Genomic DNA, 57,671 nt, shown 5'->3' with positions numbered 1-57,671 from the left:
GTATTCCCGGGCATTGCGTCCTATCAGCAATTGGTTGCTCTTGTTGCTGAAACGCACATCATCGGAAAATACCCTGCCTTTGTAGCGCATATTCTCAATAAATACCATTTCATGGTTCTGAAGCATCTTTTTCTGTTCGGGGGTGATTCTGGCGCCCATTATGGTGTCGCTCACTTTCAATTGTTCCCCGGACTGTTTGAATGCGATGTCCATTATTCTTGGATCGACGAAGGCAACGCCGGAAAGCAGCGTATCGTTTTTACGCTGTATGTCGTTGAGGGGAAGCTGTCCGCCTGAGGCGAGGATTTGCTTCTGTTTGTCGTCCAGTCTTTTCCCGTAAATATAATCCGGTATCTTGATGGCATCCACCGGCATGGTAATGATGCGGTTGCTCGGTTCATGGAAAGCCACATAACATTTGCATACTGCTCCGGTATGAATATCTTTCATTTCCTTGACGGCTCCCAGGGTTCCGGTGTCTTTAAGCGACTGCTTTTCCTCATCCGTGAATACTCCCTTATAAGTAGGCAAATCGTACTGCGGTTTGTCAAGCCTGCTCAGGGTTTTGAGTTGTACCTTACTGTCCTCGCCCTTGACACAAAGAAAGCAGGCTTCTCCCATATCCTTCTTTTCACCGTTCACTTCCTTGCTGATTGGAAAAGCCTTTGAGGTGATTCTTCCTTTAAGCATTTCGCCCATGCAATGGTTGTCGAACAAAAGTTGCTTGTCAATTCCAAGTGCGCCGAGTTCTTTCCACGGAAGCTGGTGTTCGTCGAACTTATACCTTCGGGCAAGTTTGGCGATACGTCCCTCATCGTTAAGCTCGCTGTTCTCTACCAATTTTTTACCTTCCACTCCGGGGTCTTCGCCTTTTCGGATCTGGACTACGGCATTCAGTGTCTTTTCCAAAAGGACGAGAGGAACAAGGAAAAAACTGAAACTCGTGGGATTGTCGTACTGGTTCTTGAAATTCCTGAAGAAGAGTTCCAGCGGTGAGGTACGGTCCAATTTCAGGAAGCTGTTACTGTTCTTCTTGTCGGGTGGTACGATTTCGAGACTACCGTCCTGTTCGTTCATTTTGGAAACCACGGCGGTCTTGTTCGTTCGTTTGTCGAGGATGGCCATTACATGTTCGTCCTGACGTTGTTCTTGTTGTTCTTGCTTTTTCTTAGCCATAAAATCAAAAATTTAGTGATACAATAATGATTACTACCGGGTAGACTTTAGCCCGTCGGTGCGAATGTAGAACATTATATGATAGGATGATATGTTTGAGGAACTAGTGTGAATGGATGGCGGAGATTGGCGGGAAATGGCGAGATAGGGATATAAAAAGAGAGTGATCAGATTATCACTCTCTTTGTCTGTTATATAGGATTATAAGATTCTATATATCTATATGCTTATTATTAAGTTATACACGAATATGTGTTTGAATTTCAATTCTATCCTTAATTTGATTATACAATGGAAGATTTTCTTCCGGTGCAACCTCAAGAGTCGCTATAAGTACATAGGGAATATTCTCTGACATGCTTTCTTCTTTTCCACATGAAACAACGATCTCTATATTTTTACCCTCTAAATAAGGGATGGCTTTTTTACCTTCAAAAATCTCATGTTGTATGGTTCCGTGTTTCACTGCATTATTATCAGCTTCTTGACGTTGATCTGTAATTTCATTACCTTTCGGTGAGAAGGATAAACGTGCTTTCCTATATATTTTATTACTAGGATTAATTGGAGTGAACCAAGACAAAGTAATTGTGAGACGTTTTTTACAGGTTTTGGATTGTAAACACTGTGGCAATGGATAGTCAAACACAACTTCTTGATTCTGTCTTATAGTTCCATGTCCTATTAGAGTTACTCTTTGCTGTGTACACTCTTTTACCCGTTCTATGTCAGGCATTCCATATCCAATCCAATTAGATATAGACCGTTTCTTCATCCTGCCATTTGTTCCAAGGCATTCATTCAATTTTTCACCGATCTCTCCCCAACTACATCCATGCACCAACATACCTTTAACGGCAATGGCCATAAGATTATCTGGAAGTTCTAGAAGAGGTATTTCGCGGATTATATTGACAAGATATGCCCCTAAATGACTGACAAGGGCTGTGGCATTACTTGTACCTTTTAAATATGCTATACTTGTAGGATTAGGAGGATAAGCTACCATTTGTCCAGGAGCTCTAGAAGAAATTTTGGAAATACGAAGTGTAGCATCCATTGAGTCCGCATATATTTCATTATATAAAAGTTTTCCTCCTCTATACACTAAGTCAGGTTTGATACTTCTGTCATATCCACCTCCAATAGCAGTATACGTAGCAGGCATTAATGAAGGAATAGGATTAATACGCCCATCCATTACACAAGGATTAGACATATCAGCATGTAATGCTCCCACTGTTAAACAATTTACACTTTCAGCAGGCGCAAGCAATGTTCTATTCCTCTTATCAGCTTGAAGATGTTTATAGATTATAGACATTTGTTCTTTTTGTGCTTTTTCTTTAAAACTTCCATAAGTACCATTGAGGTATAAGAATGAAGGGTGATTTCCTGCACTTACAATAAAAAGTACTTTATAATGAAAACTTAGCCAATCGAGCATACGAGCCTCAGGACTCATTGAATGTAAAAATAGACGAGATGAATCACCTACTGAAAGATTAATAATTTTGACTGTCTTGGAAACATCCTCTTCCATGATGCGTTTTACTGCCCTGTGCAGTAAATCTACAAATATAACATCATCGGGCACACATTCTTCATGCTCTATATTAGTGCGAAATATTGGTCGGACATAAAGACGGCTGGTAAGAGGAGACCATGGAGCATTAGCGTCACCATGAATTAGTAATGAGGCCATAGCTGTTCCATGTTTGCGATCAGCTGCAAGATAATTTTCTTCCCAACCATCTGGATCATCAACTATTAATCGATCGCGTAACATTGTATGATTCTCCAGTGGCATACCATCCAATAATGCCACTAAAGGACTTGTCTCTATTAAATTTGTATCATAATCAAATATTCTCTCTATTTCTGCGTTTTCATCTGAAATAACCTTGTCAATGACTTGTCCAGTAGGTCTTATCCACTGCACTTCATTTGCCTTTATAAGCGGAGCTGAGCCTTCAAGCATTTGTTTAACTGTAGCTGCACTGCATTCTATTATTATAGCATGAAATTGAATATCTACATTTTGATACGTACTAATTATACGGCCACCTGCTTGTTCTGTCAAAATACGGATCTGTAATTCTCTTGCTGAACGTTTTTCACTAGATGAAGAAAACCAAAGTTCTATCTGTACTTTGACCGCTGAAGTTTCTTTTATGGCTAACTCCTCAAGTTTATCTCTTACTCCGTATTCATCTAAACGGTCTATTTCATTCCATAATCTGACATCTTTTAATTGTTCAAAAAGCGTGCGAAAGGGGGCAAGCCCAAAATCAAATTGACCTTTGTCACAATAGATTTGCCAAAGTGACAATAATTGTTGTAAAGCACGCTGGTTAGACATCACAAAATAAAATTTTTCATTATATTTTTTGTCTTGGCCTTTGGAATCTAAATTTGCAAAATCTTCATCAGGTTCTTTATCTTCACCATCTAACTCCCCAATCCATTCAAAGCCTTCATTTTTTTTGCAGCCTTAATAAATGAATCTACACTTCCTGCCACTTCAAACACAAGCACTGATTCTGGATCAATACCATCTACATTCATCTGAACTCCTATGTTTTGTGTTTGAAATGCGTTTTGCAAAGCTTCAAATCTAGGAGCTAAACGAGATTTCTGATGTTCTATCGTTGGTTTGCGCATATTTTGCGGAAATGACCTCGTAGGTTTAGGTCGAGGTTGGCGGGGAGTAAATGTCAGTATATCCATAAGTCCCTTTTTATTTATGAGTTGGAAAATCTTTTAGTACTTCAAGTGAAATATTGCGAATATTTGATTGAGGAATTGAAAGAATATAGCGTCGCATTACCGAAAGTCCAAATTCTTCTATTTCAGCATAGCTATAACCCAATAATCGTTTTGCTATAGTTTCAGCGGCTAGTCCAAAAGATATTGCATATTGTTTTTCAAAAAGCTTTACCCAACGACAAATATTATCTCGTGTGGGTATAGGCATTTCTAGCTTAATCTGAAAACGACGCCACATAGCCCTATCAAGTAGTTCTGGATGGTTAGTAGCACATATAATAATATTATAACTTGGAAGAGCATCTATTTGTAATAAAAGTGAACTGACTACACGCTTTATTTCACCAGTTTCATGCATATCACTACGCTCTTTCCCAATAGTATCAAACTCATCAAAAAAAACAATGCATTTGCGTGAACGTATAAAGTCAAATAATCGGCGCATACGTAATGCTGTTTCTCCTAGATAAGAACCTACTAACGAATCATATCTAATAACATAGATAGGAAGCATCAATTCTGTAGCAATCACTTCTGCCAATGATGTTTTACCAGTACCAGGAGCACCTGTTAATAATATACGGTTACGAGGTTCCAAGCCATAAGAACGCAGTAAGTCGGAACGATAATGTTCTTCTACAAGTTCCTTGCATAATTTCACAATATGAATTGGTAATATAAGCTCCTCAATTCGTTTGGAAGGTTTAAGTTCAACAAGATAGTTTTCAATTTCATTTAATGATGTTGTTACATTTTCTTTATTCGGTGGTATATTAAGTGCATTTTGTTCTACTAAAGCATTCAGTTCTTGTTCTAGCCTATTGGCCAATACGATATGTTGTTTATTACGCTCTTCTGCAATAATAGACTCCGTCACCCGGCGAAACATTTTTTTATCGCCAGAGACAACACTCTTTACGAGTTCTATTATAAGGTCAGCACGTGCCATAAATTGATATTATATGCATTACAATAGTTTATTTTACAAAGGTATGAAAACTAATTTATTCTCTGCATATATATGATTATATTTCTTTTCTGGAATGGTCTTTCGATAGCTTTACTTCAGATTCAATGTATCAGTCTTACTTGTAATATTCCTCATTCTGTACTTTCAGATATTTTTTTTGAAATATATCGAATAGGCAAGAGCATGGCAGGCCGGTCGGACTTGTCCGGGCGCCTGCCATGCTTTTGTCCTTTCCTGAAAAACGGCTCTTTACGGCAATCTGCGGAAGTAAAGCCTGCGTAGCTTCCGGGATTGCCGTAATGTGCTGTGGGAAACATCTTGTTAGAACGCCGTTTCAGGATTAAGCCTGTTCTCCTTCATTACCTCCCAATAAATGTTTGAGTGCCGGGTCATTCTCAATACGGATCAGTTCGTTCTCTACCAGTTCGACAATATCCTGTTTGATTTGTCGGTAGTTCGCTTGTATCTGCTGTTCCATTGTATCATTGCCGTCCTCGTCCAGAAAGCTGCTGATTTCGGGAATAGGTTGATAGGCTGCCGTTTCCTTTTGCACAGCTTCATTATCCACAACAATCTGTGCATGGAAGATTTTCTGGTCTATCGTTTCACCAAAATTGTCAGCTACGGCTCCAACAAACATACCTTGCGATAACGTACTTATTTTGCTGGCAGGTATAAGACTGTCCAGTTGGGTATTGATAGAAGTGGATGTATCATTGCGATTGATGCTCATGGATTCTCGTTTTTGCAGGATTTTCCCGAACCGTTCCGATAATGTTTTAGCCGTTTCGCCTACTACTTGACCGCTGAATACATTGCCGACAGTTGACATGATTACAGCGGCCTCTTTGTCTCCGTAGTCACGCTTTAACTGGCTGAAATCCTGAAAACCTAACACGACTGCGACCTTGTTGCTTCGTGCCGTGGCAATAAGATTATCCAGACCTTTAAAGAAGATAGTTGGTAGCTCGTCAATAATCACACAACTTTTCAATTGTTTCTTCTTGTTTATCAACTTGACGATTCTTGAATTATAGAGTCCCAATGCCGCACCATAAATGGAAATTCTGTCAGGATTGTTACCCACACATAATACTTTCGGCTCTTTTGGATTATTAATATCCAGCGTAAAATCACTGCCGGACATCACCCAATAAAGTTGCGGACTTATTAGTCTGGACAGTGGGATTTTAGCACTTGCAATCTGGCCCTGGAGCTGCTCGCTTGCCCCTCCTTTCCATGCGTCTATAAACGGACTAAGATAGTTTTCCAAATCGGGATAACTTGTTAGGATAGTAAAAACGTCTTCATACCTTTTATTAAGCAGTTCGATGGCATGAGGGAACGTGCAAAACTTGCCGCCTTCATAGATTTTCAAGAACCAGATTATGGCCGTAAACAATACAATCGGAGATTCTACAAAAAAGTCCCCCTGCTTTTGCACCCAACTTTTATTCAAATTAAGCATGATAGTATAACTTGATTCGTAAGCGTCCGAAATATCCGTCATCAGTTCCGGAGCCAGCGGATTACAACGATGGCTCTTGCGTGGGTTATCGAAGTTTATCACATAGAACTTGGGCGGTATCTTGTAGCGGTGCCGATACTTGATCAGATGATTGTAAGCGATAACCGATAGGTCGTCAAACTTAAAATCATATATATAAAGTGCATAGGACTTCTCGATTGCCTGCTTTATATAATTGTTTACTACGGCATAGGACTTGCCGCTACCCGGTGTACCTAAAATCATACTGGCCCTAAAAGGATTCACTACGTTTATCCAGCCTTTCCATTCCTTGCCCCTATACCAGAACTTGGTCGGCAGATTAACGGAATACTCGTTTTCCATTAACTTGGTTTCCTGCATGAACGATTCGTTCTCACGGTTGAAAACATCCTCCAACAGATTACCTTTAAGCAAGCGGCTTATCCATAAGCCGGATGCCAACAAAGAAAAGAAACCTCCGGTTAAAGTCGTGGTATATAGTACCGCACAAACACCCGATGAAGCATTGATGGAAAGCAACCACCAATTAAAGAAAAAGAGTATTGCGCCCGCTATGGCCGCAATAATAATCTGCCTTCATGTGATTTCATGTTTCTTTACTCCTTTATTGCCCATACAGGACAGACCGAGAAAGAGAACACAAAACAGCTTTGTATACAATAGGGACGAGAACAGCCCCGTCGTGCGTTGGAAATTGGAAAGTATCCGGTCCACTATACCGAGCGTTCAGCCCATTTCATGGAGCCAGCCGTAACAAAACCAATAGATGTGTATTGCCATAAATAAAAAACTGATGGCCCGCATAAAGTCCGTAACCTTTGCCAGACCTCTTAAATCATCTTCATTCTGCATAATCGTAAATTTAAAATTAGACTTCTGTTCTATACATTATTACATTATAACCTGCGCCTGCGCTTTTTCTTCTTTTTCTTGCGTCCATAGCGGAAAGACGGGTCGATATACTCGTGAGTATGGTCGTCTTCCATAAGCATGGAGAATATATCGACGGCTCCCAGTGCGGATGTGTCAATCAGACTTTCGGAAGTTTCCGGTTGCCGGCGGTGTTGTTGTTCCTGCCGTTCTTCCCTCTCTTGTCTTTCTTCCCGTTCCGTATCTCTATCCTGCCGGGGCGTTTCCGGCTGGGTTGGCGGTATCAACCGTTCATGGTCTGCATTGGGGTTGTTGAATAATTCATTGAACACATTGGCAGAAAAGGCTTTACCCAGGCGTGAACCGTTGAATACAGTCCGGCAGGTATGGTCTATAAAAGTGATACCGTACAGACGTCCTTCGGGATTGATACGGTAAACTACTTCTATATCCGCCTCTTTCAGCCTGCGGGCAAAATCCTCTTTCGTGCCTATGTCCTGCATGGCTTTGATGATTTCCTGCCTTGTCCTTTCTGCGAGGTTGTCCTGCTTCACCTTTTCAGTGGAAGCGGCAAATTTCTTTTGCAGTGCTTCATAACCGAACGCCTTGCCGAACTTACTGGATTTGAAAGGTGTGCCTACCTGCTGTCCGTTATCATCCAAAGCTCCGTACATGATGCCGTGGTATTCCTTCCCATTAACACTTCCCCTGACTTCATAAACGGTTACGTTATACAGGTTCAGAAGGGTGTTATATTCCGCAAGCGAATGGCAGTTGTAGCATTCCAGTAATGTACGGGCGGTATGCTTCACCTGCGCTTTCACGTTGCCTTTCGGATAATCCACTTTTTGCAGGTTTACCAATTCCCGCTCGCTATGTTCTCCGAGTGTGGGATGAAGCCCATACTTCACTTCCATTTCCCGACAGATGTTCTGTGCCCGGATGGCTTCCCGGTTGTGGTCTATCTTTTCTCCTTTCTCGTTGATGCGTACCGAAACGATGTGCATGTGCTTGCGATCGATGTCTTCGTGCAGCCAGACAATATAAGGCTGGTTCCCGTAACCGAACTTTTCCATAAACTCCTGAGCCAAAAGGGTCATCTGTTCTTCCGAAAGTATGTCTTTCGGGGAAGGATTCAATGAGATATGGATAACCGGTTTCCTAACGTGTGAATTAAGTGCGATATAAGGTTCAAAAGCCTGCATACAGTTTTCAATCGGAACATTCCCCGAAGTGTCCGCCGCAATTTTGGGATGTCACAATACCTTTGCCGTACCGTCATCCACCTTTATCTTATTATAGGCAATCACTCCATAGAATGAACTACCTGATGTAATATTCGGCACCATGATGTTATTCCTTTTTAGTGAGATACTCCTTCTCGAACCGCTTTGTCAGTTCGATAATCTGTTTGCAGAGTTCCTCCAGCTTGCGGGTTTCTTCGGCCAGTTTATAAAGGAAAGCAAACGATTTCTTTTCCCCGTAAATGGTATGGATGGTCTTTACACATTGGTTGTAGTTGTTTCCAATACGGCGGAACTGTTGATAGAAAGCGGTTAGCTGGGCGTAATACTCCTGCGCTTCCTTATCAATCTTCACTACCTTGAACTCTCAGCCGAAGATGCGGGCAAAGATAAATTCGGCCTTGTTCTTCATGCCGGATTGTTCAAACATCGTGAGAAACTTCTCGTTCTCACTGTCATTGAGACAGAGGTAATAGCGGTGTGTGCGCGGGTCTGCCAGCACCTTGCGCCCTGCGGCACTACGGATTCTTGTTTCATCTTTCATAACATGAATAATTTAGGAAGTTCGACTTAGGAGAACTGACATCCCTGAAAAGCCTTTCGGGGCGAGACTTTCAGCGGGTAGAAATATTTTCAACCGCTGAAAGTACACCTCGCTATATGCTGACGCATATTAAAATCCGGCTGTGCCGGATTAAAGGTCTAAAGGATTTGTTTAACGTTCTCTTTTCGAGAACGGGCTGCGCTCTCCCGGCGACAAAGGTAGATAGTTTTTTCGGTATGGGTATTATCAGGCGTTACGCCAACAGCTGCCAATAAATGACTTTGAAACCACGGTTATGTCACGGATGCTCTTTTTGAGGTTTATTTGCAGCCGGATAGCTATTCAGTTACTTATTTGGATAGATAAAAAGGTAGTTATCAGGATAACTATCCGAATAGCTTTCTGACTAAACAGGCATTTAATTAAGCAAGTTTTCAGATAAGCATTCATAAGGCTATCTATTTACTTGCACAACTATATACAAAGATGTATAGACAGGCAAGTGTATATTCGGATAAATGGAGAGGTAAATATACTATTAGCTAAATACTTAGATAGACAGCCAGATAGCTATGTAGCTACATAGCTGAATAGATAAATAGCTATATAATTGCATAGCTATGTAAGTATAAAGCTAAACGGATAGTGAAATGACTGAACGGATAAGTGGATAGATGTCTATCTGCTGAATTATAAATAAAATTATTCACTTAAATTAGGCAACGATGGAAAAAAGAAAGGAAACGGTATTCATTTCGTTCGCTTCCCAGAAAGGGGGCGTAGGTAAATCGACGTTTACGATTTATGCGGCATCATGACTGCATTATGTAAAAGGTCTCAGCGTAGCGGTAGTGGATTGCGACTATCCGCAACATTCTATTATGAAACAGAAAAAGCGGGATATGGAAGTGGTGAAGACCACACCCGTTTATCAGAACCTCTTGGTGGAGCAGACCGGGCGGTTGAAGAAAAAGGCTTATCCGGTCATTGGAAGTACCCCGCCGGATTGTATGACTGACTGAAGGAGATTTGAAGGGAAATCGGACATACATTATGACATGGTACTGTTCGACCTGCCCGGAACTATGGGTAGCGACGGGGTTATCGCTGCAATTAGTGCGCTCGATTATCTGTTCGTGCCGATAAAGGCAGACCGTCTTGTGCTGGAAAGCACGCTGAACTTTGCCACCACCATTAATGACCGGCTGATAAAGACCGGCGTGTCCGCACTGAAAGGTCTTCATCTATTCTGGAACATGGTTGACCGCAGGGAACGCACGACATTGTATGATGTGTATCAGCAAGGTTTTTCCCTGTTAGGGCTGGATTGTCTCAAAACACGTATTCCCGTGCGCAGTAACTTTACCAAGGACTTGTCCGCTATGGGCGGCCCCGTTTACCGGAGTACGCTGTTCTCTCCCGATGCGGCATTCACCAAAGAGTGCGGCTTCGATACGTTTATGGATGAAATCATATCTGTACTTAAAACCGAATAGTCATGGCAAAGAAAACAAGCGGACAAAATCCGGTGGATGAAGCGTACCTGCGCAGCCTGATGGCAGGGGTTCCTTCGGAGCCTCCTTTATCATCTGTACCTTCAACCGGCGGAGGTAATGGCGAAAATAGAGAAACCGCTTTATCCGATGAGAAAGGAAAAGCGGATGGCACTGCAAATGAAACAGTCAGGGATGTTTCCGATGCAGGTGGTGCCGACCGTTCGGAAGTGGTTACGGAAAAAACGTCACCGAAAACGATTCGCACGGCTCTGGCTGACTTTATACGCAGATTCCTCACCCCTTATAAATGTGAAGGCAGACAGGGGGTATATATAGACAAGGAACTGCACCAGAAAATATCAGTCATCGTGGGCATTGCCGGAAAACGGCAGTTGACGGTAGGAAACTACATAGACAATGTATTGAAGGAGCATTTCGAGAAACATGCGGATGAGGTGAAGACCTATTTACAAAAGAGTTATAACAAAATATTTTAGGGTATGAATATACAATCAGGTTACTATGAAGCCGGAATCGCTCTGTTCTGGCTATTGTTCGCCTATCTGTTCATGGATAAGTTCCTGTTCAAGGGACAGCTTGGCGAAATATGTTTCGGAAAGGCACGCCGCCGCATGGCAAAAGCTCTGCGGGGCGTTGCCGGATGGTTCGATCCGGTGAAAGAGGAACAGAAAAAAAGGGCGCAGGCGCTCGAAAGGGAAAGCGGAAAAGAAAGACGTTCTGGTAGCGCCGGAGTCTGAAAAGAGGAATGTCACGACCGCAAAAACGGAAGTGAAGGACAAAGAAAAGGCTGAAGTCAAGGAAAAGGCAGAGGGCAGGAACATGGAAAAACCTCCCCAAAAAACGCTCTGAAACGGACAGTCTTGTCGTTACAAAAAGCTACGGGATACGTCAACGGCCGCCAATAAACGTCACCGGTTCCGGAACTATTGCAGGTAAAGAAAATGCCTCTACTTTTGCTGGCAGAAACGAAGATACAGCGCCACAAAAGGTAGCACAAGTGCCGCCGGAGCGCATTCCGGAACTGTTCCGGGACAAGCGCGTGGAAGAGTGGAGGGCTTCTTCGGATGAGAGTTCCGGCAAGCCGGATGGCGATAGCGGACAGGGAGGAAACGGTGACGAAGTGGATACGGATGAGTTGAACGAGGAACTGGATGATTTGAACTGTATCCGCGAAGAGTATTCGGGCGAGGCAACCGGCATAGGGCCGGAAGAGATTGACCTGATTATCGACCTCTGCAACGGCAAGGATATTCCGACAGACAAACGATTGTCCCTTTTAAGGGCGATCCACCATATCAAAGATACGCAGATTGAACGCTCGATACTGGAAAGTATCAATGGCAGCGACAGCCGTATCAGCAAATTTCTGGATGAAGCCGAGCAAATGGGCGGGGCTGCTCCGGACAGAGATTAACCAATTAAAAAAGGAGGTAACAATGACAAGAGGTTATTTTGATACGGGTTGACAGCCCGTATCACCTTAAAGAGAGAAATTCGCTATGGTATTAATGACTGAATAAACCAACAAAACCATGTATATGACTTATTTCGATTCGGGTTGATAAATGGATGTTCCCGCCTGGTAAGGGAACACTCCAATCAAGAAGAGACAATACCTTTGGTAACTTACTTATAAAACAGAATGGCTATGACAAAAGGCTATTACGATTCGGGATGACAGACCGCCTGCGGCATTCACCCGGTAAGGCAACAAGAACTATTCACCATTAAATTTTATCCGTATGAATATAGGACTGGTAGATGTGGACGGACATAACTTCCCCAATTTTGCGCTGATGCGCCTTTCAGCTTATTACAAGGCAAAAGGGCATCGGGTGGAATGGGCAGAACCGACGGGACGGTATGATAAGGTGCTGGCAAGCAAAGTGTTCACTTTTAGTTCTGACTATGATTACAATCTGCTGGATGCGAAGGAAATCATAAAGGGCGGAACGGGATATGATATTGCCGGCAGGCTTCCCGAAGCTGTGGAAAACAGCCGGATGATGGATTATTCCATTTACCCCCAATATCCTTTTTCCCTTCAGTTCTTTTCAAGGGGCTGCATCCGTAAATGCCCCTTCTGTCTCGTCCGTGAGAAGGAAGGATACATTCAGGCCGTGGAGCCGGTGGAGCTGAACCCGAAAGGGAAATGGATTGAGGTGCTGGACAATAATTTCTTTGCCAATCCGCAGTGAAGATCGGCGGTAGATTATTTGATGAAGGCCCGGCAACCCGTTAAACTGCACGGTGTGGATGTGAGGATTATGAATGAGGAACAGGCCTGGCATCTAAACCGGATGAAGATGAAGCAGAACATCCATATTGCGTGGGATTTGCCCCGGCTGGATCTGACCGACCGCCTGAAAGAGATGGTCAGGCATGTGAAACCTTACAAGATAACCTGCTACGTGCTGATAGGATTCAATTCGACCGTTGAGCAGGATTTGTTCAGGTTGAACGTACTGAGGGAACTGGGGATTACTCCCTTTGTTATCCCTTTCCGGGATTATGCAAACAAGCGGACGCCTACGCAATACGAGCGTGACCTTGCCCGATGGGCGAACCGGATGTGGCTATTCAAGTCTACCTCCTTTGAAGACTATACACCCCGCAAGGGTTTCAAGTGCGGAGAATATCTGAAATAACCTGATAAAGACAAGACACAATAGAGACAATGAGAACAAACGGCTATTACGATTCGGGATGATTCACATCCTGCTTTCAAGAGAGAATTAACAAGAATGTTTCACCACCAAATCAAGTGACAATGCAAATAGCATATTATGACTCCGGCTGATTTCCGGCCGGAACTTACCCCCTGAATCAGTAAACCATAAACGGCCACGGCTGCCTTATGGGGATAGTGAAAGGGGGCAGTCCGTGGCTTTTTTAATCACCTAAAAAATCACGGAAATAAATGAAAAAGAAAAGATTGATTATGATGCTTGCCGCTGTTGCGGCGGCAAGTGCGGCAATGGCCCAGGGAAACGGGCAGGCAGGTATTACGGAGGCCACCCAGATGGTGACAAGTTATTTCGATCCGGGAACAAAATTGATTTATGCAATCGGTGCCGTAATCGGTCTCGTTGGCGGCGTCAAAGTCTACCAGAAGTTCAGTTCGGGCGACCCCGACACGAGTAAAACTGCCAGTTCGTGGTTCGGAGCCTGTATCTTTCTGATAGTCGCCGCCACCATTCTGAGGTCGTTCTTCCTCTAAGATTCATACTGAAGACAGTAACTTATGGCTGATTTTGAGATAAATAAAGGTGTGGGCCGTGAGGTTGAATTTAAGGGGCTTCGGGCACAATACCTGTTTATTTTCGCTGCCGGCCTGCTTGCCGTGTTCGTGATGTTCGTCATCATGTATATGGCAGGCATCGGACAGTGGATCTGCATCGATTTCGGGGTATCGTCGGCTACGATGTTGGTATGGCTGACCTTCACGCTGAACCGTAAATACGGAAGTCACGGGCTGATGAAGCTGTTCGCGGCCCGGAGGCATCCCCGGAGAATCCTCTCACGAAAACGTATCACACGTCTGATTAACAAACAACAATCGTAAATTATGAGAAGTATATTAAAAGCATCCACATTGGAAAGCAAGTTCCCCATCATGGCGGTGGAACACGACTGCATTGTCAGCAAGGACGCCGACATCACGGTCGCTTTCCGGGTCACACTGCCGGAAGTGTTTTCGGTATCCTCCGCAGAGTATGAGGCGATGCACGCCACATGAGCGAAGGCAATCAAGGTGTTGCCGAACTATTCAATCCTGCACAAACAGGATATTTTCATCACCGAGAAATACGAGCCAGACAGCCGGAAGGATGACCTCAGCTTCCTCTCCCGCAGTTTTGAACGCCATTTCAACGAGCGTCCCTACCTGCACCACACCTGTTACCTGTTCCTCACCAAGACCACCAGGGAACGCTCCCGGCAGCAAAGCAACTGGAACACGCTCTGCCGTGGTTTTCTGGTGCCGAAGGAAATCAGGGACAAGGAAACGGTGGAACGCTTCATGGAAGCGGTGGGACAGTTTGAAAGTATCGTTAATGACAGCGGCCTTGTCAGGCTGGAACGGCTCACCACGGAAGAGATTACGGGAACGGAAAACGAACCGGGCATTATCGAGAGATACCTCACGCTCTCGGCTGACGGAACTACCATGTTGCAGGATATGCAACTGAACCCTGACGAGATGCGTATCGGTGACAAGCGGCTTTGCCTGCATACGCTCTCCGACCTCGACGACCTGCCGGGAAAGGTAAGGACGGACGGTCGGTACGAACGCCTCTCGACAGATCGCTCGGACTGCCGTCTTAGCTATGCCGCCCCTGTGGGCGTGATGCTGTCCTGCGACCATATCTACAACCAGTGGATATTTATAGACGACAGTAACGAAAACCTTTCCCGTTTCGAGAAGATGGCGAAGAACATGCAGTCGCTTTCCCGGTACAGCCGCAGCAACCAGATCAACAAGGAGTGGCTGGACGAATATCTGAATGAGGCGCACAGCAACGGACTGCAATCCGTGCGCTGCCATTGCAACATCGTCGCATGGGCGGAAAACGGGGACGAACTCCGCAGGGTGAAGAATGACGTGGGAAGCGCACTGGCATTGATGGAATGTACTCCGCACCATAACACGACCGACCTTCCGGCTCTCTATTGGGCAGGCATACCGGGAAATGAAGCGGACTTTCCGGCCGAAGAGACGTTCTACACGTTTACCGGGCAGGCGCTCTGTTTCTTCACGGCTGAAACCTGTTACCGGAACTCGCTCTCTCCCTTCGGCATCCGCATGGTGGACAGGCTGACGGGAAAGCCCGTCTTCCTCGACATATCGGATTTACCCATGAAAAAAGGGGTGGTGACCAACAGAAACAAGTTCATACTCGGCCCCAGCGGCAGCGGGAAGAGTTTCTTTACCAACCATCTTGTGAGACAGTACTGGGAACAAGGGACGCATATCCTGCTGGTGGACACCGGAAATTCATATAAGGGACTCTGTGACCTGATACATCAGAAGACCGGAGGGGATGACGGGATTTATTTTACATACAAAGAAAATGATCCGATTTCTTTCAATCCGTTTTTCACGGAGGATTACCAGTATGACATCGAAAAGCGGGACAGCATCAAGACACTGATACTCACCCTTTGGAAAAGGGAGGACGAACCGCCCCGACGTTCGGAAGAGGTGGCGCTCTCGAATGCAGTCAGCCTGTATATCGAAAAGATAAAGAAGAACCGGAAGATAAAGCCGAACTTCAACTCGTTCTATGACTTTGTAAGGAAGGACTACCGCAAAGTGCTGGCGGACAAGAACGTGCGGGAGAAGGACTTTGATGTGGACGGTTTTCTGAACGTGCTGGAACCTTATTATAAGAACGGTGAATACGGGTATCTGCTGAACTCGGACAAGGAACTGGATTTACTGAACAAACGGTTTATTGTATTTGAGTTGGATGTTGTGAAGGATAATCCAATCCTCTTTCCGGTTGTCACCATCATTATCATGGAGACGTTTATAAATAAAATGAGACGTTTGCAAGGTATCCGCAAGATGATACTGATTGAGGAAGCTTGGAAGGCAATCGCCAAGGAAGGTATGGCAAACTACATCCGTTATCTTTTTAAAACAGTCAGAAAGTTTTACGGAGAGGCGGTTGTAGTGACGCAGGAAGTGGATGATATTATCTCTTCCCCCGTTGTGAAAGAGACGATTATCAACAACAGTGACTGCAAAATACTGCTCGACCAGCGGAAGTATCAAAACAAGTTCGACCAAATACAGAACCTGCTCGGCCTGACGGACAAGGAACGCAGCCAGATACTTTCCATCAATCTTGCCAATGCAGCGAACCGCCTTTATAAAGAGGTCTGGATAGGGCTTGGCGGTACGCAAAGTGCGGTATATGCAACAGAAGTTTCGGCTGAAGAGTACCTTTGCTACACCACCGAAGAGACTGAGAAACTGGAACTTACCCGCCTTACGGAAAAGCTGGGCGGAAACATCGAACTGGCTATCAAACAACTTGCCGAAAGCAAACGGCAGGAAAACAAGTAACCATATTAATCTATAGAAGACAATGAGTAAGAAAGATTTATTAAGCCAATGCAGGGAAGCACTCGGAGATGCGACCCTGACCAATCTGGATTTGCTGAACCTGATCGGGGAAATGAAGAAGGAACTGGAAAATGACCGCATCTGCGGTCACTGAATGAACAAGGAAGGCGGCTCCACGCTGACAATCCGTAAATCCAACCATGTGACGGACGGATTCAAGGGATACAAGGCCACGCTGTTCGCCGGAGAAATGAGTTATACCGAAATCAATATCCCGCTCCGGAAAGGTGACGACCTTTTCCTGCACGGGAACAAGGATGCCGGATGTATCGGGTATTTCAGCGGAAGCGAGGTGTTGCTGTTCGGCTGTTACGGGCTGTTTGCCCGTGATGACGACAGTCGGTATTTACTTACTAAAGAAAGGAGATAGACGCATGAAAAAGAGAATGATAATTTTATTCATGGTACTGCTGTCCCTTTCGGTGACAGTCAAGGCACAATGGGCAGTGATAGACCCTACGAACCTTGCTCAAGGCATTGTAAACTCGGCCAATGAAATTGTACAGACTTCCACAACGGCACAGAACATGTGAAGTAACTTTCAGGAGACTGTAAAGATTTACCAGCAGGGAAAGGCCTACTACGACGCTTTGAAATCCGTACACGACCTCGTAAAAGGGGCACGCAAGGTACAACAGACTATCCTGCTCGTAGGTGACATCAGCGATATTTACGTGACCAATTTCAATACGATGATGGGCGACCCGAACTTCACCGTGGAAGAACTCTCGGCCATTGCTTTCGGGTATAACCGGTTGCTTGAAGAAAGCAGCAACCTGCTGCTGGACTTGAAGGAAGTGACTACGGCTACCGGACTCTCGATGACCGACAAGGAACGACTGGACATCATCAACCGGATATACGGCGAAGTGCTGGAATACAAGAACCTGACATGGTACTATACCCGAAAGAACATCGGCATATCGTACCTGCGCAGCAAGAAGAAGGGGGATTCCCAGCGGGTGCTTGCCCTGTACGGGACACACGACCAGCGTTACTGGTAATCATTCATCCTAAAAAAACAGATAAACTATGATATTACTATCAATAGATTGGACGAACCTGCATGAGTTGCTGCGTTCGCTTTACGATGAAATGATGCCGCTGTGCGAGGATATGGCCAGTGTGGCAAAGGGAGTGGCCGGTATCGGTGCCCTGTTCTATGTGGCCTACCGAGTGTGGCAGTCCCTTTCAAGGGCGGAAGAGATTGACGTGTTCCCGCTTTTCAGGCCGTTCGTGCTGGGACTTTGCATCATGTTCTTCCCCACTATGGTATTGGGGACAATCAACGGGATTCTTTCCCCCGTATGCAGTGCCACTTCCTCACTGGTGGAACAGCAGACTTTCGACATGAAGAAGTATCAGGAAGAGAAGGACGAACTGGAACGGGAAGCGATGCTGCGTGACCCGGCAAAGGCTTTCCTTGTGAGTGATGAGGAATTTGACAAGAAAATAGACGAGCTTGGCTGGTCGCTGGGGGACATGGACACGATGATAAACATGTACGGGCAGAAGGCGGTGTATGACATGGGGGAAAAGGTGAGGCAATGGTTCCGGGAACTGCTGGAACTCTTCTTTCAGGCAGCCTCGCTGCTGATAGACACGCTGAGGACTTTCTTCCTGATTGTCCTGTCCATACTGGGGCCTATCTCTTTTGCGCTGGCCGTCTATGACGGATTCCAGAGTACGCTCACCACATGGTTGTCACGCTATATCTGTATTTACTTATGGCTGCCCGTGGGCGACCTGTTCGGCGCTATCCTTTCACGCATACAGGTTCTGATGTTGCAGCAGGATATCAAACAGATGCAGGACCCGACGTTCATACCGGACGCATCCAACAGTGTGTATTGTATATTCATGATTATAGGTATCATCGGTTATTTCTGCGTTCCCACGGTGTCCTCATGGATTATTCAGGCAGGCGGTGCGGGAGCTTACGGGCAGAAGGTGGGCGGTGCCGGGAAAATGGCCGGAAACGGTGCGGCGGCAGTCGGTGGGGCAGTCGGTGGATCGGTAGCCGGACGCATCAAGAAAATGTTCTAAACGTATCACTTAAAAAAACAGAAAGAAGACATGGAGTTCAAATCATTAAAAAACATCGAGACATCGTTCCGGCAGCTACGGCTGTTCGGAATGGTATTCCTGGGAGTATGCGTACTGGTAACGGTCTTTGCCACCTGAAAGGCATACGAGTTTGCCGAGGCGCAACGGCAGAAAATCTATGTACTGGACAGCGGAAAATCGCTGATGCTGGCACTTTCGCAGGATGTGCAGCAGAACCGCCCCGTGGAAGCGAGGGAACATATCAGACGTTTCCACGAACTGTTTTTCACCCTGTCACCGGACAAGAGCGCCATTGAAAGCAACATCCAGCGTGCCCTTTACCTTTCGGATGAAAGTGCCATCGGTTACTACCGGAACTTGCAGGAGAAAGGCTACTTCAACCGGATGATCGCGGGAAACATCTCGCAGACGCTGACGGTGGACAGCATACAGGGGAACTTCAACAGTTATCCCTACGAGATGAAGACCTATAGCCGGCAGCACATCATCCGTTCGAGCAGCGTTACCGAAAGGTCGCTTGTCACCACCTGCCGTCTGAGGAATGTAACCCGGAGCGACAACAATCCGCAGGGCTTTCTGATAGAGAGTTTTACCATCATCGAAAACAGGGACATCGGACAGTATGAAAGATAACGGTATAAAAAAGGTCTTCCACTCGTTCAGAACGGAGAAAGACCGATATATAATAAAACTCCGCAGGCGGTGGCAACGGCTGAGCTACCGGCAGCAAAGGATTATCATCCTTTACCTGCTCGGACTCTTCGCCGCCATCGACCTTGCCTACATCGTGGGCGGTTTCTGCGGGACAGACAAATTTCCGATTGAGGTACAGCATCTCCAAAGGATTGCGCTTCCCCAAACGGACAGTATTCAACCATTAAAAAACAATGTATCCAATGACACAATCCGATAAGAAAGAAGAAAAGAATAAAGAAACGCAGAAAGCGGAACCTGTATCCGAAAAGGGGAAGAAGTTAAACCGCAAGGTTGCCGACAAGCTGAAATTCTATGGCGTGGTGACATTCCTCTCCCTGCTTTGCGCCGGGTTCATCTGGTTTCTCTTCAAACCGGACACACCCGAAACGGTGGAAGGGACGGCAGGAATCAATACGACGATACCCGACGCTATCGCACCGGAGACGATGGCCGACAAACAGAAGGCTTACGAACTGGAAGAAATGAAGAAACGCAGGCAGGAGAAGGTAAGAACCTTGCAGGATGTGGCCGGGGGCTATCTGACACCGGACACAACGGACGGGCTGAAACCGGAAGAAGATGTACCGAAAGCGGATGCTATCCGGGAGTCCAGAGAAAAACAGCGGCAGATTTCAAGACAGATCACCTCGTTCTATAAGGAACCGAAGGAGAGTCCGAGGGTGGACGAACTGGAACGGCAGGTAAAGGAGCTTAACGAAAAGCTGGAACGTGAACGGAAAGGACAAGACCCGCTGGAACTGATGGAAAAGTCGTATGAGATGGCGGCACGCTATTTCCCCGGACAAACGGGCGGACAGGTGAAGAACATACAGCCTGCCGGGGGCACCGGTACCGGCAATCCTGCCGCCATAGCTGCCGGACGTGCCACGGAGAATGTGGTTTCGTCACTGGCCGTACCTCCGGTACCCGACACGATACCCCGCAATTACGGTTTTGCCACTGCCGTGGGCGGCGGACAGCTTGCCGGAGCCAATACGATACGTGCCTGCGTGGCCGAAGACCAGACAGTGACCACCGGGGCATGACTGAAGTTCCGGTTGCTGGAACCGCTGCAAGTGGGTGGTGTGCTTGTACCTGCCAATACTCCGCTATATGGTACGGTGCGTATCGAAGGGCAACGGATGGCAGTCACAGTAAACTCCATAGAGAGCGGCGGGAACATCCTGCCGGTGGAACTAACGGCTTACGATATAGACGGGCAGGCCGGACTTTTCGTTCCGAATACCGCAGAACGTACCGCCATGAAGGAAGCCGCCGCCAATATCGGGGGCAGTTTCGGAACAAGCATCTCGTTCGCACGCAGTGCCTCGCAACAACTCGTCATGGACGTGACAAGGGGCGTGCTTGGCGGCGGATCACAATATCTGGCCACAAAGATGCGTGAGGTGAAAGTGTCCGTGAAAGCGAATTATCAACTTTTATTAATATCCAAAAAACAGTAATCAGATGAAGACAAGAATTATTTTATCATTAGTCATACTTTTAACCGTATTGTCGGTAAAGGCGCAGGAACCGGTGGAAACAAAGATTTTCCCCACCAACCAGATTATCTCACCGCATAAGATTGAGGTGACTTTTCAGAAAACCGTACATATCCTTTTCCCTTCCGAAGTGAAATATGTGGATTTGGGCTCGTTCGACATCATAGCGGACAAGGCCACGGGAGCGGAAAATGTAGTACGCATCAAGGCGGCGGTGAAAGGTTTTGAAGGGGAAACGAACTTCTCCGTTATCACTGCCGACGGTTGTTTCTATTCTTTTAATGTGGTTTATAAGGACGAACCAGCGCAACTTTCCATTGAGATGGAAGACTGGCTACGGGACAATCCCGAAGGCGGGATTGCGGGCGACCGCATGTTCGTGAAGCTGAAAGAACTCGGCGGGGAGACACCGCTGGTGGTGAACCGTATCATGTACATGCTGTATAAGAAGAACAAAAGGGACATCAGGCATATCGGTTGCAAGAAGTACGGCATACAGACACTGCTCAAAGGGCTTTATATCAATAATGACCTGCTGTACCTGCATACTTCCCTGCGCAACAGTTCGGATATATCGTTCGACATTGACTATATCCGTTTCAAAGTGGTGGACAAGAAAGTAGCCAAGCGCACGGCCATGCAGGAGAACTTCATAGAACCTGTAAGGACATACAACCGCCTGATAACGGTGGACGGGAAAGCCACGGTGCGGGGTATATTCGTGCTGCCCAAGCTCACCCTGCCGGATGACAAACTGCTCGTGGTGGAGGTTTACGAAAAGGGCGGTGCCCGTCACCAGTCGTTCCGCATAGAGAACACAGACCTTGTGGCGGCAAAACCAATCAGTGAACTGCATCTGAAATAATAACCTATATATAATATAATGTATATGCAAAGAATACTATTCATACTGACAGTTGCCATGTTGTCGCTCTTTGCGGGCGAAGCATACGCGCAGCGTGACCTGCCGGGACAGACGGGTGTACAATTTACAACAGGGGGAGTCAATCATTTCCTTTCATGGAAGAGTGGTGGCGAACGCCACTACTTCACCTCGCTGGCCTTTACACATACCAACCGTAACCGTACCTGCTGGCTGTATGGTCTGGATTATCAGATAAAGGAGTACACCTACGAAAATAAGGCAATACCCAAAGCGCAGTTCACGGGGGAACTCGGCTATTTTATTCCCGTATTGTCGGACAAGGGCCGGAACGTCTGTTTCCGTATCGGACTTTCCGTTTTGGGCGGCTTCGAGACAGTCAACTGGGGAACCTCCCTGCTTCCTGACGGAGCGGCGGTGACAAACGGTGACTGCTTTATTTATGGCGGCGGTCTGACGGCGGCTTTCGATGTCTGGCTGACAGACCGGATTATCCTGCTGATGCAGGTAAAGGAAAGGGCGCTCTTCGGAACGGATGCGGGTAACTTCCATACCCAGATAGGATTGGGCGTTCGCCTTATTATTAACTAATAAAAAGAGAAAGGAGAAACAAAAAATGAAAAACGTATTATATAAATGTATAGGTGCACTGCTTGCGGCGCTGGCCTTCAATTCTTGTAACGACGGGATAGACATCCGGCAGGATTATGATTTCAGCCTCTCGTCATGGTATCTGCAAAAGCAGATTGCAACGGGTGAAACGGTGGAGATACGCTTTTATCTTGACCGTGAAGGGGACTATGAAAAGGCGGAGTATGAAATAGGTTACATCCAGATGGAAGGCAAGGGAGAAGTGTCCGATAGTGAAGGCATAAAACTTGTGAACCGGGAAGTGAGGCCGCTGGCAGAGGTGCCGGGACTGGATACGGAAAATCCGGTCAGGCAGATATTCACCCTCTTTTACCGTTCGACAAGCGCCAGACGTTCGGAACTGAAATTCTTTGTCCGGGATAATTTTGGCAGGGAAAGAGAAATGACGGTGACGTTCGATTTAGAAAACACTACGGCAAAGGAATAACTGCTACCATTATCTATCAAGAAAGACGGTGGGGAAACCTGTCGTCTTTGTTTTATGAAATTTGCTTAATGAAAACAAATGAATAAGTAATTGTTTCGGATTGCACAAAATTTGTTTTTATATTTAGCCGGAAGTTAATAGTTCAATCATATACGCATGAAAACAACACTCAGAATATTCCGTATCATCAGCAAGCTGTTGCTGCTGGCTTATGTCACGATAGTGAATTTTGTCTTTATTACGGTGTTTTACGCATTGCTACTTTCAATCTTGCGCCATATATGGCCGGCATATATACCGGGGCTGTTTGATGAGGGGGTGATTCCGTATTTAGTCAATACGTTACCGTATTATCTTTTGCTGTTATTCATCCTTTATTCCATTTCTCCGCTAAATGTGTGGGTGCTACGCAGAAAAGAAGGATACCGTCCTTTGAACAGTTCCGATCGCATGAGGCTGGAACGGTTGCTTTCAGAAATGGGTATGAACCGGAGGCTGAAACTTTATCGTAACAATGACGCACGGGTAAATGCTGCCGCATTCGGTTTCAATACGATAGGACTGACGGGCGGAGTACTCGCCGCAGCTTCGGATGAGGAGCTGAAGGGCATCATCAGTCATGAAGTGGGGCATATCTCCCATTACGACTTCGTCTATCAGGTGCTTTTATTCTCGATGGAGTCGTTCGGTTACCGCTGCCTTTATGGTATATTTCTTATTCCGGCTCTGATATTCGGGATAATTGGCAGCATGGTGTTCGCATTGGTTCCGGCTTTGGGCCTTGTAGGTGAACTCATAGCGAAGTTATGGTGGGCCGTTTACAAACTGCTTCACCGGATTATATACGGCATCAGCCGGATAACTGACGTGAATATCAATAAATATGCCGAGTACCGTTGTGATGCCTATGCAGTGAAATATGGTTGCGGCGAAGGATTGCTTTCTTTCCTCCGCCGGTTGAAAAGGACGGAAGACGTTTACGGTGAGCATCCGACTTTCACCGAATATATCATGAGTACGCATCCGTCCACCGAAAAACGGATTGCACGGCTGGAGAAACTGCTGTAACCTGCGGTAAAGAATGTGTGCCTATATCATTTTACGGATATTGGTATAGGGAGTACCGGATGCGCATATCTGCTGCATTTCTGTGGAAAAGTCATCGTAATAACAGATGATATGACCGCCGACAAGCGCATTGCCAAAAAACTCTTTTTCCGGAAGTATTTTTTTATTGTCTGCCTGCTTTATCAGGTCGTCATACAGGGCACGATACACCTTGTCGGTATCTGCCGGAAAAGCGGTTTCCGGTATGGCTACTGAAAGGATTATCTCCGGGCATTTGCCCGCTTCACGCAGCATGACTATCGTATCCGCACCTAATAATCCGATATAGGAATGCGGATTGCAGGTGAATGTGCGATAACCTTCATTATAAAGTGGAAGGATTATCCGGTAGAGTTCCATACGGATTTTATCTTCCCTGAATTGGTCGTATTTGGTTGTCTTTTCAATGGTACTGCCGGTAATGGCAACGTTCTTGTTGTACATCTTCCTGTGATTTTTGAGTAATACCTTGTCCGTAACTTCCTGTTATGTACCAAAAAAGCACGGAACTTAACAGGTTCTACTCTCCGGTACGACCAAGCACCCATGCAGGAAACGAGTTAAGACCGTGCCATTTGTGTATGACAAGGACTCTGCCCGTTTATTCTCCTGCATTGAATTTGGTCGTTTCGAGAGTAAGAACAAACAGCTAAAAGCTATTCTAATATGTTATCATTCAAAATCTTTAATCTTATAACTTTCTTTTTGGTTCAACCCTGCAAAAATAGAAAAAAGCCGGGCAACCGCATAGGGATTGCCCGACTTTTTTAAGAGGAAGTATTCAGGTGTGGGGTGTGGCAGGTCAGTCCACGGGTTCGCCGCCATAGCGAAGGCGGCAGATGTCCTTGTGGATTTCACACATGATATGCATCTGCATCTGCTTGCTGATATGGCGGCTTTGGGAACGCATAAACAGACGGTTCTCTACCAGACTGCAAAACTTTGTACCTTCCCTGCTCACGATGCAGAGGATTTGATGTTCAAGGAAAAACTCCCTGTCGGTGGAATACTCCACGTTAGGGGACATTTTTATATATTTCATATGCTGATATTTTTAAAGGTTTTACGGTGGCGGTGTGGGTGGGGTCGTCCGGCCCTGCCCTCTGTTCTCTTGGAGGGCGGTGAAAAAGATGTGCCGGATGTTGTCTCCGGCACATGCTTTCTGTTCGGCTTCAGGCGGCTTTTCCGCTTTCGGGTTTCTCCGTTTTCGGGGCGGTGACTTTCTTCTCCGTCTTTTCTGCCGTCTGCTGTTTTTCCGCTTCTTTGGCTGCTTTCTTTTCCGCTTTCTTCATTTCCTTTATCCTTTCTTCCAAACGTTCATGCCGTTTCTGATATTCTTCCTCGTGGGTGGCTTTGGCAAGTCCGTACTGGTCAGGAAAGTGCATGTTTGCGAAGTCTCTTAACAGCTTGGATGCGTTGTTGTCTCCGTGGCCGTTCTCACAAAGGAAGTGGCTGATGAAGTCCCGTTTGATTACCGTCTTTTGTGCGTCCGTCAGTTTGGCAACGATTTTCATCCGCTGTTTCTCGTCCAATGCGAAAGGCTGGTCCTTGATGCCAAAAAGCGAAAAATGCTTCCTTTGCAGTTGGGTAAGCATGACGAAATAAATCATGCCGTCCTCGTACTGCGTGAACGGACTTTCGGGATAGTCGTTCTCCCGGACAATCTTTTTCGTGTCGGCAACGGTCTTTTCGATAGAAAGCTGTTTGAAACGCTTGTCCCTCTCCTGCAATGTCCCGATAGTGACGGGGGCGGTTTCCTTCCTGTTTATCTCCACGTAGCAGAGTTCGGGTTCCGTCTGCCCTACCTTCACATAGGTCTTTATCCTGCCTTCCTCCTTCATGCGGTCAAGTTCCTCCACCTTTCGGGCATATTCCTCGTTTCTGCGCTCAAATGTCTGCACCGCTTGTTCGTACTCTTTCGCTTGGGTGAACTGCTCTTTCTTCGGTGCTTCGGGGGCTTTTGGAAATTCCCTTGCCGATACGTTGTAGTCAAGTTCCTTGATTTCATGCCCTTTCTTGTCCAATTTCTGTAGTGCCATATCGTTACGGCTTCCGTAGTAGGGGCGTGCGACAACCAACTTCGGATCGGATTTCAAAAGTTTCTCCGTCTCTTTTGCCACATGGGCGGCATTCTTGGTTTCCAGACATTTGCGGTTTGTGCAGTGTCCGCATCCGTTATGCTCGGCAAAGAGATTGTAATTGGCTGCGTTGTGTACGCATGCCTTGCATTCCGTCTTGTCGAACTTGTATTGCCCAAGGTCGGTGGTATAGTATTTTTCAAAGTACCTTTTGAAGAGATTCAATGTATATCCCGTCCAATCCTCACCGTTCCCCTCTTTGAGGTGCTTCTCGTACACGTCCTTTTGTATATCGGGTTCATAGGTGCTTATCTCCTCGGCTACGCTGACAGTGATTGTTTCATTGTCCAACAGTTCACCGATAGGCGCATAGAGTTCGTTCAGTTTCAATCGGGTATAGATATATTTCTCGCTCCGTCCGAAACGGGCGGTCAGTGAATACATGTCATATCTGCCCTTTTCAAGCAACCGCTTGAACGCTTTTGCTTCTTCAGTGGGGCGTACCTGCTCACGCTGCAAGTTCTCGCTTAACGACATGTCTTCCGCTTCATCGTCCGTCACATTATTATATATGGTCGCCTTTATGGTCTTTGCTCCTGCAAGCAATGAGGCACGGTAACGGCGTTCACCGTATATGATTTCATAACCGCCTTCCGTGCGTGGGCGTACCGCAATGGCCTGCAGGATTCCCACTTCCCGAATGCTTTCCGCAAGTTCCTGCAATGATGCGTCATTGAACGTCTTGCGGTGGTTGTCCGTGCTTGGGTGTATGGTGGTGATGTCAAGGTCTGTTTCGGCTGTGGCCGTTGCAAGCGGTGTCTTGAACGTGACCTGCTGCGGTGTTTCTTCCGTAACGGTGGGAACGGTTGCCGTTTCGAGGGGGGCCGTCACTTCGGTAGCCGTGGGCACGTCCTGCGGTGTGAGTAACATTATCGGCTTCGGGATAACTGCCAAAGCAGTTACTTTTACTGCATTTTCTTTCTCTGATTTCTGTACGCTGTTCTTCTGTACTTTTTTGTTCGTCTTCATAATGGTAAGTTTTTAAATGTTGATAATTAATTGAATAGTTTTCCGTCTGAAAGGTATTCCCAACCGTTGGCGTTGCTTTCTTCCGTGAAGTATTCCAAAGTCTGGGTGCTCTCCATATCATCCCAACAAGCACGGAAAAAGCTGTCGAGACATTTGTTCATAAGGTTATCAAACGTGACATTCCCGGTGGGGGATTTCAAGAACCGATAAATCGGATCGAGAATATCGTTATCAATACAATAGCCTGTAAGGGGACAACAGGTATCTACAAATATCCTGCTTTCTCTCCCTTTCCTTCCGTTCCAAAAATATTTTCGGGTGTACAAGTCGTTCCAATGGTTGTTCATCAGATAGGCCACCAACCGCCAACCGCTCAGGCTGTCTATGCAGTCTTCCTGCCTGCTGCGGTAGTCATAGCTATAATTACATGCGTCATATCTCCAATTACGGCACACGATACCGAAGTGTTCGCAAAAGGCATCAAGGGTTTGGCGGTTCTCGTAAGTCCAACCGTAAAAGTATCGATTGTATAACCATTCGCCATGCGCCTTTTCCTTGGCTTCCTCGGATAACTCTGTTATCCGATAGAGGGTGTATGTTCTTGTTTCCGTTCTCATGTCGTTACTTTTTGGTTCTTTGATAGGCGGGGCGGATTGTTCCGCCCTGCCGTTCATGCTGTCATACGCGGATGCACGTGGCGAGTGCTTCCCTTACTTTCAGCTCCTGCTTCTTGGAATATATCCACCCTGCACGCCTTTCGCCCTTATAAGTGAGGTTTGCACGGAACAGACCGTTCAAGTTTTTCAGAACGTCCTTTATTGGCTTGGTGTCACCGAATACGGCAATCGCCTTTTCGCTGTATTCCACGATTTCAAGACTGAGGGTTGAAGGGTCTGCGGTTGCTGTCGGCTGTTGTGCTTCGTTTTCCCTCTGCGGTGCTTTCATGCAAAGGTTGGCTTCATCCCCTGCGGTGTGCGCATACCGTTCTATGAACTTTTCAAGGTCACAGATAGGCTCTTTCTCAATCGTCCAACCGCTGTACTTGTTCCTGCCCAAATACATGCCGTCCCCCATGCTGTAATTTTCACGGTGTTCGTAATCTGCGTTATATTCTGCCAAATAGGCCGTTTCCTCAAAATTGGCGGCATGCTTGCGCATTTCCGAAAAGAGGTTGCGTGTATGTTTGGAAAAGCCTAAAATGACGGTTCTTGCTATACTATAGTCGTAATAGTCCGTATAACTGTCGCATTCGTTCACTCTCAATGTGCCGATAATGACCGCCTTTGCATCCGTCGGGATAAGGGGGCGCAAACGTTCCGCACCGATTTTGGCGATACGTTCGTATTCCTCTCTTGCTTCCTTCGCTTTCTTTTCTTCTTCGGCTTTCTTCTCTTTCGCTTTGGTCAGTAAAGCGGCTGTTTCCAACGGATCCAAAAACTTGGGGTTCGCATCATCGTAATAGATGCCTATTCCGAATTTCTCTGATAATGGCCGGATAAGGTCGGAAGTGTGAAACTCGTGTGTTCGCAAATTGACAAGATGATAGGTTATTCCCCACTTGTCACGGGTTACTTCATACACAACATAGCTGTCATAGCTGTAGCCTTCCAATACTACCACTTGATTGACTGAAACGGTCTGAACGCTTCTGTCGTAACTTTTGTTAGCTCCCAATAAATGTACTTTAGTCATAATGATTTAATTTAAAAATGATTAATATTCTGTCAGAGTATCACGCAAAGAACAAGGATGAGAAGAGCGAGCACGCAAAGGGAAAGGAAAGCGGAAAGGATGCGCCACACGGCACGGATGAGGAAAAACACCACCGCCAAAACTGCCAACATGGGCAACCCACCGCCCAAGCCAACCACTACACCACCGACAAAGGCACACACGAAACGTACTGCCACATAGACCATGAAACCGACCGACAACCACTTCACCAAATTTTTAATGCCGGTTGGAGCGGAGCCGAAGCCTCGTTTCAAATCTTGCTGTATTTCAGTTCTCTTTTTCATAACATTGACTTTTTTTTTATGCCTTGTCGGTGGCTTCACCTTGCTCGTTTCAGGGGGCAGATACGGACGGGGAGAAAATATGCAAGGCTTTTGGTGAGAATTTTTCAACCGCCCGGCTGGACGGATTGAAAAATTTTCGCCAAAACCCGTAGGGCGCGAAGCGGGCTTGCAGATTTTTAGGGGACCCGGACGTAGCTTCGCACCCTGAACCACGCAAGGTGAAGTTACTGACAGGGTGATAAAAATGAGGAAATGGCTATATATGGGAAAAAGAGAACTGAAATACAGTAAGATTCGGAAGGCTGTGCCGACTGGATTATTTATATGATTATAATCGGATTCTATATCGGGGAAAAAGAGCCGGATATTTATAACCATAAAAAAAGTACCTCTATCTTTTGGGGATAGCGCACTTCTTCAGTTGTGTGTCTTCAAATAATACGTCCTCACGGATTTGCTGATTTTATATCTATACCTATTGAATTTATAGAAGTTTTGTACAACCAGCCGTTAAACTCTAAAAAATACATGCATTCGTTCTCACGAACAAGCAATATATATCTATTACAATTAAGCCGGAACAAATGTAGCAGGTGAGGACTGAAAAACACCAAACCGCTTGGCGGTCGGGTGATGTATTTATCATTCATTAACAGCTCACGACGGGTAATGTTACAGCAACATAACAAATGAGCTGCCATAAAGGAAATGTTTTATCTTCTTCACGATAAGGAATTTATGTGTTTATGTCCGTCTCTTGTAATAAAGCGGTTAATTTAGCCCGTATTTTTCCTGTTTGTAGTGACATCGTAATATCCGTTCACTACATTTGTCATATTAATAATCAGAGACACAAAATTATGAAAAGTAGATTATGGCTGTCTGTCTGCCTGCTACTGGCGGCAGGAACAGTGCTTGGCGGATGCCAGGCACCCGTGAAGGAGAAGCTGCCCGTTGTGCATGCGCATAGGGGCGGTGCGGCTCTTTATCCGGAGAATACGATACTAGCAATGACGCATGCTGCGGCAATCGGTGTGTCGGTGATGGAGCTTGACTTGCACGTGACGAAGGACAGTATGGTGGTGGTGTCGCACGATGCCTACCTGAACCATGTTAAGGCATTGACACCGGAAGGGGAACCGATTCCGGCTGGGGAGGATAAGGATTATAAGATATACGCAATGACGTATGACAGTTTGCGACGGTATGATGTGGGCAGTCTTCCGAATCCTGCATATCCGCGACGGAAGAATGTGAAATGCTGCGTACCGCTGGTTACGGATTTGATTGACGCGGTGGAACTTTTGACCAAGAGTAATGGTATCGCTCCGGTGAGCTACAATATCGAGATAAAGTCCGATCCGTCAAAGGACGGGATTTATTCGCCGGATTACCGGACGTTTGCGAACTTGTGCATGAAAGCGCTGTTGAGCAAGAAGCTGGGTGATCGGTTGCTGGTGCAATGCTTTGATGTGCGTACATTGAACTATCTGCACCAGAAATATCCGGATGTCCGTTTGTCCTATCTGGTGGAGGATAAGAACGCTACCTTTGAGGAACTGATGGCGCGGTTGGACTTTGTACCGCAAGTGTATAGCCCGGAGAGCGATATGCTGACGGAGGAGATTGCCGGGAAGGTCCGTGCCAAAGGGATGGAACTGGCTCCGTGGACGGTGGACGACAAGCCGGAGACGGAACGGTTGAAGACGTTGGGGGTGGATGCCATCATTACCAACCAGCCGGATAGCGTGATGCGGTGGCTGGGATATCCAGAGAATAAAGGGAAAGAATAATTAGTGAATACTGTTATGAAACCAGCTGTTATTGCATTTTTCAGAGGCTATAACCTGCTTTTCCTGTCGGGGATGTGCCTGCTTTTTTTCGCATTAACCGGTTGTTCGGACGATGATGAGGATGAGCTTCCGCCTACACCTATTTCTTATACCACACTGATATATATGGTTGCGGATAACACGATGGATAGTGATGTGGACTACAGTATCAGTCAACTGAAGGCCGGGGCAAAGCGGAGTGCGGGAACAGCGGTGGTGTATGTGGACCGGATGGACGAAGCGCCGCGTCTGTTCAAGATTACGCAGGCAGGCGAAGAGGTGCTGCTGAAAAACTATGAGGAAGAGAACTCTGCCAATGTAGAAACGCTGGTGCGGGTGATTGAAGAAACGAAGGAACTGGTTCCGTCGGAAAGGTTCGGGCTGGTGCTGTGGTCACATTCCATGGGGTGGGTTCCGAGCGGCTATAGCCGTACCCGGTCTGTATGGCCGGATAAGGGAGAACAGGCATTTCCGCGTACACGCTACATCGGACCGGACTTTCATCCGGGCAATGTGACCGTGGATACCATGATAGAGATAGATGCGCTGGCTGCGGGTCTGCCGGATCATGTGGCCGAGTATATCTGGTTTGATATGTGCCTGATGGGTAGTGTGGAAGCTTTGTATGCATTGCGGTATAAGAGCGATTATCTGATAGCTTCGCCTACGGAGGTGCTTGCGGAAGGAAGCTACGATGCATCGGGTATTCCGTATGCAAAGGTGTTGCCGTATATGTTCGGCGGTGTGGAAGGACTCAAACAGGCTTGTAACGCTTATTTTCAGCATTATAATGGCATGAAATATGATGTGCTCCGTTCGGCAACCATCACACTGGTGGATGCGGCACAACTGGACGGGTTGTATGACGTGGTTCATGGGGCGTTGTCCGGACATCTGGCAGATGCGGCTGGAATGGATGTCAGCGGATTGCAGGTGTACCATACGAGTGACGTGCCGCAGGTATTCTTCGATTTGAAAGATATGGTGAACAGGCTGAAAAATACGGATGATGCCTTGCTGGAGGCACAATTGGGAAAGACAGTTGTTTATACGGCGGCTACGGCTTCGTTCAAGTATGTGGTTATCGACAGAAATAAATATTGCGGATTGAGCGTTTATGTTCCCCTAAAGAAGTGGAAAGGGAATACGGAATATCAATATTACTTTGAAAGCCTGGAGTGGGGGGAAATCTACGATTAAGAAATCTCCGGATTTCTTTTGCTGCGAATATATCGGTTGTGTTGGTTGTGACTGTTTGCTATGATAGGCTGCAAAAGCAGATGCACGTGAGCAGGCTGTAGTAATACCCGGCCAGTTTGAACTGGAAGCGCAGATCCTTCATTATGATGGATACCTTCTTGTAAATGCTTTCAATGCTGATATTGAACTGGCTGGCGGTTCGTTGGGCAGGATAGTCCAACTCTTTCTGGTAGATGAAAACCTGTTTGTCCAATTCGGGATATTTGCTGAGTACCTTCTCGGTTATCTTGCGAATCTCCTCGGCGTAATAGTCAGCTTCGGGTGATGAAGGGGATGCGTAATTGTCGGAGAGGTTGGGAAAATCATCCAACGGGATTTCTTTGCTACATTGGGGGGAACGGTAGTAATCGGCTATACGTTTTGTTGCCATATTGAAGAAAAGGCTTTCTGCCGAATCCATGTTTTCGTAAATGAGTTGGGACGCATTCTGCCAAATGTTCAACCAGAAATTCTGACTCAAATCAAAGGCGGTATCTGCATTGTCCGTTACATTATAAAAATACTGTAGCAGTCTTTGGCTATACCGATTATAAAGAATTAAAAATGCATCAGCATCGGCAGATGCAGCGATAGCCTGTAACAAAATCTTGTCAGCCTGCTGCTCCTTTAGTTGTTTTGATAGATTTTTATTCATAATTCTTTTTAGGATTTCATGTCCCAAAAGTAAAAAGAGGTTATTTCAGAGTTATGACAAGCTATTAAAAAGATTGATGGGCTGTTAAGATTTACATGGCTGTAATGTTCATGCAATAGAACTGTAATATTTGACGGGATAATCGGGTGGATGCACGGAGATATGCCAACAAATTTGTATTGGAACCATATTTGATAAATTAGTTTAGAGTATTTTTGTAGATGTAATATTTTATACATATAAGTCGTTACTATAAATCTGAATACGGAGGGAGGCTAAAAAGAAGACCAATGCAGAAATCTTCCAAAATTAACTATTTTTAAAGGAAGGTTTTGGGGGTCTCAAATGATTTACTAGTGTAGGGGTACTTGAACGGAAATTGAAACCCAGTTGAAAGTTGCCCGTTGCTCTTTGAAGTTTTGACCGCCCACTTCCCCGGAAAACAGTCCGGAAAAGTTAAAAAACAGGGATAAATGCAGAAATCCTTTGATTTTAACGATTTTTAAAGGAAGGTTTTAGGGGGTTCAAACGATTTATTAGTGTATGGGTTCTCAAAGTGATGCGAGAACTTGAATGTAGGACAAATTAAAAAAACAGATAATTGATATGATTAAATTTTGGAGAAATAGAAAGAAAGTAACTTCCGAACAAGAAGAACGTGTATGGGATCGTATAGATTCTCTCTACTCGAAACTTGAAGAAGGAAAGGCTACTGAGGATGAACTCAAGCGGATTGACGGCATCTCCAAAATAATCATGGATGTTACCGGTAAGAGTAGTAAGGGTAAGAAAGAAACGGCTACGCCGGAAGAACTGGATGAGCTGACCAAAAGAGACTTGGATATGCTGGCACGAATGATCGGCATTGAAGGAATAGAAGGAAGAACGGACTGTCTGGCCGGACAGGTGAAGAAAGAAAAGAGATTGCCATTCTCCCGTGGAATGAAGTATGCGGGAGCCGGAATTGCGGCAAGCGTCCTGTTGGTGTTGGGAATTTCGTTCTATATGAATGAAAAATTTGCGGATAGTACGAATGCCATGGCATGTAATGTAATCCAATGCCAGAATGATAGTGTGTTGCACCTGGCAGACGGTACGGTTGTTTATCTTGCAGGCGGCAGTAATCTGAGCATTGCGAACAACTTCGGGAAGAAGGACAGGACGGTGAGCCTGGTAGGAGAAGCATTCTTTGAGGTGGCCAAGGACAAGAAGAAATCCTTTATTGTAAAGGCGAAAGAGATCAATGCCATTGTACACGGAACCTCGTTCAATGTGGTAGCTTACGGCGGGACAGTGGAGAGCCAGGTTGCAGTCCGCACTGGATGTGTGGAAGTGGCGAAAGGGGAGCAATCTTTCGGTAAGTTCCACTGTGGCGACCGGGTGGTTTATGATAAGGCAGCCAACAGAGTTTCGCATGACACGGTGAATCCCGATAATATCGGAGCATGGACTACCGGTGGTTTCGTACTGGAGGATGCTACGGTAGAAGAGCTGAAAATAAGGGTGAAGAACCGTTTCCACCGGGAACTGGTGATAGAGAAGGATGCCATACCTGCGGACGCCCGAATCAATTATTGCTCGTATAGGCCGGAACAATCCGGAGTAAATAATGTGATGAAAAATATATGTGCCATTTACGGTACGCGATATGAAATCAGTGACAACCGGATTGTTGTAAGCCGGTAACCATATACATCCACGCGCCACCTTACGAGGACTGCACGCGTAACGAAAGAATAAAGAAAGACAAGCCTGTGGTATGCGGTGGCGAGCTGCATACATGAAAGAGAAATTTCCCTATGTAAAGGGAAACGGCCATTGCCTTGTCTTTTCGGAAATGGAAAATGAAAGTTTAACTAATTGAAAATAAGTGATTTATTAAGTAAAATATTAACGAATTAAAGATGAAAAGGAGTAATAAGAAAATGAGATTACGAACGGGCATATTGTTCCTACTGGGAATGTTGCTGCTATCGCCGATCTGCCATGCGAGTGACGACCAAAAGGCAACGAGCTATCCGGCAGAGGCACTGGAACTACGGTTGAACCGCATCGCCAAGACGTATAAGGTAGAGGTTGCATTCGACGGGAAGAATATGAAAGCCATTAGTGTGCCTGCCGCGACCAAGCGCAATTCAGTAGAGGTGGATTTATCCAACAGTCTTTCAAACACCGGTTATTCATATAAGAAAGTATCAGCGGAATCATATTCCGTATATCAGGACGATAATAAAAACAAGAAAAGTTCCGGGAAAGGGACTATCACGGGAACCGTGCTGGATAAGGACGGATTTCCGATACCGGGAGCCACGGTGGTCATTGCCGGCAGCAACACCGGTACGGCAACGGACATTAAGGGAAACTTCACACTGAAAGATGTGCCGACACGTACCTATATGGTAGAAGTGAGCTGTATCTCGTATCAGAAAATGCGCATCAGCGACGTGAAAGTTGCAGGGGGAAGAACTACTCCGTTGGATGTAATCCTGCAAGATGAGACAGAGATGCTGAATGAAGTGGTGGTAACCGCTACCTATAACAAGGCATCTGCCAATGCGCTGTACTCCAAACAAAAGACAATGGTTGCGATGAGTGACGGTATCAGTGCCGACCTTGTGAAGAAAACCAGTGACAACAATATGGCGCAAGTGCTTCGCCGTGTGTCCGGTGTGACGATTGATAACGGTAAGTATGTAAATGTGCGTGGTATGGGCGAACGCTATAACAATGTGCAGTTGAACGGTGCATCCCTGCCAAGTACGGAGCCGAACCGCAGAAACTTTGCTTTCGATGTGATACCGAGTGGTTTGGTGGATAATGTGACTATTGCAAAGACCTTTACTCCCGACCTGCCGGGTGAATTTACCGGAGGATTGATAGAAGTACAAACCTTGGCGGTACCGAGTAAGAAGTTTCTCGATATAAGTCTGGGTACAGGTATGAACACCCAGAGTACGGGAAAAGACTTCCTGAGCAACAAGCGTTTCAAATCCGACTGGCTGTTCGGTGAAATGAATGACCGCCAATGGTATGCCGGCAGAAGTGAAGACGAAGGTAAGATAGGTACGCAGAATGCTGCATTGAAAAATACTTTCGGAATGAAGAAATTCACAGCTATGCCGATACAGAACTACTCTCTTACCTTTGGTGCTCCTATCGAATTGGGTTACGGACACAAACTGGGGGTAGTAGCCGCTTTGACCTACCGTAATGAACAGACTACGGAAGAATATAAAGAGATGAACACCATAACTAAAGACAGTTTGAACGGACCGGGTAAACGCTATAAGTTTGTGACTTCTGTCGGCGCTGTGGCAAACGTCGGTTGGGAAATCCGGAACCATAAGATTACGTGGCGAAACATGTTCAACAACCGTTTCCAACATACCAATCTTGAACGTTACATTTTTAAATATACTACAGCGTTCAATACCTATGAGCAGTATAGTGTCCCATTGCGCAGCCAGCTCTGGCAAACCCAACTGGAAGGCGAGCACCGGTTGTTCAACGAAAACCTGATAGCTACATGGAATGCGTCTTATAATCAGATTGGCCGTACCAATCCGGATGACCGCTACGCATTGGGCAATGTTCAAGGAAATGTGGAAGACGGCTTGGTTGATTGGAGCAGCACTGTCACCAGCAGCCAGTTCGGACTTGAAGACGGACACTTGATGTACAGTAACCTGAAAGAGAAGAAGAAAACCATTGGATTCAATCTGGAACATCCTTTTGTAGTAAAGGGAAACAAGCAAACCATCAAGACCGGATATATGGGCACTTTCCGTACCTCCAATTATGAACAGCAATATCTTCATGCCATGTTTGGCAACAAGGGAGAAGGATGGGACGCATGGAAAGAACTACAGGAATCGCATCCGGAATTGGGAGAGTTGTATGACCCGAAGAACTTTGCAAGTGGCGCTATCTATTATGCGCCGTCCGGCTTGTCGGGACTAAATGAAGCCGATTACTACGAAGGAAAACAAAATATACATGCGGCATATTTGATGGGTGAATTTACGTTCTTCCGTAAACTGCACTTAACGGCAGGCGTCCGTATGGAAGATGCCACTACTGAAGTGCAAACAACAATTGGGGCGGACAGAGTGGATAGTTTGGTCTCGGTAAAGAAAACCGACTGGTTGCCCGCCGCCACTCTGGTCTATAACATCACGGACAACATCAATGCCCGTTTTGCCTACAGCCGCACCATTGCGCGTCCGGACTTCAGGGAACTTACCCCTTGTAACTATTATAATGTAGACGACCGTATAGAAGTGAAAAGCCGTGGAGGATTGAAGCAATCCCATTCGGATAATTTCGACCTCCGTTTGGAGTGGTATCCACAAGCGGGTGAAGTGGTTTCGGTAAGTGCCTTTTATAAGAAATTCAAATCCCCTATTGAAATGGTAACGCGAAAGACGATGGATTTACGATATGTCCTGCATCCTTTCAATATAGATGATGCCAGCGTAAAGGGTATTGAGATTAATCTTCGTAAATCATTGGCTTTCATCGCCCCGGGCTCTTTCTTGAAGGATGTGTATGTCAGTGGAAACGCTACTTTTCTGAGTGGAGACGTTACATACAATCTTGAACGATTGCAGAACGCTGCTTCCGGGATTGACAGAGAAGTTAAAACGCAAGACCGCAGCCGCCCATTGCAAGGATTGTCTCCATATACTGTAAATGCCGGATTGACCTATCAGGGAAAGATACTTGGTGCTGCATTGAACTATGGGCGTAACGGACGTAAATTGTTATTTGCCGGAGATTACGAGAAGTATGACCAATACGAAGCATCGAGAGACGTACTTGACTTACAAATCTCTGCCCGTTTCCTAAAAGAAAAGTTGGAAGTGAAATTCAATGCCAGTGACCTCTTAAACCAGGATGTGATAGTTTATCGCAATTGCGGATATGAACCGGGGGTTGACCCGAATAACGATAAAGGATATGCTGATTTAACTTCAAATATGAACTATAATAGCGGAGATTGGGTGCTAAGCCGGATAAAAAAAGGTATAAACCTTTCTCTGTCAGTTGGATATAAATTTTAGTTTTTGTGTTAAATAAATAGTTTATTAACTTTTAAAATTGTTCAGTTATGAAAAATTTTAGATTCAAAAACGTGTTAGGTGTTACAAGTTTGGCAGTAGCCTCTGTAGCCGTGGTATCTTGTAGTCAGAACGAGGAAATTGCACCCATTGACGGTGGAACTCGTGCAGCTGCTGCAATCGTAAAAGTGTCTGGTGTTATCAACACCAATACTACTTGGAGTGCTTCAAATGAATATCATTTGGATGGCAAGGTTTATGTGTCCGGTGGTGCTACATTGACTATTCAGGCAGGTACAAAAATTGTAGGTCTGTACAATGATGTTCCGGCACAAGCTTCAGCTTTGGTTATTACCCGTAATGGTAAGATTAATGCTGTTGGTACTGCTTCTGCTCCGATTGTTATGACGGCAGAAGATGCACATCAATATCCTGGTGGTTGGGGTGGTTTCGTAGTATTGGGTAATGCTCCTATCAACCAAACCAACAATCCGGTTATTGAAGGTATCAATTCGGCTCCTGCCGGTGTAGATATCACTTATGGTGGTAGCAATGCTAACGATAACTCCGGTACGATTCAGTATGTACGTGTTGAATATGCCGGTGCCAACGTTTCGCAGGACAATGAATTGAATTCATTTACTTTCGGCGGTGTAGGTGCAGGTACAACTTTTGACCACTGTCAGGCATACTACGGTGAAGACGATGCATTCGAATTCTTCGGTGGTACAATAAATGCCAAGTATTTGGTATCTACCAGTACGCACGACGATGCTTTTGACTTCGACTTTGGTTACACTGGTAAGCTTCAGTTCTTGGTAGCCACTGTAGATGCAAATAGTACCTATTACACTAAAGACCCGAATGGTATTGAATGTGATAACGACGGAAGCAGTTCATCTTTAACTCCGTTCACTCACCCGACAATCAGTAACTTAACAATCGTTGGAACCGTTAATGGTAAGGTTGCACAATCTGCAATGGGTGATGGTAAATCCATGAAATCTTGTGCCAACTTCCGTAGAAACTGCCAATTTACTTTGGTGAACAGTATTCTTTACGGATATCCTACCGGTATCTTGTGTGAAACCACTAACAGCTATGTTTTCAAAAACAATGTTGTAAATGGTGTTAGTACTACATTTTCAGGTATCACAGCTGACGCGACTAATACTGCTGCTGCAAGTGCTGAGGCTATTGGGCTGACTTCTCCGTGGGGTGGATATACAGGTTTGATGCCTAATGCATCTCCAGCCAATGCAGGTGCAGATTTTAGTGAATTGGATAGTTGGTTTACGACTACTTCTTACAGAGGTGCTGTTGGTGGACGTTCAAACTGGTTAACTCAAGCGTGGGTAAAATAATTGTTGAATAATTTGGAGCCGTATAAAAGAGGGATTAGCCTCCCTCTTTATTCGGCTCTTTTTTGAAGAAAAATGATGAATAAATTTTTATACAGTCTCATCATTAGCATTTTTATATTTGTCTTTGCTGGTTGTGAAACAGAAGGTGAGGATATAGACATGCGATTTGAGACTTGTACTGTATCGTTTGTACAACAAGAACTAAGAAGTAGTTATGAGGTTTATTTTAATGGAGAAAAAAGTATTAATCGTTCAACATCTGTTAAAAAGAATAGTACTCTTAAACTAGAGGTCTATAAAATAGGCGAAAAACAGCCCGAATTGTCACAAGAGATAACACTGGATAATAGTAAAGACATTGAGTTGCTTAAACTTGTGGGACGAGATATTGCTATTTCTTCATCTTTGGAGGAATATACAACATTCACTCCCATAATTAGCTATTTTAATCCTAATACTGATTTATATACCGTTACGTTCAATAATGGAGAATTATCAAATAAGGTAAAGAATTATATAGCCGAAGCGGACTTAAGCGGTACATTAAAAATAGTGCGCAATGTTGATGGGCAAGTTCTTTATGAACAAGATATGACTATTATGCCAGAAGGCCAGTTCAGTCTTATGCAGTTGTCCGATACAGACTTCTTGGATATATCCGATGGTGAAGAAGCGGATCCGGAATTTCGACAATATACTAAAATTCGTTTCTTTTATACTGCTGATGCCTTTCCCGGCCATGACAAGTTGAAATTGGTAGTTTATTTGATGGATTTAGATGCTATGCAATTTACAGCCCCAATAGCAACAATTGATTTGGAAGCTGGAAAGATTTCTGAGTATATTCAAATCGATAATGATGCATTTGGCCAAGGTGTAGTAAACGGAGTATATGATTTGATAGATGAGAGTGGAAATATGATAGTTAATAATCTGGAACATTTTAATACAAGTATTCCAATAGGAACTTCTGATAATAAATTCATGACATTTCGCTTTATGGATCCTTCACATCAAGGCGGTGATAATGTGCAATGCAATTTTATCTTATCTACTCCTTGGAAATAGAGCTTTGGTACTTAAAGCCCTCCGATAAAATTAATTAATCGGAGGTGCTTTTCCTAAAAATGAGTATTTGTTAATTAAAAACGAAAAGAAATCATGAAACACACCCTGAAAGGTTGGCTGGTAGACAATGCTGTCACCGTAGACAACAAAGAAGACAAAATCCTGATGTTGGAATCAGCCGGAAGCCTTACGCTGGAGGATATACTTAGCGAAATGAAGAAAGAAGACACAGGTCTTCGTGAAGAAACCATTGAGCACGCAGTGAAGCTATATCACCGTGTGTTGTCAGACTTGATACTGAGCGGCTATTCGGTGAATACCGGACTTTTCCGAGCCGTACCCCAATTCCGTGGTGTAGTAGACGGCGGACAGTGGGATCAAAAAAAGAATTCAATCTACGTCTCCTTTACCCAGGACAAGGACTTGCGCGAAGCTATTGCGCAGACTTCAGTCAACATCTTGGGAGAGAAACGGGACGCCATGTATATAATAGGTGGCGAAGATGCCGCCACCCGTGCCACGGACGGCATGGCAACCGCCGGACGCAACTACACCCTGAACGGACGCTTGATAAAAGTCGTTGGTGAACATGAATCGGTAGGTATCACCCTGACTGATGCTTCCGGCAAGGTCAGCAAGCTGCCTAATGATATGCTGGTGGTGAACAACCCCTCGCAACTCATTATCTTGCTTCCCTCCGATTTAACGGACGGTCACTACACGCTGACGGTCACTACGCAATACAGTGGTACAAATACATTGCTGAAAACTCCGCGTAGTACGAGCAAAGTGATTACCATCGGGCAAAGTGGTGGTTCTGAAGGTGGAAATACCAGTGATGGAAACTTGGATGAGAATCCTTTAGGATAAAGCCTCTTATCCGGCCTTTTTAGACAGAGCTGTCTAAGGAGATTAGATAGGGCTATCTAAAGCTCTTCGATAAAGCGGTTTCAGACATCAAAACAAATGCTTTCTTTCATTGAATAATTTGAAATAATAAAAGAATGATAGACATTATAGCAAATATAGCTTCTATTCTGGGTTTTACCATGCAGATGAATGACAAGTTCTTTGCGCATGGAATGAATAAAGAGCAGGCGGACAATGAAATGCTGCTGTTGTTTCTGAAGCAATTGTCCGTCAAATCCAAAGCAATAAAAGAGATACATCAGAAGTATCATTCGTTGAGTAATGATTTTCGCCTTGTAGCTGTTTTCCTGACTAATCCCGTCATCTACGAGAAAATAGTGACCAACCGGAGCCGGGCATTAAGAAATGCACTGAAAGAATCCCTGCAAACGCCGTCGGCACGTATCGCTCAAACACAACTTTCTGCCCAGTTGCGTCCCTGCTTTGAAAATCTGTTGGTGAGCATAAAGGACGAATCCCACTTGTCTGTGGAGTTTTCCGGGATAAATGATTGCGAGATGAAAGCCATATTGCGGAAAATACTTAATGCACAGAAAGAAATCTTCCAGTTGCACCAACAATTCTGTGGAATAATGAAAACCATCGGCAGTTATCCTCTCGGTAACTGGGGCGACAGTGAGTTTGACTTTATCAAAACGAACCAACGGGTATTTATCTCGGATTTCTATAGCATCATTGATTATGCGGATATCATCCTGATGGGATATTTGGATATCTACCATTGTGCATTGAACCTCAAATAACGGATTGTATGGAAAATGGTATTGAAGAAATATTGAAAGAACATGAGGCACTGTGCAGCCGGGTATTTCATCTTCTGAATACAGGTAATCCGCAAACTAAGGATATAGAACTTATCATACCTAAAGTGAAAGAACTGTTCGGAATGCTGGAAGCCGTCAATACCAAACAAATCACTGCACAGCAATATAACGGCTTGCTGAATGTGATGAGTGAATGGAACGCTATTTTCAGCTATTTCAATATTAAGATGGTGCCGTGCCGTTTACGGCCTTTCTTATGGAACTCTCCAAAGGTAGCTGTAAAAAGAATACCCCGGCAATGTATCGAGGGGATAGTGGTAAGCACGAAAATGCAAAAGACGGTTGTCATAGAGGTGGAACGTACGAAAAAGCATCCGAAGTATGGGAAAACAGTACAATATACGAAAAAGTATAAAATACATGATCCCCTGGAGGAATGTAGTGTAGGAGACCGGGTGCTTGCTCATGAAACCAGACATTTCAGCAAGACTAAATATTTTAGATTTTACAGAAAACTGTATTGAGACGGTAAAAAAAGAGTAGGTATTTCAGAATTAATATTGGATATATCACTATATGGAAAGCAAATGCATTAACAATTAAAGACTATTGATTATGAGAAGACTAACCGTACTGCTGTTCCTTGCTTGTCTATTCTCTTGTCAAAACGATGATAATGAGAAAGAGACACAACCTGAAGAGAAAGAAAGCGTATTCAGGTTTATTGATAAAGCTAATATCACAAATACGGACACTTATGAGAAGGCCGAATTTTGTTTAAGAATATACTATCCGAAGGGGGACTATACCAAATTTATAAATGACTTTATATATGCGGATAATATCCCTGATACTTTGGATTACATAGTGCCGGAACTGTATGAAGGATGTATCTATGAGTATCGTGTCTTTTTGAGTAACAAATCGTGGGATGCACCCAAGAAGTCAAAGGAATATCGATTTGCGGAGGTCAGAGTGGAGCATTCATGTGATTCCGTGCATTTTGAATATCCTAAGGATACGATAAATGCAATTGAGGCATTGGAAATAAGCAGACCATGAAATTTTATGTGTTAACAATAATAAAATGACATATATAGTAACACGTAAGGAATAGAAACCAAGAAGAAAATCCACTGGGATAACCTTTTTTAATGACTTTAAGGCAGAGCTGTCTATCGTCATTGGAGAAATAGCTCTGGCCTTGAAAAACAATCGCTCTTTGACAGAATGGGACATATACGGAAATAAAGATAACCCCTTGACCGTTTGTGTATTTGCATAAATAGCATTACCTTTGCAGATAACAATAGAGAAAGGAGGCAATAATGGCAAGACCGATAAAAGAAACCCCGATACTCTTCGGGGAGGATGCACGGAGATTTGAAGCGCGGATGAAAAATCCACCGAAAGAGACTCCGGAAAAGCTGGAAGAGATAAAACGGGATTATAAGTACATCATGAGCATTTTTAAAGAAGAAACTGATGGCAGAAATAAATAATCCAGAGTTTGGTGTTCGCCGTTTGGATGAACACGAGAGAATAGAATCGTTCGATTGCGGAGACGCGGATTTGAACGATTTTATAATGAATGAATCTTTCATTTATAGAAATGAACTGCTTGCTGTTAGTTATGTAGTGGAAGATGCCTTTGGCAAAGTTTTGGCATATTTCAGTCTGGCAAATGATAAAATTTCTCTTTCGGAATTTGAGAACAAGACGGAATTTAATCGCTTTCGGAAAAAACGCTTTGTTAACGAGAAGCGTCTGAAAAGTTATCCAGCAGTGAAAATCTGCCGCTTTGGGGTAGATGTTTCGACACATAATTTGCACTTGGGCAGCAAATTGCTTAATTTCATTAAAGGCTATTTCGTTATTAACAATAAGACCGGATGTAGGTTCATTACAGTTGATGCCTATATTGATGCAGTACCTTTCTATCTGAAGAATAATTTTTTAGAGTTGACATCAAGTGATGAGGATGCCTCTCATACAAGGTTATTATATTATGATTTGAAAATGATGGTTTAAACGATCACTCAGACATATTTTTTATTTCCGTCCCGCTAACCAAAGTCTTTCGTTGGTTAGCGGGACGGTTTCGTTTTGTCCCACTCTGTCTGAAATGGATATAATTTTAATCAATAATAAAAATGCTTATGGCAACAATTAGAAACAAAGAAATCAGTAAAACAGGCGGTGTATGCCTGTCATTCGTAGCTGTACTGGCAATAGCGGCAGCAACTTTATTTACCAGTGGAAAACCGGTTGAGGAGTTATCCGAAAATGCCGCTGTGGGTCGTAAATCGGTGATTACTGCCGCCGGAGCCACATTGCCGTTACCTTTCTACAGCGAGGCGTTCAAGATGTACTGGGAGAAGAACGACATCCCTGTTACTTATGCCGGTATCGGTACGGAACGCGGATTCAGAAGCCTGAAGAATCAACAGATAGACTTTGCAGGTGTGGACGTTCCACCTACCAAAGCGGAACTGGACAGTCTGCCGGTAAAATCTATCCTTGTACCTACGTGCATGGGGGCAGTGACTATCGCCTATAACCTGGAAGGTGTGGATAACCTGCGCCTGACGGGAGAGCTGATAGCAGATATCTATATGGGTAAGATATTGAAATGGAATGATGCAAGGATTGCGGCAGTGAACTCCGGCAAGCAATTGCCCGACAAGGAAATCTATCCCGTTTTCCGTCTGGACGGTAGCGGAACAACTTATATCTTCAGTGACTACCTGACGAAAGTGAGTACGGACTGGAAGGCCAAGATTGGCACGGGAAAAGCCTTGACCTTTCCACGTGGAGTAGCGGCTACGGGAAATACGGGCGTGGCCGGACTGGTAGGTAAAGTTCCGGGTGCTATCGGATACGTGGCTTCGGAATATGCAGCCAGCTTCAATACGCAGAGTGCATGGCTGAAAAACGCTGCCGGAAACTTTGTGCAGCCCACTTCGGAAAGCGTTACCGCTGCCGCAAGCGTGGGGGATGCTACGGGCATGATTACCGATTCAGAGGTTGCCGACGCTTATCCTATCAGTTGCTTCACATGGGTGGTACTTTATAAGGAGCAGAACTATGCTGGGCGTAGTCGCAGTGAAGCGGAAGAAATCGTGAAGCTGCTGGAATGGCTGATCAGCCCGGAAGCTCAGACTATCACTACCCAGGTGCAATGTTCACCGCTGCCGGAAAAGGCTGTGGAATATGCCAAGAACATGTTGAAGGAGGTGACATACGACGGAAAAGCATTGAGAAAGTAATATAAGAATACGTTCGTACTTAACAAGGAGGGACACAGCGTGATAACAAAAACAATGTCCACATCGGAGAAAAGAAAGGGGATGCAGACTGATATGCCGGAACTGCAAGCCATGATATCACAACGAATCCAAGAACAGAACTACCGGGAAGTGCTGAAAGGAGTGACAGCCTTCCCATGGTGTACGGATGATCCGTGCGTCTTTCGGACCGCTGCGGGTAACTTGTGGATAGCGGTAGGGCATGTGAACCGGAAATCGGAAGTACCCAAGTTCAGTTATAAGAACTTCCTCTGCGCCTATCTGCTGGGTAATGCAGAAGATGAGGTGGCTGCTTATCTGGACTTGCAGGCTGCCGCTTGGAAGGGGGTGGAACTGGTGATGTTCTCCTCCCATGCGGATGGTCTGTCCGCTTTGTACGGAGATGGGAGAGCGAATGACCGGGATTTGTTGTACCGTTTCTTTGGACGAAACTACGTTTTTGCTGTCGGCTTCCGGCAAAAGGAAGAGAAGGAGCAGGCATCGGCTGGTGATAAGATATTCATTGCCTCCGTGGATGCGGTTGGATTCGGGGAAATTGATAAGGACGGCAAACTGGCGGTCATCAATAAGATAATGAGCTATGAACAGTTTTTTGATGACGAGGACTTGAAACCGATGTGGGGAGCGCTTGCCGTGAAACTGTTCATCTTGAAATGTAACGGTTATCGGGAATCGGCCAAAGACCGGAAAGCATTGGACATTTTGCTTCATGGCATGATGAAACTGTGCAAATCAATGGAGTTGATTGCCGGATTGGATGACCAGAAACGGAAACATCCGGAAAGTGCCGGGATAAACCCGCAGATGGCTCTGCTGAAGAATGAGGCGATGGTAAAGGTGCATAACGGTATGGATGAAAAGGTAAAAAGCAACTTGCCGCTACTGGAATGGGCCGTCAATCACTTACCGGCTAAGTTGCTTCAGGAGTTTGGTACGTTCGTTGAATCGGTGCCCCAAATAAAGGAGCCTACGGCTTACGATAATCTAATGTCGCTGGAGAGTGTGCTGAAAGAAATGGACCGTCTATTCAAAAAGGCAGCGGAGGAAGAGAATTTGTCTTTAACTAAAAACAGCATGACAGATGGGTAAACAAGAAACGAAACCGGATAAGAAGCCCATGCGGATGGTAACATCCAAGATGAGCATTGAAGAAACTATTGAGGTGCTTCGCGAGGATCTTAAGACTAATGTACGTTCCAAAGCATGGAGAAAGCATATCCTGCTGAATCCGAAGGTGGAGGGAATGGCCAGATTCCCGTCCGGGGTTGATTCTGTTTTAATCAACACTCCTGTAATGGAATGGGGAGTGAGATTCTATGTTCTCAGCAAGCAGGAATGGAAGCAGCAGACTATAGATAGATGCGGCCAGTTCTATTGCCTGGTACCATCGAATGCCGGTTTCCATGTTTATCTCTTTGTCACGATGGATACGGGTGAGAATGCTGTTTTTGTTTTCCCTCCCCATTTTTTTATACGTTACCGTGAACGGTACTGGGGAAAACACAGTACGCTGTCCGGAAAGATTTTGAGAAAGACTTATTTGAAGGATAACCTCGTGATGCGCTACGGCCTGCAACCGGGCAGCGAGGAACGGGTGGCTGGAGCACGGATATACGGCGCATCCTCCCATGGCGTTGCGCTGGGGATTGTGTTAAATGACGAAGCGTATCTCTTCAAGACATTCATCACCTACGCAATGACGAAAGGGGAACAGATACCGCTGTACATGCAAGAGAATTTGAGCATGGAAAGGGCGCAGGTGGAGTATTATAATACCGGCAGGCTGGCTGACTTGGTGGAACTGGAAGAACGCGACAGGAAACGAAGGGAAATGCTGATGGCCGAGGAAAGGCGGCGTGAGGAAGAGGAAAAACGTAGAGCGGCTGAGCCGGGGGAGGCTTACTTCTATGTGGAGGGGCCATTGACTCTTATAATGCCTGACGAAGAAATGCAGGAAGAAAATACCGGATTCTGGCAACGAGGAACTACCATGTTCTGCGACTCCAAACTGATTGAAGAATCGCAACGGGAGATGCGCGAGCTGGCATCGGTTGAAGCCCGGATTCAGGAACTAAAGAATATACCCCAAAAAGCGGAAGAGAAAAAAGGCGTTTTTAAAAGATTGTTTGGCCGTTATTTCTGAACAATCCTTGTTGATTGACAGAGATTGGCCAGTGTAAGTTTAAACTAAAAAAGATTGTGATGACAAGAGAAGAAATAATCTTTTGCCGGAAAGCGCTTGTTGCTTTTCTCTTTATGGTGGCTGCCATGTGTCTGAGTATGCTTACGTCCTGCTCCAATGAGGACGAGATGTTTGACAGGGAGACTACAGAGGTACTGCCTTCGGTGTTTAGTGAGGATAGAACATTGTACACCGATACGGAGTATCTGATTAGTAAGCCTGTGTTTGTGACCAACGGCGCCACGCTGACCATACAACGCGGCGCATTGCTGAAAGCTCTTCCCGCATCGGGTCAAGGGAAAGCGGCGATTGTCATTACAAAGGGGTGTAAGATTGTTGCCAACGGTACGGAGGATGCTCCTATCGTGATGACGGCATTGATCAAAGAACCGGGTAGTTGGGACGGTGTGATTGTGTTGGGGAAGGCTCCTGTCAGTTATGAGTATGAGACTTTATATTGTGGAACTGTTGCTACGGATATTTCTTATGGAGGTTCTGAGGGGAATGATGATTCCGGTTCCCTACAGTTTGTCCGGGTGGAGTACGCCGGTGCCGCCGGCGGGGCAGTGACCTTTGACGGTGTGGGCCGGGGAACTACGATAGACCATTGTCAAAGTTACTGTAGCGGTGGCGACGGGTTTATGTTCAACGGAGGGACGGTGAATGCCCGGTATCTGATTAGTACGGGTGCCAGCCAGAACGGATTGTGCTTCAATGAAGGATATACGGGGAAATTGCAGTATGTGATGGCTACTGCACCTATTCGGAAGAGTGTGTGGAGCGTGGTTAGCTGCAATGGGACGGGGAAATTGGAAGTTCCGTCTTTCTATACACATCCGGTGATTGCGAACCTGTCTACGGCGCATGATAATAAATCTCATGGCCGACGGTATCCGATTGCGGTTTCCGCATATAGCCGGCTGACACTGGTGAACAGCAGTACCCGCGAGGCTGTGGCAGATGATGACATTCCTGTCCAACTGATTGGTGGCCAACCGGGAGCGTTGCCGGGTATCGATTATATCCTGATTAACGCTACGCGTGAAGTGAGTTCCCTGACCCCTGACAGGTTTGTGCTGGATACCTTTTTTGAACGGACGGATTATGAGGGGGCCGTGGCTCCGGATGTGATGAAGGACAGGGATTGGACTAAGGCCGGATGGGTGAGGCAGGGCAAGAAACCATGAATTACAAATTAATAAATTATTTAAACCATAAATGATTCAATACAACGGAATAACCTTGCTGCGGGACGAGGACGGAACCCCGATGCAAGTAAACATCGACCTGCGGGTGCATGGTACAGAACTGGATGCCTTCATGCGTGCCCACGGGCTTACCGCGCAGGAACAGAGCGAGATGCTCCGTTCAGTGACGGGTGAGGACATCTCTCCGACTTATGTGGCGGGTGGAAAGGTGCAACAACATGTGCGCTATCTGCCGGAAATGAAAAGACAAATACAGACAGAAACGGACAGGCTGTTCGTAAGCCCGCGTACAAGGCCTGTGAGTGTGATAAGGAAAGAGTTTCCGGACTTGCTGCTGCACCGCATCGTGCGTGTGCTGACACCCATTCCCCGGACGAAGGCGGCAACGCCGAAAGCCTTCGAGCGGTATTGCGGACGGGACACCTTCTGGGTGCGGTTCAAGATGCAGGGCATGATGAACGTCACCTGGTGCGTATTCTTCACAATCCATGACGAGGGAATCGTACTGGTGAGGCACCTTGCCGGAGCAGGAGAAAACGATGAAGACTTATGAACTGCCGGATAGTCATAGCGGTGTTGTTCGTCTGTATCTTCTTGAGCTTTTTCGTTACCCTTGTATGCATAGGGGCAGTGCACAGGGCAGAAAAGCGTATGAGGACGAGGAATAGAACAAAACGGTTGGGAGAATGGGATTGAAACTTAAAATATTCATAGGTTATGCCATGCTGATACTTCTGTTGGGATTCATTATTTACCTGTTCCGCGGGGAGCGTATGAAACGGGATGAACTGAAGTGGGAAATGAAAGAACTGGGCATAATACGCGACCTTACGCGCAAAACTTACGGTCATCTGCTGGAACTGGCGTCGCAAGGCGAAGTGGTGAGCACCTGGAGCGAAAGCGACTTACGGCTATACCGTGAGAGAAGAGAAAAGACGTGCGGTGTCCTGAAGGAACTGCAGCAGTTTGTACATACGCCGGAACAGCAGGAACGCATAGACTCGCTGTGCCTGCTGCTTGAGCAGAAAGAGATGCTCCTGTCAGCGGCCATGAGCACGTTTGACGAACTGGAAAACATCGGCGAGACGGTGGGCGAAAAAGTGCCGGCTATCGTCAGGCAGGTGCGCAGGCAGCCGACAAGGAATATCCTCGCCCCTGCCGTGAAGGAAGCTTATGCCGGGACAGCAACCACCGGGGAAGAACAGCCGGAGAAGAAGAAAAGTTTTCTGAAGAAAGTTTTCGGCGGAAAAGAGAAAAAATCCGCTTACCGACAACAACGGGAGCAGCAACGGGCGGCATCGGAAAAAGTGCCGTCGTCCACCACTCGAAACAGCGGGAACAATGCCGCTGTCCATCTTCTCCATGCGTTGAGCCGCGAAGTGACTGAAAAGCAGAAGGAACAGCGGGAAAAGCTGTCGGCCCAGATGGACAGCCTGCACTTGAGTAGCCGGGCGCTGAACAAGAGGCTGAACGGGCTGGTCGGTGATTTTGACAAGGTGGCGGGTGAGCGGTTGGAAACGAGATACAATGCCATTGCGGCAGACCGGGAGAAATCGTACAATACGGCGGCGACGCTTGCCCTTTTCGTATTCCTGCTTGCCATCGTGCTATATACCCTGCTGCACCGCGACGTGAACAGGTGTCTCCGGTACCGCAGGGAACTGGAATCTTCCGACCTGAAAAACAAGGAACTGCTGCAATCCAGAAAAAACATGATGCTGACCATTGCCCATGACCTGCGTGCGCCGCTGACAGCCATCAAAGGGTATGCAGAGCTGTTGCCCGGAGAAGTGGACGAAAAGCGGAAGGATGAGTATGCGGTGCATATCGTCCGCTCGTCCGACTATATGATAGGACTCGTGAACTCCTTGATTGAATTTTATCTGCTGGATGCAGGCAAGGGGAAAATGAACGTGACGGTTTTCCGTCCGCTGTCACTTTTCGATGAGATAGTGAAGCTGCATACACCGTCGGTCAGAAAGGAAGGGCTTACACTCTGTACGGATTTTGAGGGACTTGACACCGTGGTGGAAGGAGACCGCCCGCGTATCATGCAGATAGCCAACAACCTGCTTTCCAACGCCATAAAATTCACCCGGAAGGGGAAAATCAGTCTGCAGGCGGCATACGGGCAGGGAGAGCTGCGCTTCAGCGTGCAGGACACCGGACCGGGCATGACGGAGGATGAACAGAAGAGGATATTTAGGGCCTTCGAGCGTCTGGACAATGCAAGGTACCTGCCCGGCTTCGGCCTTGGGCTAGCCATTGTCTCCCGTCTGACGGAACTGCTGGGCGGGCGCATCACGGTGGAGAGCCCTTACGGGACGGGCAGCCTGTTTAGGGTGGCCCTCCCCCTGTCGGAAGTGGCGAAGCATGGGGAGGATGGAGAAAACGGGTATGCGGAGGACTACGGACTGGAAGGAACATACGTGCTGGTTATAGATGATGACCGGATACAACTGGATATAACCCGCAGGATGCTTGTGCGGAACAAGGTGCGGTGCGAATGCTGCCGGACGGTGCGGGAACTGATGGCGGCACTGAGGGAAAGAACATACGACCTGCTTCTGTCGGACATACAGATGCCGGACATGGACGGTTACAGGATACTTGATCTGCTGCGTTCCTCGAACATGGAGAACGCGCGTACGATACCCGTGCTGGCAGTTACGGCCTGCGCCGACGATGAAGAACATTATATTTCCTTCGGGTTTGCGGGCTGCCTGCGGAAGCCGTTCTCGATGGACGAACTGATAAGCGCCGTAAGCCGTATGGTGGTAAAAACGGGGAAGAAAGAACCCGATTTCTCGTTCATCCTTTCGGGGGAAAAGGACAAGGGAAGGATGCTGGATATTTTTATACGGGAAACGGAAGAGAGCATCCATACACTGGAAAATGCGCTTTGCGGGCATGACAGGGATACGATACACAAGGTGCTGCACAAGAACCTTCCCTTATGGGAAACGGTGCGGATGAACTTTCCGATGGCCCGCCTGCGCGGTCTGGTGACACACACGGCGGCTGTGTGGGAGGAAAGGCAATATATGGAAGTCGGGGAGATAATCCATGCAGCGGAAAAGCTGGCGGAGTCGGCAAGAAAAATCAGGGAGAGTATAGATGAAGAGCATACTGATTATAGAGGATGACATCGTTTTCAGCCGTACCATAAGCAATTGGCTGGTGAAACAGGGCATGAAGACACAGTGCGTGGCGACCATAGCGGAGGCGCGCAGGGCGATTGCGGGGAAGCCGTTCAGTCTGATACTGGCCGACATGCGTCTGCCGGATGACAACAGCCTGTCCCTACTGGAATGGATGAGGGAAAGGCGGTGCACGGTCCCGGTCATCATCATGACCAACTACGGGGAAGTGGAGAATGCGGTGACAGCTATTAAGCTGGGTGCCACGGACTATCTGCGCAAACCCGTGCAGCCTGACATCCTGCTAGAGCTTATCGTCGGAATAAAGGAGGGAGACAGCGGCAAGCCGTCCTTCTACCGTGGCGAAAGCGCGAAGGCTCAGGAGATGTACAGGCAGATAGAACTGATAGCGTGCGCCGACATTTCGGTATTGCTGCGGGGGGCGTCGGGCACGGGGAAGGAACATGTGGCGCACGAGATACATGAACGAAGCCACAGATGGAACAAGCCGTATGTTCCCGTTGATTGCGGGACGGTTCCGGAAGAGCTGGCGGCATCGGAGTTCTTCGGACATCTGAAGGGGGCGTTTACGGGTGCGGAGAGCGACAAGGCGGGACTGTTCCGGACGGCTGACGGGGGTACGCTGTTTCTGGACGAAATAGGAAACCTCTCGTACCGGACACAAGTGATGCTGCTGAGGGCGTTGCAAGAAAAACGGTATAGGCCGCTGGGGGACACGAGGGAGTACCCGTTTGACATACGGCTGGTGGCCGCCACGAATGAGAATCTTGAGAAGGCCATTGCAGAGGGACGTTTCAGGGAGGATTTATTTCACCGGCTGAATGAATTTACCATACGCCTGCCGTTGTTGGCGGAATGCAGGGAGGACATACTGCCGCTTGCGGACTTCTTTCTTGAAGAGGCCAATGCCGAGCTGGGCAAAAGGACAGGTGGTTTCGACAGGGAGGCCCGGAGCAGGCTGGCTGCCTATCAGTGGCCGGGGAATATGAGGGAGATGAAGAATACGGTAAGGGGTGCCGTACTGCTTACGCCCGACGGAGAACGGATAGCCGCTGGAAGTCTGGCTTTTTCCGTTCGGGAAGCGGACGGGGCGGATGCGTCAGAGACGCTTGCGCTGAATGATGCGCAAAAAGAGAAGGAATGCATCATGCGGGCATTGGAAGAGACCGGAGGCAACCGTAAGGAGGCGGCAAGGCTGCTGGGAATATCAAGGAGCACACTTTATGAGAAATTACGGAAGTACGGCTTTCAATAACCGCGTGTCCGGCTTCCGTACACGTGTCCGGCTTTTACACGACACATTGATATATACATGTTCTTTTGGAAAATTTACAAGTGGTTGTAATACAGTAGATTGTCTTTGATACTACCAACTAAATTCGTACGATGGTATCTTTCTTGCCCTTCTATGGCATGTAAATGAAACAAATACAATTATTGCCATGAAAATCTTGAAAGATACTGTCTTGTTCGGATTGTTCGCCTCTTATGCGGACGGAGTCCGCAACGGTGTGGAGAAGCTGTCTGCCGCCTATGATGATTTTGCCACGTTGCTGGCTACGCTCCCGACAGACGGGACAAACATCTGTGCACAGCTGCGCAGGCTGTTCTACACGAAAATAGAGTTGAGGGGGATTCAGGAGACTGTTTCCACAAATGGCATGGAAAGGCACGTTCTGTTCGATGTTTACATCGGCAAGGCACTTGCGTTGCTGGATGCGGAGGAACAGATGATGAAAGAGGTACTCCGGCATGGTGGAACGGAGGCAATGGGATTGAAGGAAGAGGCGGTATGCAGGAACGGGAAGAAGGGTTCTGTAACGCTGACGTGGAACGGCACGGACAGCGACTTGATAGAACTGGTGGCGGCGTTGATGGCTGCCGGAGTGATAGGAACAGCGGAAGGTAGGGAGCTGAAAGTGGTGGATGTGATACGGGTGTTCGAGGAAGTTTTTCACTTGAAAATCAATGCCCTATATACCAAGCGTGGAAAGGTGTTTGACCGTTGTACGGACACCACTCCGTTCATCGACTCCCTGCGCAGGAGCTACAACCGGATGCTTGACGCACGGCTGGCGTAAAGGTTGCACGCCAACAGCCGCCAACGGACGACTTGTATGTGTTCGGTATTGCGGATTGGCAGGCGAATGGCTTTTTTTGCCGTCGGTTATTCACATCTAAAAAAACAAGGTTATGTCAATCTTGAATGATATTTGGAACCGTATCGTCCGGAGAACGGACCGGCAGAAAGTGACAGCAACGGAAGCTGCCGGAACAGAAAAACGGGTGTATGCCGTGGCCACCGAAGAGGGGGTGATGCTGTTCTCGGACACTCCGAAAGGAATGAAGGCACGTAACAGTTATCTGCAACATCTGGCCGACGGCTTCTTCAACGTGGCCAAAGTATCTGAAACTCTGCGGATATACGAGATAGACCTGCCTACCAAACGGGTAGCGGAACTGGCAGACAACTGTATCGAAAAGTTGTCCAAAGCGGATTTGCGGAGTACGGACGCACAATTGCGCAGGTCGGTGGTGAGCTTCACTCCCGACAAGTTTGCGGACAGGAGTGTATTGGACGGTGGTGTGTGCTGGGCAAAGTTTGACCTGCGGCCCGATTTCCATAATTTTGACCGGCTGACAAGGGAGTTTGGGCTGGGCATCTCGCCGCGGAACTATGATGTGGCGGCATTGCTGTACATTTCGGAAAACGGGTACGCCGGGATTGTTGCGGCAGACAAGGTACATCCTTTCAGCTATGAGTATGAGTTCAGGGAACTGGCGGAGAAACTGGAAGACAGCATGAAGGCACGGATGAACGCGCCTCTGTCGGCACACGACTTCGGCTATGCGGCCTTGCAGAAAGAGGCAAGGGAGATGGCGGCGGACTTGTTGCAATCGGAGTTCCATGCCAAGGATGGGGAGTTCAGGCTGGGCGCACGGATAAGCTGGATTGAAAGGATGGAAACGTTACATCCGATGTCGCGTCCACATTCGGAAGAGGTGAAGACCGGCAAGTTACCGGAGACATACCGCAGGCAGGAAACACCGAGACAAAAGCCTTCTGACAGACAACGGCAGGCGAGGCACGTCGCCCCCATTGCTCCGCAAAAGAAAGAGAAGAAACAATTAATCCTATAGAATTTATGGAAAAAAAGAAAATGCAGGCGGTGGAAAGCGGTAGCCTGTACATGACACTGGACGCTTTTTACAAACCCGTGTATCTGAGTATACGCGGGCAGGGGGAAGATGGATTCTCTCGTTACATCGGCAACAACGTGAGGTTTCATACGGCGGGACGGAGATTTGTTCCCGACCACTGAATGTTCCGTTTCGATTTTAGGGACAAAGGCATGATTCCTCCCATACTCGGTACGGACAATGCGGATTATCTGGAACGGCTCTGTCCGGTGCTGGAACGGGAAAGGATACATCCGTCGGGGGTGGTGAGGCTCCGGGATGCGGCATTCTGCGAGGAAAGGGGGATTGCGCATCTGTCATCATCGGCAGAACATATGACCTTGCTGGAAAACGAGGATTACAGGCGTCTGGGACACCGTTTCGGAATGGACGGGGATGTGATACGCAACGGGCTGGCGGCTTTCCCCACCTGCATGGTGGTGGAATACGAGGGGAAGGTATTGCTGTTTGACAAGACAGACAGTGGGGACAGGATGCTGGATGCGTTTCTGAGCAGGCTGGCCGAACGTTTTTTTGACGGCAAGCGGAAATCCGGGAGTCTGAGATTTTATGAAGTGGCTCCGCTGGATGCTGCATACCGGGCTAAAATCGGTGACGGACAGACGGTTTCTTCGGATATGGTGAGATACGGGATTTGTGTGGCATGTTGCGACATGGCACCTACGCTGAGGAACTTCAACAAGCTGAGAAATCTGCAACGGCAGCCTATACCGCTGACCGGAGAGCAGGAGCAGATAGTCTCGTCACTGGTGGTACAACCGGATAACGTGCGATTCCCGAACGTGGAAATGAGGGTGCGGATTCCGGTAAAGAGAAAAGGACAAGGAATGAACATTTAAATTTTTGGCGGATGGAAAAAGAGAATACGAACGGCGGCAGTGTGTATGTCACAGTGGACGGACATTTCAAACCAGTGCATGTCAGCATGAAAGGTACAGGCGAGAAAGGTTTTCTGGAGTTTATGCTGGAAGATGTGGAAAAGGCACTGAAGGAAACGGAAATGCCTGTTATAGGCATGATGTACTATAACGTGCCTGATATGGGGATTGTACCGCATTTGTGGGAAGGGAACAATGATGATTATCTGCAAAGGTTGGAAAAGGCGATGGACGGACATGGAATCAAACTGCATAGATACCTGCGTCTGTCAGAGGTGGTGTATTGCCTGTGAAAAGACATGGATCCGCTGTCAAGGGACGAGAATTATATCCAGCGGCTTACACCGGAGATGTGGCGGGAGATAAAGGCTGCGTCGCCCGAAGTGACAGCGGAGATGCTGGATGATTTGAAGCATGGAAACACGTATTATACGGGCGTTGAGACGGACAAAGGGGTGCTGATATTCAGCAGGGACATAATCGGAGAGGGCCAATTTAGTGATTACATGTATAAATACATAGAGAATGATTTCTTTGCCTCGGAGTTTGTGTTGAAATCCCTGGCTGTCCATGAATTGAGGGGATGGCCCTCGCTGATGGAAGGGAAACTGAACCGTTGTCATAACCGTTTCGGCTGGTGGGGAGACGGGGAAACGATAAGGCGGGCATTCTAGGACAGGTCGGTACTGAAAAACGTAACAGACAGTGAGACTTATGACTTTACCCCCCCCCACACACATGGGAGAACTATTACAGGTTGACTGATGCAGGCAAGGGGTTAGGACTGACGCGGAGCCAACATAATTATGACCGGATGACACTGCTATATATCATGGACAAAGGTTATCCGAGAGACGGGCTGACAGATGAATATCCGGACGAGTTCAGTTTCCATGAAAAATTTGAAAAGATAGAAAACAAGTTGCTGGGCCGGAACAGATGGGATGTGTATGATGAGCTGCAGGAGAAGGCGAAGAAACTGGAGGGAAGCTGTTGAAGGAGCATTTTCCGAAGACACGGCAAAAAGCGGACGTAAAGGAAAAGGCGGTTGTGCAGAAAAGCAAAGGTATAAAGATGTAGGATAACGGAAAACTGGTGAGGGGTGGAATGCTCGTTACTGCATGGATGCAGGTAACAGGCATTTCCTTTTATGATTGAGATTATTAAAGTTTTGGTTTGAGCAAATATGGGTAAAGGAATAGTAGTATGGAAATATTTCAGGTCACTTCTTAATATCTTGTATTTTGAGGAGTGACAATGTGCGCCAACAGGTGACTTTGATTTAGGAAGTTTTGTCGGATGTTGAAATGTGCTTTTATTTGCTTTGTAAATAGTAAAATCATAAATCAAATTTGTTATGGAATTAATTGTTATAGAAAAAAGTGCGTATTTACGGTTAAAACAGCAAGTTAAGGATTTATCTGTACAAGTTGAAGCCGTTAAAAAGAAGTTTGGAACAGTTAAAAGGGAGAAATGACTGGATACCCAGGAAGTTTGTCTGGCTCTGAACATCTCTAAACGAAGTTTACAAAGTTATAGGGATTATGGGATCATTCCATGTTCTTTCATTGGTGGAAAATATATGTACAAGGAAAGTGATTTGGTCAGAATATTAATTCAAAAAGATAAA

At 46.3% G+C, this 57,671-nt stretch carries 55 protein-coding genes and 7 pseudogenes (1 of these 62 only partly in view); 48 read left to right on the top strand and 14 right to left on the bottom strand.

Annotated features, from left to right (window positions below; all coding sequences use genetic code 11):
- The 7 genes and pseudogenes from BXY_RS18995 to mobA form a co-directional block, all read right to left on the bottom strand.
- A protein-coding gene (locus tag BXY_RS18995) for a DUF3945 domain-containing protein (protein ID WP_015532690.1) crosses the window boundary here: on the bottom strand, positions 1-1,176 show its 5' portion. It extends 111 nt beyond the left edge of the window; the window shows 1,176 of its 1,287 coding nt (coding positions 1-1,176); it begins with the start codon at positions 1,174-1,176; the stop codon falls past the left edge of the window.
- 238 nt (positions 1,177-1,414) lie between these two features.
- Positions 1,415-3,538, bottom strand: coding sequence for a S8 family peptidase (locus tag BXY_RS18990; RefSeq protein WP_015532689.1), 2,124 nt, complete (start codon positions 3,536-3,538; stop codon positions 1,415-1,417).
- Positions 3,539-3,627: 89 nt separating this feature from the next.
- Positions 3,628-3,906, bottom strand: a complete 279-nt coding sequence (locus tag BXY_RS18985) for a hypothetical protein (RefSeq protein ID WP_208946858.1) — start codon at positions 3,904-3,906, stop codon at positions 3,628-3,630.
- A gap of 10 nt (positions 3,907-3,916) precedes the next feature.
- Positions 3,917-4,894, bottom strand: coding sequence for an AAA family ATPase (locus tag BXY_RS18980; RefSeq protein WP_009040019.1), 978 nt, complete (start codon positions 4,892-4,894; stop codon positions 3,917-3,919).
- Between the two features lie 361 nt (positions 4,895-5,255).
- A pseudogene (gene mobC, locus BXY_RS18975) lies at positions 5,256-7,277 on the bottom strand (conjugal transfer protein MobC).
- A 44-nt stretch (positions 7,278-7,321) separates the two neighbouring features.
- Positions 7,322-8,542, bottom strand: coding sequence for a conjugal transfer protein MobB (gene mobB / locus BXY_RS18965; protein WP_287656512.1), 1,221 nt, complete (start codon positions 8,540-8,542; stop codon positions 7,322-7,324).
- 106 nt (positions 8,543-8,648) lie between these two features.
- Positions 8,649-9,083 (bottom strand): annotated as a pseudogene (gene mobA, locus BXY_RS23675) (conjugal transfer protein MobA).
- Positions 9,084-9,808: 725 nt separating this feature from the next.
- Between mobA and BXY_RS23750 the strand changes: the two are divergent.
- The 22 genes and pseudogenes from BXY_RS23750 to BXY_RS18850 all read left to right on the top strand — a co-directional run bounded on the left by BXY_RS23750 (position 9,809) and on the right by BXY_RS18850 (position 24,027).
- Positions 9,809-9,901: a ParA family protein gene (locus BXY_RS23750; protein WP_146110359.1), complete on the top strand. Its 93-nt coding sequence runs from the start codon at positions 9,809-9,811 to the stop codon at positions 9,899-9,901.
- A gap of 63 nt (positions 9,902-9,964) precedes the next feature.
- Positions 9,965-10,105, top strand: coding sequence for a conjugal transfer protein (locus BXY_RS18950; protein WP_011109418.1), 141 nt, complete (start codon positions 9,965-9,967; stop codon positions 10,103-10,105).
- Positions 10,106-10,168: 63 nt separating this feature from the next.
- The gene (locus BXY_RS18945) at positions 10,169-10,579 is read left to right on the top strand and encodes a ParA family protein (protein WP_032844135.1); all 411 of its coding nucleotides are present in this window, start codon (positions 10,169-10,171) and stop codon (positions 10,577-10,579) included.
- A 2-nt stretch (positions 10,580-10,581) separates the two neighbouring features.
- Entirely contained in the window at positions 10,582-11,076 is a 495-nt protein-coding gene (locus BXY_RS18940; RefSeq protein ID WP_009040018.1) for a DUF3408 domain-containing protein, read from the top strand.
- 3 nt (positions 11,077-11,079) lie between these two features.
- A pseudogene (locus BXY_RS18935) lies at positions 11,080-12,014 on the top strand (hypothetical protein).
- 328 nt (positions 12,015-12,342) lie between these two features.
- Positions 12,343-12,798, top strand: coding sequence for a hypothetical protein (locus tag BXY_RS18930; RefSeq protein ID WP_009040016.1), 456 nt, complete (start codon positions 12,343-12,345; stop codon positions 12,796-12,798).
- A 21-nt stretch (positions 12,799-12,819) separates the two neighbouring features.
- Complete coding sequence (locus BXY_RS18925; protein WP_009040015.1) at positions 12,820-13,248, top strand: hypothetical protein; 429 nt, start codon at positions 12,820-12,822, stop codon at positions 13,246-13,248.
- Between the two features lie 272 nt (positions 13,249-13,520).
- Entirely contained in the window at positions 13,521-13,820 is a 300-nt protein-coding gene (locus tag BXY_RS18920) for a DUF4134 domain-containing protein (protein ID WP_009040014.1), read from the top strand.
- Between the two features lie 24 nt (positions 13,821-13,844).
- Positions 13,845-14,165, top strand: coding sequence for a DUF4133 domain-containing protein (locus BXY_RS18915; RefSeq protein WP_015532683.1), 321 nt, complete (start codon positions 13,845-13,847; stop codon positions 14,163-14,165).
- 3 nt (positions 14,166-14,168) lie between these two features.
- Positions 14,169-16,673: pseudogene (locus BXY_RS18910) on the top strand (TraG family conjugative transposon ATPase).
- Between the two features lie 22 nt (positions 16,674-16,695).
- On the top strand, positions 16,696-16,827 hold the full coding sequence (locus BXY_RS23745) for a hypothetical protein (protein ID WP_015532682.1): 132 nt from the start codon (positions 16,696-16,698) through the stop codon (positions 16,825-16,827).
- A complete protein-coding gene (locus BXY_RS18905; protein ID WP_004313115.1) occupies positions 16,828-17,103 on the top strand; it encodes a hypothetical protein in 276 nt (91 codons plus the stop codon). It begins immediately after the preceding gene.
- Between the two features lie 4 nt (positions 17,104-17,107).
- A pseudogene (locus BXY_RS18895) lies at positions 17,108-17,737 on the top strand (DUF4141 domain-containing protein).
- A gap of 28 nt (positions 17,738-17,765) precedes the next feature.
- The gene (gene traJ / locus BXY_RS18890) at positions 17,766-18,779 is read left to right on the top strand and encodes a conjugative transposon protein TraJ (RefSeq protein ID WP_009040012.1); all 1,014 of its coding nucleotides are present in this window, start codon (positions 17,766-17,768) and stop codon (positions 18,777-18,779) included.
- A gap of 30 nt (positions 18,780-18,809) precedes the next feature.
- Positions 18,810-19,433, top strand: a pseudogene (traK, locus tag BXY_RS18885) (conjugative transposon protein TraK).
- The gene (locus BXY_RS18880) at positions 19,423-19,713 is read left to right on the top strand and encodes a hypothetical protein (RefSeq protein ID WP_009040011.1); all 291 of its coding nucleotides are present in this window, start codon (positions 19,423-19,425) and stop codon (positions 19,711-19,713) included. The pseudogene traK and the gene BXY_RS18880 overlap by 11 nt, the downstream one beginning before the upstream one ends.
- A complete protein-coding gene (locus BXY_RS18875; RefSeq protein WP_015532681.1) occupies positions 19,697-20,542 on the top strand; it encodes a conjugative transposon protein TraM in 846 nt (281 codons plus the stop codon). The genes BXY_RS18880 and BXY_RS18875 overlap by 17 nt, the downstream gene beginning before the upstream one ends.
- Before the next feature lie 12 nt (positions 20,543-20,554).
- Positions 20,555-20,959: a conjugative transposon protein TraM gene (gene traM, locus BXY_RS18870; RefSeq protein ID WP_011109427.1), complete on the top strand. Its 405-nt coding sequence runs from the start codon at positions 20,555-20,557 to the stop codon at positions 20,957-20,959.
- A gap of 4 nt (positions 20,960-20,963) precedes the next feature.
- On the top strand, positions 20,964-21,863 hold the full coding sequence (traN, locus tag BXY_RS18865; RefSeq protein ID WP_015532680.1) for a conjugative transposon protein TraN: 900 nt from the start codon (positions 20,964-20,966) through the stop codon (positions 21,861-21,863).
- Between the two features lie 18 nt (positions 21,864-21,881).
- Complete coding sequence (locus BXY_RS18860) at positions 21,882-22,472, top strand: conjugal transfer protein TraO (protein WP_009040009.1); 591 nt, start codon at positions 21,882-21,884, stop codon at positions 22,470-22,472.
- A 25-nt stretch (positions 22,473-22,497) separates the two neighbouring features.
- Positions 22,498-22,959 (top strand): TraQ conjugal transfer family protein, encoded by a 462-nt coding sequence (locus BXY_RS18855; RefSeq protein ID WP_015532679.1) that lies wholly within the window; start codon positions 22,498-22,500, stop codon positions 22,957-22,959.
- Between the two features lie 156 nt (positions 22,960-23,115).
- Positions 23,116-24,027, top strand: coding sequence for a M48 family metalloprotease (locus BXY_RS18850; protein WP_009040007.1), 912 nt, complete (start codon positions 23,116-23,118; stop codon positions 24,025-24,027).
- Between the two features lie 21 nt (positions 24,028-24,048).
- Here BXY_RS18850 and BXY_RS18845 read toward each other — a convergent pair whose 3' ends face one another.
- The 6 genes from BXY_RS18845 to BXY_RS18820 form a co-directional block, all read right to left on the bottom strand.
- Positions 24,049-24,510, bottom strand: coding sequence for a hypothetical protein (locus BXY_RS18845; RefSeq protein ID WP_015532678.1), 462 nt, complete (start codon positions 24,508-24,510; stop codon positions 24,049-24,051).
- A 358-nt stretch (positions 24,511-24,868) separates the two neighbouring features.
- On the bottom strand, positions 24,869-25,108 hold the full coding sequence (locus BXY_RS18840; protein ID WP_009040005.1) for a hypothetical protein: 240 nt from the start codon (positions 25,106-25,108) through the stop codon (positions 24,869-24,871).
- Between the two features lie 130 nt (positions 25,109-25,238).
- A complete protein-coding gene (locus tag BXY_RS18835; RefSeq protein WP_009040004.1) occupies positions 25,239-27,173 on the bottom strand; it encodes a ParB/RepB/Spo0J family partition protein in 1,935 nt (644 codons plus the stop codon).
- Positions 27,174-27,199: 26 nt separating this feature from the next.
- Positions 27,200-27,790: a hypothetical protein gene (locus BXY_RS18830; protein ID WP_055235410.1), complete on the bottom strand. Its 591-nt coding sequence runs from the start codon at positions 27,788-27,790 to the stop codon at positions 27,200-27,202.
- A gap of 61 nt (positions 27,791-27,851) precedes the next feature.
- A complete protein-coding gene (locus tag BXY_RS18825) occupies positions 27,852-28,865 on the bottom strand; it encodes a hypothetical protein (RefSeq protein WP_009040002.1) in 1,014 nt (337 codons plus the stop codon).
- 32 nt (positions 28,866-28,897) lie between these two features.
- Positions 28,898-29,191: a hypothetical protein gene (locus tag BXY_RS18820; RefSeq protein ID WP_083787905.1), complete on the bottom strand. Its 294-nt coding sequence runs from the start codon at positions 29,189-29,191 to the stop codon at positions 28,898-28,900.
- 860 nt (positions 29,192-30,051) lie between these two features.
- Here BXY_RS18820 and BXY_RS18815 point away from each other — a divergent pair.
- Positions 30,052-30,984, top strand: coding sequence for a glycerophosphodiester phosphodiesterase family protein (locus BXY_RS18815; RefSeq protein ID WP_009040000.1), 933 nt, complete (start codon positions 30,052-30,054; stop codon positions 30,982-30,984).
- A 15-nt stretch (positions 30,985-30,999) separates the two neighbouring features.
- Positions 31,000-32,223 carry a clostripain-related cysteine peptidase gene (locus BXY_RS18810; protein ID WP_015532674.1) on the top strand — a complete coding sequence of 408 codons (1,224 nt, stop codon included), beginning with the start codon at positions 31,000-31,002 and terminating at the stop codon, positions 32,221-32,223.
- Between the two features lie 58 nt (positions 32,224-32,281).
- Here the strand turns inward: BXY_RS18810 and BXY_RS18805 are convergent, their stop codons facing one another.
- Positions 32,282-32,917, bottom strand: a complete 636-nt coding sequence (locus BXY_RS18805; protein ID WP_009039998.1) for an RNA polymerase sigma factor — start codon at positions 32,915-32,917, stop codon at positions 32,282-32,284.
- Positions 32,918-33,523: 606 nt separating this feature from the next.
- Here BXY_RS18805 and BXY_RS18800 point away from each other — a divergent pair.
- From BXY_RS18800 to BXY_RS18685, 24 genes and pseudogenes are all read left to right on the top strand, one after another.
- Positions 33,524-34,603, top strand: coding sequence for a FecR family protein (locus BXY_RS18800; protein ID WP_009039997.1), 1,080 nt, complete (start codon positions 33,524-33,526; stop codon positions 34,601-34,603).
- A 218-nt stretch (positions 34,604-34,821) separates the two neighbouring features.
- A complete protein-coding gene (locus tag BXY_RS18795) occupies positions 34,822-37,980 on the top strand; it encodes a TonB-dependent receptor (RefSeq protein ID WP_009039996.1) in 3,159 nt (1,052 codons plus the stop codon).
- A gap of 47 nt (positions 37,981-38,027) precedes the next feature.
- Complete coding sequence (locus BXY_RS18790) at positions 38,028-39,341, top strand: hypothetical protein (RefSeq protein ID WP_009039995.1); 1,314 nt, start codon at positions 38,028-38,030, stop codon at positions 39,339-39,341.
- 72 nt (positions 39,342-39,413) lie between these two features.
- The gene (locus BXY_RS18785; protein WP_015532672.1) at positions 39,414-40,409 is read left to right on the top strand and encodes a hypothetical protein; all 996 of its coding nucleotides are present in this window, start codon (positions 39,414-39,416) and stop codon (positions 40,407-40,409) included.
- Positions 40,410-40,502: 93 nt separating this feature from the next.
- Positions 40,503-41,279 carry a DNA-binding domain-containing protein gene (locus tag BXY_RS18780; protein WP_015532671.1) on the top strand — a complete coding sequence of 259 codons (777 nt, stop codon included), beginning with the start codon at positions 40,503-40,505 and terminating at the stop codon, positions 41,277-41,279.
- Positions 41,280-41,413: 134 nt separating this feature from the next.
- A complete protein-coding gene (locus BXY_RS18775; protein ID WP_008647129.1) occupies positions 41,414-42,082 on the top strand; it encodes a hypothetical protein in 669 nt (222 codons plus the stop codon).
- 8 nt (positions 42,083-42,090) lie between these two features.
- A complete protein-coding gene (gene rpsQ, locus BXY_RS23935) occupies positions 42,091-42,627 on the top strand; it encodes a 30S ribosomal protein S17 (RefSeq protein WP_011107051.1) in 537 nt (178 codons plus the stop codon).
- Between the two features lie 91 nt (positions 42,628-42,718).
- Positions 42,719-43,165, top strand: coding sequence for a hypothetical protein (locus BXY_RS18765; protein ID WP_015532670.1), 447 nt, complete (start codon positions 42,719-42,721; stop codon positions 43,163-43,165).
- Between the two features lie 266 nt (positions 43,166-43,431).
- Positions 43,432-43,605 (top strand): hypothetical protein, encoded by a 174-nt coding sequence (locus BXY_RS18760; protein ID WP_009039991.1) that lies wholly within the window; start codon positions 43,432-43,434, stop codon positions 43,603-43,605.
- On the top strand, positions 43,589-44,134 hold the full coding sequence (locus tag BXY_RS18755) for a hypothetical protein (RefSeq protein ID WP_011107054.1): 546 nt from the start codon (positions 43,589-43,591) through the stop codon (positions 44,132-44,134). Before BXY_RS18760 ends, BXY_RS18755 begins: the two co-directional genes overlap by 17 nt.
- A gap of 128 nt (positions 44,135-44,262) precedes the next feature.
- The gene (gene pstS / locus BXY_RS18750) at positions 44,263-45,372 is read left to right on the top strand and encodes a phosphate ABC transporter substrate-binding protein PstS (RefSeq protein WP_009039989.1); all 1,110 of its coding nucleotides are present in this window, start codon (positions 44,263-44,265) and stop codon (positions 45,370-45,372) included.
- 54 nt (positions 45,373-45,426) lie between these two features.
- Complete coding sequence (locus BXY_RS18745) at positions 45,427-46,500, top strand: hypothetical protein (RefSeq protein ID WP_009039988.1); 1,074 nt, start codon at positions 45,427-45,429, stop codon at positions 46,498-46,500.
- A complete protein-coding gene (locus BXY_RS18740; protein WP_009039987.1) occupies positions 46,493-47,554 on the top strand; it encodes a hypothetical protein in 1,062 nt (353 codons plus the stop codon). The genes BXY_RS18745 and BXY_RS18740 overlap by 8 nt, the downstream gene beginning before the upstream one ends.
- A 59-nt stretch (positions 47,555-47,613) precedes the next feature.
- Entirely contained in the window at positions 47,614-48,780 is a 1,167-nt protein-coding gene (locus BXY_RS18735; protein WP_015532668.1) for a hypothetical protein, read from the top strand.
- A gap of 31 nt (positions 48,781-48,811) precedes the next feature.
- Positions 48,812-49,354: a hypothetical protein gene (locus BXY_RS18730; protein WP_009039985.1), complete on the top strand. Its 543-nt coding sequence runs from the start codon at positions 48,812-48,814 to the stop codon at positions 49,352-49,354.
- 133 nt (positions 49,355-49,487) lie between these two features.
- On the top strand, positions 49,488-51,947 hold the full coding sequence (locus BXY_RS18725; RefSeq protein ID WP_009039984.1) for an ATP-binding response regulator: 2,460 nt from the start codon (positions 49,488-49,490) through the stop codon (positions 51,945-51,947).
- On the top strand, positions 51,919-53,217 hold the full coding sequence (locus tag BXY_RS18720; protein WP_009039983.1) for a sigma-54-dependent transcriptional regulator: 1,299 nt from the start codon (positions 51,919-51,921) through the stop codon (positions 53,215-53,217). The genes BXY_RS18725 and BXY_RS18720 overlap by 29 nt, the downstream gene beginning before the upstream one ends.
- Positions 53,218-53,404: 187 nt before the next feature.
- Positions 53,405-54,043: an RteC domain-containing protein gene (locus tag BXY_RS18715; protein ID WP_015532667.1), complete on the top strand. Its 639-nt coding sequence runs from the start codon at positions 53,405-53,407 to the stop codon at positions 54,041-54,043.
- Between the two features lie 112 nt (positions 54,044-54,155).
- Complete coding sequence (locus tag BXY_RS18710) at positions 54,156-55,103, top strand: DUF6047 family protein (RefSeq protein WP_009039981.1); 948 nt, start codon at positions 54,156-54,158, stop codon at positions 55,101-55,103.
- Positions 55,104-55,108: 5 nt separating this feature from the next.
- The gene (locus BXY_RS18705) at positions 55,109-55,285 is read left to right on the top strand and encodes a hypothetical protein (RefSeq protein WP_009039980.1); all 177 of its coding nucleotides are present in this window, start codon (positions 55,109-55,111) and stop codon (positions 55,283-55,285) included.
- Positions 55,286-56,002 carry a DUF6047 family protein gene (locus tag BXY_RS18700; RefSeq protein ID WP_009039979.1) on the top strand — a complete coding sequence of 239 codons (717 nt, stop codon included), beginning with the start codon at positions 55,286-55,288 and terminating at the stop codon, positions 56,000-56,002.
- Between the two features lie 11 nt (positions 56,003-56,013).
- A complete protein-coding gene (locus BXY_RS18695; RefSeq protein ID WP_011107060.1) occupies positions 56,014-56,334 on the top strand; it encodes a hypothetical protein in 321 nt (106 codons plus the stop codon).
- Positions 56,335-56,340: 6 nt separating this feature from the next.
- Positions 56,341-57,121 (top strand): annotated as a pseudogene (locus BXY_RS18690) (DUF6047 family protein).
- 397 nt (positions 57,122-57,518) lie between these two features.
- Positions 57,519-57,671, top strand: a 153-nt coding sequence (locus BXY_RS18685) for a helix-turn-helix domain-containing protein (RefSeq protein ID WP_083787907.1), incomplete at its 3' end; no start/stop codon positions are given.

The sequence above is a fragment of the Bacteroides xylanisolvens XB1A genome, assembly GCF_000210075.1.
GTDB classification, from domain to species: Bacteria; Bacteroidota; Bacteroidia; order Bacteroidales; family Bacteroidaceae; genus Bacteroides; species Bacteroides xylanisolvens.
The sequence above is the reverse complement of the archived record's forward strand: the minus strand, read 5'-3'. Positions and strand labels throughout refer to the sequence as shown.

Bases quoted from the DNA above. Each gene is read 5' to 3' on its own strand.
- BXY_RS18990 (WP_015532689.1), bottom strand. From the start codon at position 3,538: ATGTCTAACCAGCGTGCTTTACAACAATTATTGTCACTTTGGCAAATC.
- BXY_RS18985 (WP_208946858.1), bottom strand. From the start codon at position 3,906: ATGGATATACTGACATTTACTCCCCGCCAACCTCGACCTAAACCTACG.
- BXY_RS18980 (WP_009040019.1), bottom strand. From the start codon at position 4,894: ATGGCACGTGCTGACCTTATAATAGAACTCGTAAAGAGTGTTGTCTCT.
- BXY_RS23750 (WP_146110359.1), top strand. From the start codon at position 9,809: ATGGAAAAAAGAAAGGAAACGGTATTCATTTCGTTCGCTTCCCAGAAA.
- BXY_RS18950 (WP_011109418.1), top strand. From the start codon at position 9,965: ATGAAACAGAAAAAGCGGGATATGGAAGTGGTGAAGACCACACCCGTT.
- BXY_RS18945 (WP_032844135.1), top strand. From the start codon at position 10,169: ATGGGTAGCGACGGGGTTATCGCTGCAATTAGTGCGCTCGATTATCTG.
- BXY_RS18940 (WP_009040018.1), top strand. From the start codon at position 10,582: ATGGCAAAGAAAACAAGCGGACAAAATCCGGTGGATGAAGCGTACCTG.
- BXY_RS18930 (WP_009040016.1), top strand. From the start codon at position 12,343: ATGAATATAGGACTGGTAGATGTGGACGGACATAACTTCCCCAATTTT.
- BXY_RS18925 (WP_009040015.1), top strand. From the start codon at position 12,820: ATGAAGGCCCGGCAACCCGTTAAACTGCACGGTGTGGATGTGAGGATT.
- BXY_RS18920 (WP_009040014.1), top strand. From the start codon at position 13,521: ATGAAAAAGAAAAGATTGATTATGATGCTTGCCGCTGTTGCGGCGGCA.
- BXY_RS18915 (WP_015532683.1), top strand. From the start codon at position 13,845: ATGGCTGATTTTGAGATAAATAAAGGTGTGGGCCGTGAGGTTGAATTT.
- BXY_RS23745 (WP_015532682.1), top strand. From the start codon at position 16,696: ATGAGTAAGAAAGATTTATTAAGCCAATGCAGGGAAGCACTCGGAGAT.
- BXY_RS18905 (WP_004313115.1), top strand. From the start codon at position 16,828: ATGAACAAGGAAGGCGGCTCCACGCTGACAATCCGTAAATCCAACCAT.
- traJ (WP_009040012.1), top strand. From the start codon at position 17,766: ATGATATTACTATCAATAGATTGGACGAACCTGCATGAGTTGCTGCGT.
- BXY_RS18880 (WP_009040011.1), top strand. From the start codon at position 19,423: ATGAAAGATAACGGTATAAAAAAGGTCTTCCACTCGTTCAGAACGGAG.
- BXY_RS18875 (WP_015532681.1), top strand. From the start codon at position 19,697: ATGACACAATCCGATAAGAAAGAAGAAAAGAATAAAGAAACGCAGAAA.
- traN (WP_015532680.1), top strand. From the start codon at position 20,964: ATGAAGACAAGAATTATTTTATCATTAGTCATACTTTTAACCGTATTG.
- BXY_RS18860 (WP_009040009.1), top strand. From the start codon at position 21,882: ATGTATATGCAAAGAATACTATTCATACTGACAGTTGCCATGTTGTCG.
- BXY_RS18855 (WP_015532679.1), top strand. From the start codon at position 22,498: ATGAAAAACGTATTATATAAATGTATAGGTGCACTGCTTGCGGCGCTG.
- BXY_RS18850 (WP_009040007.1), top strand. From the start codon at position 23,116: ATGAAAACAACACTCAGAATATTCCGTATCATCAGCAAGCTGTTGCTG.
- BXY_RS18845 (WP_015532678.1), bottom strand. From the start codon at position 24,510: ATGTACAACAAGAACGTTGCCATTACCGGCAGTACCATTGAAAAGACA.
- BXY_RS18840 (WP_009040005.1), bottom strand. From the start codon at position 25,108: ATGAAATATATAAAAATGTCCCCTAACGTGGAGTATTCCACCGACAGG.
- BXY_RS18835 (WP_009040004.1), bottom strand. From the start codon at position 27,173: ATGAAGACGAACAAAAAAGTACAGAAGAACAGCGTACAGAAATCAGAG.
- BXY_RS18830 (WP_055235410.1), bottom strand. From the start codon at position 27,790: ATGAGAACGGAAACAAGAACATACACCCTCTATCGGATAACAGAGTTA.
- BXY_RS18825 (WP_009040002.1), bottom strand. From the start codon at position 28,865: ATGACTAAAGTACATTTATTGGGAGCTAACAAAAGTTACGACAGAAGC.
- BXY_RS18820 (WP_083787905.1), bottom strand. From the start codon at position 29,191: ATGAAAAAGAGAACTGAAATACAGCAAGATTTGAAACGAGGCTTCGGC.
- BXY_RS18815 (WP_009040000.1), top strand. From the start codon at position 30,052: ATGAAAAGTAGATTATGGCTGTCTGTCTGCCTGCTACTGGCGGCAGGA.
- BXY_RS18810 (WP_015532674.1), top strand. From the start codon at position 31,000: ATGAAACCAGCTGTTATTGCATTTTTCAGAGGCTATAACCTGCTTTTC.
- BXY_RS18805 (WP_009039998.1), bottom strand. From the start codon at position 32,917: ATGAATAAAAATCTATCAAAACAACTAAAGGAGCAGCAGGCTGACAAG.
- BXY_RS18800 (WP_009039997.1), top strand. From the start codon at position 33,524: ATGATTAAATTTTGGAGAAATAGAAAGAAAGTAACTTCCGAACAAGAA.
- BXY_RS18795 (WP_009039996.1), top strand. From the start codon at position 34,822: ATGAAAAGGAGTAATAAGAAAATGAGATTACGAACGGGCATATTGTTC.
- BXY_RS18790 (WP_009039995.1), top strand. From the start codon at position 38,028: ATGAAAAATTTTAGATTCAAAAACGTGTTAGGTGTTACAAGTTTGGCA.
- BXY_RS18785 (WP_015532672.1), top strand. From the start codon at position 39,414: ATGATGAATAAATTTTTATACAGTCTCATCATTAGCATTTTTATATTT.
- BXY_RS18780 (WP_015532671.1), top strand. From the start codon at position 40,503: ATGAAACACACCCTGAAAGGTTGGCTGGTAGACAATGCTGTCACCGTA.
- BXY_RS18775 (WP_008647129.1), top strand. From the start codon at position 41,414: ATGATAGACATTATAGCAAATATAGCTTCTATTCTGGGTTTTACCATG.
- rpsQ (WP_011107051.1), top strand. From the start codon at position 42,091: ATGGAAAATGGTATTGAAGAAATATTGAAAGAACATGAGGCACTGTGC.
- BXY_RS18765 (WP_015532670.1), top strand. From the start codon at position 42,719: ATGAGAAGACTAACCGTACTGCTGTTCCTTGCTTGTCTATTCTCTTGT.
- BXY_RS18760 (WP_009039991.1), top strand. From the start codon at position 43,432: ATGGCAAGACCGATAAAAGAAACCCCGATACTCTTCGGGGAGGATGCA.
- BXY_RS18755 (WP_011107054.1), top strand. From the start codon at position 43,589: ATGGCAGAAATAAATAATCCAGAGTTTGGTGTTCGCCGTTTGGATGAA.
- pstS (WP_009039989.1), top strand. From the start codon at position 44,263: ATGGCAACAATTAGAAACAAAGAAATCAGTAAAACAGGCGGTGTATGC.
- BXY_RS18745 (WP_009039988.1), top strand. From the start codon at position 45,427: ATGTCCACATCGGAGAAAAGAAAGGGGATGCAGACTGATATGCCGGAA.
- BXY_RS18740 (WP_009039987.1), top strand. From the start codon at position 46,493: ATGGGTAAACAAGAAACGAAACCGGATAAGAAGCCCATGCGGATGGTA.
- BXY_RS18735 (WP_015532668.1), top strand. From the start codon at position 47,614: ATGACAAGAGAAGAAATAATCTTTTGCCGGAAAGCGCTTGTTGCTTTT.
- BXY_RS18730 (WP_009039985.1), top strand. From the start codon at position 48,812: ATGATTCAATACAACGGAATAACCTTGCTGCGGGACGAGGACGGAACC.
- BXY_RS18725 (WP_009039984.1), top strand. From the start codon at position 49,488: ATGGGATTGAAACTTAAAATATTCATAGGTTATGCCATGCTGATACTT.
- BXY_RS18720 (WP_009039983.1), top strand. From the start codon at position 51,919: ATGAAGAGCATACTGATTATAGAGGATGACATCGTTTTCAGCCGTACC.
- BXY_RS18715 (WP_015532667.1), top strand. From the start codon at position 53,405: ATGAAAATCTTGAAAGATACTGTCTTGTTCGGATTGTTCGCCTCTTAT.
- BXY_RS18710 (WP_009039981.1), top strand. From the start codon at position 54,156: ATGTCAATCTTGAATGATATTTGGAACCGTATCGTCCGGAGAACGGAC.
- BXY_RS18705 (WP_009039980.1), top strand. From the start codon at position 55,109: ATGGAAAAAAAGAAAATGCAGGCGGTGGAAAGCGGTAGCCTGTACATG.
- BXY_RS18700 (WP_009039979.1), top strand. From the start codon at position 55,286: ATGTTCCGTTTCGATTTTAGGGACAAAGGCATGATTCCTCCCATACTC.
- BXY_RS18695 (WP_011107060.1), top strand. From the start codon at position 56,014: ATGGAAAAAGAGAATACGAACGGCGGCAGTGTGTATGTCACAGTGGAC.